Origin of the sequence: Bacteroides sp. M10 (assembly GCF_014334015.1) — a bacterium.
GTDB classification, from domain to species: domain Bacteria; phylum Bacteroidota; class Bacteroidia; order Bacteroidales; family Bacteroidaceae; genus Bacteroides; species Bacteroides intestinigallinarum.
Window position 1 is genome coordinate 1,221,543 of record NZ_CP060488.1, and the last position, 57,671, is coordinate 1,279,213.

42 protein-coding genes (2 of these 42 cut by a window edge) are annotated in these 57,671 nt (G+C 41.2%); 20 read left to right on the forward strand and 22 right to left on the reverse strand.

The window, feature by feature from the left end; all coding sequences use genetic code 11:
* The 4 genes from H8796_RS04630 to H8796_RS04645 form a co-directional block, all read left to right on the forward strand.
* Nucleotides 1-380: the 3' portion of an AraC family transcriptional regulator gene (locus H8796_RS04630; RefSeq protein ID WP_004324016.1), read on the forward strand. 490 nt of this gene lie to the left of the window's left edge; the window shows 380 of its 870 coding nt (coding positions 491-870); its start codon lies off the left edge, out of view; its stop codon occupies nt 378-380.
* A gap of 211 nt (nt 381-591) precedes the next feature.
* The gene (locus H8796_RS04635) at nt 592-1,296 is read left to right on the forward strand and encodes a succinate dehydrogenase/fumarate reductase cytochrome b subunit (protein ID WP_004324017.1); all 705 of its coding nucleotides are present in this window, start codon (nt 592-594) and stop codon (nt 1,294-1,296) included.
* 37 nt (nt 1,297-1,333) lie between these two features.
* Nucleotides 1,334-3,313 (forward strand): fumarate reductase/succinate dehydrogenase flavoprotein subunit, encoded by a 1,980-nt coding sequence (locus H8796_RS04640; protein WP_004324018.1) that lies wholly within the window; start codon nt 1,334-1,336, stop codon nt 3,311-3,313.
* Nucleotides 3,314-3,349: 36 nt separating this feature from the next.
* On the forward strand, nt 3,350-4,105 hold the full coding sequence (locus tag H8796_RS04645; protein ID WP_004324019.1) for a succinate dehydrogenase/fumarate reductase iron-sulfur subunit: 756 nt from the start codon (nt 3,350-3,352) through the stop codon (nt 4,103-4,105).
* 121 nt (nt 4,106-4,226) lie between these two features.
* Here the strand turns inward: H8796_RS04645 and H8796_RS25585 are convergent, their stop codons facing one another.
* Entirely contained in the window at nt 4,227-4,559 is a 333-nt protein-coding gene (locus tag H8796_RS25585; protein ID WP_366513000.1) for an AraC family transcriptional regulator, read from the reverse strand.
* Between H8796_RS25585 and H8796_RS25590 the strand changes: the two genes are divergently transcribed.
* The gene (locus H8796_RS25590) at nt 4,524-4,661 is read left to right on the forward strand and encodes a hypothetical protein (RefSeq protein WP_366512999.1); all 138 of its coding nucleotides are present in this window, start codon (nt 4,524-4,526) and stop codon (nt 4,659-4,661) included. The genes H8796_RS25585 and H8796_RS25590 overlap by 36 nt on opposite strands.
* A 704-nt stretch (nt 4,662-5,365) precedes the next feature.
* Here H8796_RS25590 and H8796_RS04655 read toward each other — a convergent pair.
* The 10 genes from H8796_RS04655 to H8796_RS04700 form a co-directional block, all read right to left on the reverse strand.
* Nucleotides 5,366-6,364, reverse strand: coding sequence for a fimbrillin family protein (locus H8796_RS04655; RefSeq protein WP_117932674.1), 999 nt, complete (start codon nt 6,362-6,364; stop codon nt 5,366-5,368).
* A gap of 55 nt (nt 6,365-6,419) precedes the next feature.
* Entirely contained in the window at nt 6,420-7,421 is a 1,002-nt protein-coding gene (locus tag H8796_RS04660) for a DUF5119 domain-containing protein (RefSeq protein ID WP_117932672.1), read from the reverse strand.
* Nucleotides 7,422-7,430: 9 nt separating this feature from the next.
* Nucleotides 7,431-8,708, reverse strand: a complete 1,278-nt coding sequence (locus H8796_RS04665) for a DUF3575 domain-containing protein (RefSeq protein ID WP_117971362.1) — start codon at nt 8,706-8,708, stop codon at nt 7,431-7,433.
* A gap of 233 nt (nt 8,709-8,941) precedes the next feature.
* Nucleotides 8,942-9,430 carry an HU family DNA-binding protein gene (locus tag H8796_RS04670; protein ID WP_117932668.1) on the reverse strand — a complete coding sequence of 163 codons (489 nt, stop codon included), beginning with the start codon at nt 9,428-9,430 and terminating at the stop codon, nt 8,942-8,944.
* 395 nt (nt 9,431-9,825) lie between these two features.
* Nucleotides 9,826-11,601, reverse strand: coding sequence for an oxaloacetate decarboxylase (locus tag H8796_RS04675; protein ID WP_032848608.1), 1,776 nt, complete (start codon nt 11,599-11,601; stop codon nt 9,826-9,828).
* 232 nt (nt 11,602-11,833) lie between these two features.
* Nucleotides 11,834-12,226 (reverse strand): hypothetical protein, encoded by a 393-nt coding sequence (locus H8796_RS04680; protein ID WP_117512495.1) that lies wholly within the window; start codon nt 12,224-12,226, stop codon nt 11,834-11,836.
* Between the two features lie 494 nt (nt 12,227-12,720).
* Nucleotides 12,721-12,942: a DUF4248 domain-containing protein gene (locus H8796_RS04685; protein ID WP_004324036.1), complete on the reverse strand. Its 222-nt coding sequence runs from the start codon at nt 12,940-12,942 to the stop codon at nt 12,721-12,723.
* Nucleotides 12,943-13,561: 619 nt separating this feature from the next.
* Nucleotides 13,562-14,686, reverse strand: a complete 1,125-nt coding sequence (dprA, locus tag H8796_RS04690) for a DNA-processing protein DprA (RefSeq protein WP_187343942.1) — start codon at nt 14,684-14,686, stop codon at nt 13,562-13,564.
* A complete protein-coding gene (locus H8796_RS04695) occupies nt 14,683-15,084 on the reverse strand; it encodes a thioesterase family protein (RefSeq protein ID WP_117932666.1) in 402 nt (133 codons plus the stop codon). The genes dprA and H8796_RS04695 overlap by 4 nt, the downstream gene beginning before the upstream one ends.
* 33 nt (nt 15,085-15,117) lie before the next feature.
* Nucleotides 15,118-16,407 carry a peptidase U32 family protein gene (locus H8796_RS04700; RefSeq protein ID WP_117932664.1) on the reverse strand — a complete coding sequence of 430 codons (1,290 nt, stop codon included), beginning with the start codon at nt 16,405-16,407 and terminating at the stop codon, nt 15,118-15,120.
* Between the two features lie 124 nt (nt 16,408-16,531).
* Here H8796_RS04700 and dusB point away from each other — a divergent pair, with 124 nt between their 5' ends.
* Nucleotides 16,532-17,527 (forward strand): tRNA dihydrouridine synthase DusB, encoded by a 996-nt coding sequence (gene dusB / locus H8796_RS04705; RefSeq protein ID WP_117932662.1) that lies wholly within the window; start codon nt 16,532-16,534, stop codon nt 17,525-17,527.
* Between the two features lie 90 nt (nt 17,528-17,617).
* On the opposite strand, the gene H8796_RS04710 is transcribed toward dusB, so the two are convergent.
* Both H8796_RS04710 and H8796_RS04715 read right to left on the reverse strand, forming a co-directional pair.
* The gene (locus H8796_RS04710; protein WP_004324044.1) at nt 17,618-18,583 is read right to left on the reverse strand and encodes a phosphatase PAP2 family protein; all 966 of its coding nucleotides are present in this window, start codon (nt 18,581-18,583) and stop codon (nt 17,618-17,620) included.
* Nucleotides 18,574-19,581 (reverse strand): NAD(P)-dependent oxidoreductase, encoded by a 1,008-nt coding sequence (locus H8796_RS04715; protein ID WP_117932660.1) that lies wholly within the window; start codon nt 19,579-19,581, stop codon nt 18,574-18,576. The genes H8796_RS04710 and H8796_RS04715 overlap by 10 nt, the downstream gene beginning before the upstream one ends.
* A gap of 44 nt (nt 19,582-19,625) precedes the next feature.
* Here H8796_RS04715 and H8796_RS04720 point away from each other — a divergent pair, with 44 nt between their 5' ends.
* The 10 genes from H8796_RS04720 to rnr all read left to right on the forward strand — a co-directional run bounded on the left by H8796_RS04720 (nt 19,626) and on the right by rnr (nt 34,788).
* Nucleotides 19,626-20,228: an RNA polymerase sigma-70 factor gene (locus H8796_RS04720; RefSeq protein WP_004324046.1), complete on the forward strand. Its 603-nt coding sequence runs from the start codon at nt 19,626-19,628 to the stop codon at nt 20,226-20,228.
* Nucleotides 20,229-20,290: 62 nt separating this feature from the next.
* Complete coding sequence (locus H8796_RS04725; protein ID WP_004298544.1) at nt 20,291-21,454, forward strand: FecR family protein; 1,164 nt, start codon at nt 20,291-20,293, stop codon at nt 21,452-21,454.
* A gap of 151 nt (nt 21,455-21,605) precedes the next feature.
* A complete protein-coding gene (locus H8796_RS04730) occupies nt 21,606-25,196 on the forward strand; it encodes a SusC/RagA family TonB-linked outer membrane protein (RefSeq protein ID WP_187343943.1) in 3,591 nt (1,196 codons plus the stop codon).
* Nucleotides 25,197-25,219: 23 nt separating this feature from the next.
* Entirely contained in the window at nt 25,220-26,788 is a 1,569-nt protein-coding gene (locus H8796_RS04735; protein ID WP_117932658.1) for a RagB/SusD family nutrient uptake outer membrane protein, read from the forward strand.
* A 21-nt stretch (nt 26,789-26,809) separates the two neighbouring features.
* Complete coding sequence (locus H8796_RS04740; protein ID WP_117610488.1) at nt 26,810-27,706, forward strand: putative zinc-binding metallopeptidase; 897 nt, start codon at nt 26,810-26,812, stop codon at nt 27,704-27,706.
* Nucleotides 27,707-27,718: 12 nt separating this feature from the next.
* Entirely contained in the window at nt 27,719-29,035 is a 1,317-nt protein-coding gene (locus H8796_RS04745) for a DUF4302 domain-containing protein (protein WP_117932921.1), read from the forward strand.
* 7 nt (nt 29,036-29,042) lie between these two features.
* A complete protein-coding gene (locus H8796_RS04750) occupies nt 29,043-30,083 on the forward strand; it encodes a BACON domain-containing protein (protein WP_117932656.1) in 1,041 nt (346 codons plus the stop codon).
* Nucleotides 30,084-30,086: 3 nt separating this feature from the next.
* Nucleotides 30,087-31,220, forward strand: coding sequence for a fibrobacter succinogenes major paralogous domain-containing protein (locus tag H8796_RS04755; protein WP_117932654.1), 1,134 nt, complete (start codon nt 30,087-30,089; stop codon nt 31,218-31,220).
* Nucleotides 31,221-31,256: 36 nt separating this feature from the next.
* Nucleotides 31,257-32,393 carry an FISUMP domain-containing protein gene (locus H8796_RS04760; RefSeq protein ID WP_117932652.1) on the forward strand — a complete coding sequence of 379 codons (1,137 nt, stop codon included), beginning with the start codon at nt 31,257-31,259 and terminating at the stop codon, nt 32,391-32,393.
* A 238-nt stretch (nt 32,394-32,631) separates the two neighbouring features.
* Entirely contained in the window at nt 32,632-34,788 is a 2,157-nt protein-coding gene (gene rnr / locus H8796_RS04765) for a ribonuclease R (RefSeq protein WP_117932650.1), read from the forward strand.
* Nucleotides 34,789-34,886: 98 nt separating this feature from the next.
* Here rnr and H8796_RS04770 read toward each other — a convergent pair whose 3' ends face one another.
* The 9 genes from H8796_RS04770 to H8796_RS04810 are packed head-to-tail and all read right to left on the reverse strand — an operon-like array spanning nt 34,887 to nt 48,940.
* Entirely contained in the window at nt 34,887-36,482 is a 1,596-nt protein-coding gene (locus tag H8796_RS04770) for a sodium:solute symporter (protein WP_117932648.1), read from the reverse strand.
* Nucleotides 36,479-37,498 carry a glycosidase gene (locus H8796_RS04775; protein ID WP_117932646.1) on the reverse strand — a complete coding sequence of 340 codons (1,020 nt, stop codon included), beginning with the start codon at nt 37,496-37,498 and terminating at the stop codon, nt 36,479-36,481. Before H8796_RS04775 ends, H8796_RS04770 begins: the two co-directional genes overlap by 4 nt.
* 12 nt (nt 37,499-37,510) lie before the next feature.
* Nucleotides 37,511-38,926 carry an aryl-sulfate sulfotransferase gene (locus H8796_RS04780; RefSeq protein ID WP_117932644.1) on the reverse strand — a complete coding sequence of 472 codons (1,416 nt, stop codon included), beginning with the start codon at nt 38,924-38,926 and terminating at the stop codon, nt 37,511-37,513.
* Nucleotides 38,923-40,359: a sialate O-acetylesterase gene (locus H8796_RS04785; protein WP_117932642.1), complete on the reverse strand. Its 1,437-nt coding sequence runs from the start codon at nt 40,357-40,359 to the stop codon at nt 38,923-38,925. Before H8796_RS04785 ends, H8796_RS04780 begins: the two co-directional genes overlap by 4 nt.
* 8 nt (nt 40,360-40,367) lie before the next feature.
* Nucleotides 40,368-41,885, reverse strand: a complete 1,518-nt coding sequence (locus H8796_RS04790; RefSeq protein ID WP_117932640.1) for a hypothetical protein — start codon at nt 41,883-41,885, stop codon at nt 40,368-40,370.
* Between the two features lie 2 nt (nt 41,886-41,887).
* Nucleotides 41,888-43,360: a cellulase family glycosylhydrolase gene (locus H8796_RS04795; protein ID WP_009001216.1), complete on the reverse strand. Its 1,473-nt coding sequence runs from the start codon at nt 43,358-43,360 to the stop codon at nt 41,888-41,890.
* Nucleotides 43,361-43,364: 4 nt separating this feature from the next.
* Nucleotides 43,365-44,321, reverse strand: coding sequence for a hypothetical protein (locus tag H8796_RS04800; protein WP_009001217.1), 957 nt, complete (start codon nt 44,319-44,321; stop codon nt 43,365-43,367).
* A 27-nt stretch (nt 44,322-44,348) separates the two neighbouring features.
* A complete protein-coding gene (locus H8796_RS04805) occupies nt 44,349-45,872 on the reverse strand; it encodes a RagB/SusD family nutrient uptake outer membrane protein (protein ID WP_009001218.1) in 1,524 nt (507 codons plus the stop codon).
* A gap of 11 nt (nt 45,873-45,883) precedes the next feature.
* A complete protein-coding gene (locus H8796_RS04810) occupies nt 45,884-48,940 on the reverse strand; it encodes a TonB-dependent receptor (RefSeq protein ID WP_117932638.1) in 3,057 nt (1,018 codons plus the stop codon).
* Nucleotides 48,941-49,208: 268 nt separating this feature from the next.
* Between H8796_RS04810 and H8796_RS04815 the strand changes: the two genes are divergently transcribed.
* The 4 genes from H8796_RS04815 to H8796_RS04830 form a co-directional block, all read left to right on the forward strand.
* Nucleotides 49,209-50,078 carry an AraC family transcriptional regulator gene (locus H8796_RS04815; protein ID WP_009001220.1) on the forward strand — a complete coding sequence of 290 codons (870 nt, stop codon included), beginning with the start codon at nt 49,209-49,211 and terminating at the stop codon, nt 50,076-50,078.
* A gap of 17 nt (nt 50,079-50,095) precedes the next feature.
* On the forward strand, nt 50,096-50,575 hold the full coding sequence (locus tag H8796_RS04820) for a pyridoxamine 5'-phosphate oxidase family protein (RefSeq protein ID WP_117932636.1): 480 nt from the start codon (nt 50,096-50,098) through the stop codon (nt 50,573-50,575).
* Nucleotides 50,572-54,639, forward strand: a complete 4,068-nt coding sequence (locus tag H8796_RS04825) for a two-component regulator propeller domain-containing protein (protein ID WP_117932634.1) — start codon at nt 50,572-50,574, stop codon at nt 54,637-54,639. The genes H8796_RS04820 and H8796_RS04825 overlap by 4 nt, the downstream gene beginning before the upstream one ends.
* 124 nt (nt 54,640-54,763) lie before the next feature.
* A protein-coding gene (locus H8796_RS04830; protein ID WP_117932632.1) for a SusC/RagA family TonB-linked outer membrane protein crosses the window boundary here: on the forward strand, nt 54,764-57,671 show its 5' portion. It continues 272 nt past the right edge of the window; only the first 2,908 of its 3,180 coding nucleotides appear in the window; the start codon lies at nt 54,764-54,766; its stop codon lies off the right edge, out of view.

Below are 57,671 nucleotides of genomic sequence, written 5' to 3' on the forward strand. Positions count from 1 at the left end.
CGCTGCCCCAGCTAGGTTCATTCTTCTATCCAATCAGCACTTATACGGAAAGTTTCCACTATTTCGTCATACAGAATTACAGCAACGTGAAGAACGTAGAAGAATTTGCACATCTGGGAGGATACACGACCACTACTTTCCGCCGCCTTTTCAAAAACCTATATGGTATGCCCGTATATGAATGGATACTGGAAAAGAAACGGGAAGGAATCCTGGAAGACCTGCAACACACCAAAATGCGAATCACTGAAATCTGTAACAGATACGGATTCGACTCCCTGTCGCATTTCGCACACTTCTGTAAAGACTCTTTCGGCGATACCCCACGCGCTTTACGCAAAAAAGCAGCCAGCGGTGAGAAAATCGGAAAGGTACAATAAACAGTCCCATCCTACGAATGTGCCAATCAGTTGCACCATGCATATATACTGGCTGGCATATTGACACATTGGCGTATTGATCCATTATTAAGGAATTATTTCTTTAATTCCTTGCTCAATCAATCTATTTCCCCTATTTTTGCAGTCCGTAAGAGGTGTAAAACGTCGAAATTTTAGTTCTAACAATTAAATAATTTAAATTCAATCATTTATGTGGTTAAGTAATTCATCTGTAGGAAGGAAAGTGGTGATGAGCGTTACCGGTATCGCCCTTGTCCTGTTTCTAACATTTCACATGGCGATGAACTTGGTTGCGATCATCTCGGCTGATGGTTACAACATGATTTGTGAGTTCCTGGGAGCAAACTGGTATGCATTAGTGGCTACCGCAGGACTGGCTGCTCTTTTCGTAATTCACATTATCTACGCATTCTGGCTGACAATGCAGAATCGCAAAGCGCGTGGTAGCGAACGCTATGCAGTGACAGACAAACCGAAAACTGTAGAATGGGCATCTCAAAACATGTTGGTGCTGGGTCTTATCGTTATCGTAGGTCTTGGTTTGCACCTCTTCAACTTCTGGGCAAAAATGCAGTTGCCGGAACTGATGCACAACATGGGCATGCACGCTGATACATTGACATTGGCTTATGCTGCTAACGGTGCATATCACATTCAGCAGACTTTCTCTTGTCCGGTTTACGTAGTTCTTTACCTTGTTTGGCTGTTTGCTTTGTGGTTCCACCTGACTCACGGTTTCTGGAGTTCAATGCAATCACTGGGATGGAACAACAAAGTATGGATTGATCGTTGGAAATGTATTTCTAACATCTATTCTACAATCGTTGTACTCGGTTTCGCACTGGTAGTAGTGGTATTCTTTGTGAAAACACTTATTTGTGGTGGTGCTTGCTAAATAGTAAATTGTAAATGATTAAATTGTAAATAATATTATGATCAAGATAGATTCAAAAATTCCAGAAGGCCCGGTGGCTGAGAAATGGACCAACTATAAAGCTCACCAGAAATTGGTGAACCCCGCTAATAAACGCCGTTTGGACATCATCGTTGTGGGTACGGGTCTGGCAGGTGCTTCTGCCGCTGCTTCACTTGGTGAAATGGGTTTCAGAGTATTCAATTTCTGTATTCAGGATTCTCCCCGTCGTGCACACTCTATCGCTGCACAGGGTGGTATCAATGCTGCAAAGAATTATCAAAATGACGGTGACTCCGTTTACCGTCTGTTCTACGATACTGTAAAAGGTGGTGACTATCGTGCCCGTGAAGCTAACGTATATCGTCTGGCTGAAGTGTCTAACGCTATCATCGACCAATGTGTAGCACAAGGTGTTCCTTTCGCTCGCGAATATGGTGGTACACTGGACAACCGTTCTTTCGGTGGTGCACAGGTATCCCGTACTTTCTACGCTAAAGGCCAGACTGGTCAGCAGTTGTTGCTGGGTGCTTACTCTGCATTGAGCCGTCAGGTAAACGTAGGTACTGTAAAACTGTACACTCGTTATGAAATGCAAGACGTGGTGATCGTTGACGGACGTGCTCGCGGTATCATCGCTAAAAATCTTGTAACAGGTGAACTGGAACGCTTTGCCGCTCACGCTGTAGTTATCGCTACCGGTGGTTATGGTAATGCTTACTTCCTGTCTACCAACGCTATGGGATGTAACTGTACAGCTGCTATCTCTTGCTACCGCAAGGGTGCTGTATTCGCTAACCCTGCTTACGTTCAGATTCACCCGACCTGTATCCCGGTACACGGTGACAAGCAATCCAAACTGACTTTGATGTCTGAATCTCTCCGTAACGACGGTCGCATCTGGGTTCCGAAGAAAAAAGAAGATGCTGTGAAACTTCAGAAAGGCGAAATCAAAGGAAGTGATATTCCTGAAGAAGACCGCGACTATTACTTGGAACGCCGCTATCCGGCATTCGGTAACCTGGTTCCGCGTGACGTTGCCAGCCGTGCTGCTAAAGAACGTTGCGACGCAGGTTTCGGTGTAAACAACACTGGTTTAGCCGTATTCCTTGATTTCTCTGAAGCTATCAACCGCTTGGGTATCGACATCGTTCTCCAACGTTATGGTAACCTCTTCGATATGTATGAAGAAATCACTGACGTTAATCCGGGAGAACTGGCAAAAGAAATTAATGGCGTAAAATATTATAATCCGATGATGATTTATCCGGCTATCCACTATACAATGGGTGGTATCTGGGTAGACTACGAACTGCAAACCACTATCAAGGGTCTGTTCGCTATCGGTGAATGTAACTTCTCCGACCACGGTGCAAACCGCCTCGGTGCTTCTGCATTGATGCAAGGTTTGGCTGACGGTTACTTCGTATTGCCTTATACAATCCAAAATTATCTGGCAGATCAAATCACTGTTCCTCGTTTCTCTACTGATCTTCCTGAATTTGCTGAAGCAGAAAAGGCAGTTCAAGCTAAGATCGACAAGTTCATGAGCATCCAGGGTAAAGAATCTGTTGATTCTATCCACAAGAAACTGGGTCATGTTATGTGGGAATATGTAGGTATGGGACGTACGGCAGAAGGCTTGAAGAAAGGTATTGCCGAACTGAAAGAAATCCGCAAGGAATTCGAAACGAATCTGTTTATCCCCGGTTCTAAAGAAGGTATGAACGTAGAGCTTGACAAAGCAATCCGTCTGTACGACTTCATCACAATGGGTGAGCTTGTTGCTTACGATGCATTGAACCGTAACGAAAGTTGTGGTGGTCACTTCCGTGAAGAATACCAGACTGAAGAAGGAGAAGCTAAACGTGATGACGAAAACTTCTTCTATGTAGCATGCTGGGAATATCAAGGTGACGATGAAAAAGCTCCGGTGTTGTACAAAGAACCCCTGGTATACGAAGCTATCAAGGTTCAAACCCGTAACTACAAGAGCTAATCGGTGAAGTTAAACATTTAAAAGAATTAGAAGAAAATGGATAAAAATATATCATTTACACTGAAGGTATGGCGCCAAGCTGGTCCGAAGGCTAAAGGTGCTTTTGAAACCTACCAAATGAAAGATATCCCCGGCGATACTTCCTTCCTCGAAATGCTGGATATTCTGAACGAACAGCTCATCAGCGAAAGAAAAGAACCGGTAGTATTCGACCACGATTGCCGCGAAGGTATCTGCGGTATGTGTTCTCTTTACATCAATGGACACCCGCACGGTCCTGCAACAGGTGCTACTACTTGTCAGATCTATATGCGTCGTTTCCAGGATGGTGATACGATTACTGTTGAACCTTGGCGTTCGGCCGGTTTCCCTGTAATCAAAGACTTGATGGTAGACCGTACTGCTTATGACAAGATTATGCAAGCTGGTGGTTACGTGAGCGTACGTACAGGTGCTCCGCAGGATGCTAACGCTATCCTGATTCCGAAGCCTATCGCTGACGAAGCTATGGATGCTGCTTCTTGTATCGGTTGTGGTGCTTGTGTAGCTGCATGTAAGAATGGTTCTGCTATGTTGTTCGTTTCTGCAAAAGTTAGCCAGTTGAACTTGCTGCCGCAAGGTAAACCGGAAGCTTTGCGTCGTGCAAAAGCCATGTTGTCAAAGATGGATGAACTGGGATTCGGTAACTGTACAAACACTCGTGCTTGTGAGGCTGAATGTCCGAAGAACATCTCTATCAGCAACATCGCCCGCTTGAACCGTGACTTCATCATCGCAAAATTAAAAGACTAGAAATTGCTAGATTTCGAGAGCGAGAGCTTAATTTGATTAATGACAGAATCCCCTGCCGGCTAGTCCGACAGGGGATTTCTTTATATATGAATGGATCATGATTATTATTAATAATCAGTTATCATGAACGGTTTTGTCCACGCAAATTACGTGGAGAAGCGCCAAAAGATTTCTTACAGAAATTAGAGAAATGAGGTAAGGACTCAAAACCATATTTATAGCATATCTCGGAAATACTATAAGCAGAATTATTCAAGTCATCGAGAATACCCTCTTTACGGCGTGCCAGCATCCATTCATAAACTGGTTCATGAAAGACATTATTGAAAATACGACGGAATGTGCTAAGGGTATATCCTCCTAATTGGGCTAGTTCTTCTACAGTCTTTACTTTCTTATAGTTTTGGATAACAAAGTAGTGGAAACTATTGATGTACTTAGAGAGCGGATGCACCAGACTCGAGAGGTCATAATCAGAATAATAATACCCCAACACAAATGCCAACTCTTTCCGCTTGAGAGACAACAAATCCCGGCAGACTTTATTTCCTTTTAAATAAGTGATGGAACCCTGCAAAAAATATTGTAGTTCAGGAACTATCTTTATTGGGGAATAGATAAGTGGAGGTGATACATCTTTCATTATATGATTGAAACGAGAATCACAAAACAATTCCGGTTGAATAAAACGGTAATAGATGCACTCACATTCGAGCATAGCAAGCATCTCAAATGTAGAATCAATAGCTTGAAGTATAAATTCACCTTCTTTGAGCATGGTACCGGCATATTCCTTACTATTAACCAGCATTTCTCCTTTAATCAAGAAAAGAATAAAATTTTCCTCACACCTCTGAGCTGGTTTATGAAAACCACGCTGATAAATAACATGAGTAATAGCATTGCTCACTGCTTTCGGACATATTTGACAATCCCAAGTTCCTTGACAAATAGATGGCATAAGCTGGCTGTGTTTGTATTTGTTTATGCTGCCAACAAAAATATATGAAAGATTTCATATTGCCATAAAAAAAGGGAAGAAAAGTGAAAAAGAAGTTGCACGAAGAATCTAAAACATATCTAGTTTTGAAAACTGAACTAAATCTCCATATAAAAGATAAATAACCTCACAAGATCTCATACAAAGTTCTGTGTTAATAAAGAAACCCTAGCTCCTCGAAAAGAAGAGCTAGGATTTAAAATATGCTTAACCTAGAAATAATTCTCATTTATGCTAAATCATGGACAGTGCCTATTTTATCATTTAGCAGTCTCCTCTTTTTCGTCTGCAGTATTCCATTCGCTAACCTCTGTATTAAGCCCAACTTTAGCAGCACCGGCAGGTAATGTTAATACATATAGCACATTTTGACCAACTGTCCATTTGGCATCACTAGGAAGAGTTACTTTTTTAGTTCCTGAAAAGACTTCCATCGCACCCTGTTTCGTTGAATATGTTATTGATATAACCTTACCATTTACTTCTTGAGGAAATAGCATCCAAGATGCATTAGTATCAGCCAAAGAATAATAATTCTTATTTTCAACCTTATCTGCTGATTGTTTAACAGCATAACTATATGATGAAGTAGCAGCAGCAGCCAAATTCCATTCACCATTATCTGCATTAAAACTATATTTACCTGTTCCACCTTTAACATCAGCTATACTAACAGCAGTCACTGCATAAGTAAGCAAAGGATCATCAGGAATAAACGCAAAATTTATACGGGTTAGAACATGTTTAAAATCTAGGGTCAGTGTACCATCAGCAACTTTACTCGACTCTGAAGTAACATTAGTTGCATGTGCAACGACCAAATCTTTTTGATCCGCAGGAGTGCCATCAACAGTGAAAGATATTGTAGGGTAGCCAGCGTCAGGAAGAGAATAGGACGTAGGATCTGTCGTTGGGTATGCAAAGAATTGTACTTTTTTTCCTGAACTTATTGATGGCCAATAATACGTTCCTTTATCGGTAGTAGTCCAAGGTGCAGCAGCATTATCTTTCGTATATGAGATTCCATCCATGTATGCAGCTCCTAAAGCATCTGTTCCTTTATAGTCACCATCTGTAATATAAGAACTTACAGTGAACCCTAAAAAGTTATTACTATTTGTATCTGTAGCTCTTGTAGCTTTCCTTACTACTGAAGTAAAATCAATCTTTGTTTGTTGATTCGGCGCCTCAAATTCCTCATTTTGTGAGCAACTCATAATTGCTAAAGCAGCTGTTACTGCCAATAAAATTTTCTTCATAACTGTATTTTTTAAAAGTTTATAATATTGTTCTATTTTGTTTATAACATCTATTTTAAATCACAGGTAATTCAACATTATCTTCCGGTCCCCACCCATCAACATTGCCATCCATTCCTCCACCCCCATCAGGATTCGGCGGTAACTCTGGCTTATCAACCTCAATCTTATCATCAGGTGGTAACTCAATCTCCGGTGGAGGTTCCTGTTTTCCATCATCTCCAATTCCAGCATCTTCAAGTGTCTCTATTATTTCAGTAACATCAATTGCTGCTTCTTGCACCGTATTATCCGTTTTGATAAATCTCAAGATCAACTTTATATCGCCTACACCACGGGAAATTGCGCTCCTTGATTCTGATATTCGTGTCGGGACTGACATTTCCTTTGCCTGCTTGAAAGCTGTGAAATACGCCACTACCTTATTACCATCTTTCTTTACCTCAAAATAGATAGGCTGCGAGGAAGATGCTCCATAACCTTTACCAATGTGGTAACAATCAGATAGTCCGTTAATACACCCTACGATTGCTGTTACGTACTCCAAACCTTTGACCTCTACCGCAAAAGAATACTTCTTCACTACCGATTCCAGTTTCCAATCCAAAGAAAGCACCTCTTCACTCTTATCTATTTTCAGTTCATCAATATTCAGCACATACAGTGAGTCCGGTGACCAAACCATCTTTTCCGTTCCTGTAATCCCTAAACCATTGCAGTTTCCTGTATAAGCTTCTATCGTTTCATAGGACTCTTCTCCTCGGATACGTATGGACTCCGTATTATAGTTGTAAGCTACAACCGAATATCGTCCCGGAGGAACTTTCATTTCTCCACCTCGTACCGAAAGGTACCTGTCCACTTTTTTACCCTCACCATCTTTCGGATAAAATATAACCCGGATACCTTCTGGTAATTTATCTGTTACTCCATCCCAGTTTAATGAAATTTCTACCCCACTTACAGGATAATCATCCAATATATCGCGACGGCTACACCCGTTTAGCACCAGCAGCGAGGACAGAAGCACAAGAAGCATGAATCTTGCATTTCGCATAACGCCCTCCTATCTCTTTGTTGTTATCAACCATACCAAAGAAACTTTTGCTTTGGTAGGACCAATAAAGTTATAACGCCCACTATTTGTCCATACAATATCCCCCTCATAAGGAGTATATTTCTTATATTCTGTTGTCAAATACCCTATGCCAAGACTGAATTCAAGGGAGAAGTGCCGCACTAATTGCTTTGCATATCCATAAGTCACTCCAGCAGCTCCATAGTACTTACCCTGATAACCATCTCCACGTAACTGGAAATCGTATATCCCACCTTCAGCATAAAGTCCAATAAAATGTCCGGTCAATCGGTCGCGCTTCTGCCGGTTTCCCAGCCAAAAACGTCCTTCCATGCCTCCAAAAAGGAGCTGATAGCAAAAATCGTGTTTACTATTCAACCACCACGGACATTTATATTCAGTATTCAAAGACCACCTCTTACCTATCGGAATTTCTATTTCTATATTCGGTGCCAATGCCAAATCATATAATAGATTGTTCTTTACTGCAAGCACTGTTTTGCTTTTCACCGGCTCTTCTGCCTCCGACATATCGACCTCACAGGTCTGTTTTTCTTCACTTTCTCCCACAGGCTTATCAGGTTGATTCTTCGGAAGCGCCTCTTCCTGATTCGAAACAAACAACCCGGAGACAGAAGATACCGGTTCAAAAGCCTCTCTATCTATTATCGTAGTTTCCCCGACAATCGTTATAACAGACCGCCTCAATTCCGGAAATACATTACGAACCATATATCGGTAGGCGGCTCCCCGATTTAGCTTACGCAACAGTTGCTTTCTTTTGGCGATATCATCCTTATGATAGTCAATCAACATCAGCACTTCTTCCCGGTCGGGTAAGTTGGTGTCAGATGCCACCAACCTACGAAACTCCAACCAATCCTCTCCCTTTGAACAGAAATGAATCTTATCAACATTATTAACTAATTCATATCGCCTCAAGAATTCCTTTATCGAGTTATTTCTCTTAGTAACCAAACTTTTATTATAAGACTCGTCACCATCAGGAGAAACAAAACTCACTACATTGATCGCTGTTATATATTTCGTATCCGAATTTCCGGACAACAAGGAATCCAATGTTATAATTGCCTCTTTATTAACCATATAACAAGGATTCACATTCGTTTCATTCGCATCGAAATATATCACCACCCGTCGGATTGTATCATTTGCAACAGTAAAAAATGGCACCGAAGCATACCCACTTTCTGAAAGGCTTAATAAAACCATAAGAATAGCCAATATATAGATGCCATGTTTCATTGTCGTTCGTTTCTGTTGACAAATATAGAAGTTAGAAAACAAATCAAATCATACTTTCAGAAGAAAACACAGACCCTGAAAGGTTCTGTGAAACGATTGAAACGATTTTGCAAGTTTGAGGAGTATAAAAGGCAGAAAATCATATAAAAAGAATGCACAGATTACCAATCTATCGATCGATTCTCTGTGCATTCACTAATTAAAAGCTTGCTTTCATGCAAAGCCCAGTCCAATTATGCAGCCGGGTCCGGTGCTTCCCCGTTGCCATCATCGCCCGAATCAGGGTTACCCCCATTATTCCCCCCATTACTACTTCCGTCTGTATAATCCGTTTCAATTTCCGCACGGCGGGTAATACTCATATCTTCCAGCGTATTTTTGAAGATTTTTCCCGGATAGAATAAGATCTTTCTCTGAACGATCGACTTGGATGAGACCTCCTTTTCGTCATCCGTACTCTTAGCACGGATAGTAGGAGTGAAGATACCAAACTCACCCATCTGCACGCTCTTTCCATCATCAATATCCTCCGCCATCTTATCCACCAGACCACTGACGACCAAATCTACCACCTTACGATGGACACCACAAAGCTCACTTACTTTCCGACACATCTTTGCAAAATTCACCTTACCGGAACGAACCGATTTTGCCACATACTTTTCGTTTTTGTCCTTGTCAAAACCGAACACTCTTTTTGTTACTACGTACTCTAAACCCATAATTGTTAAAGTTTAATTGGTTAAAAAAATAAAGGTTATCTGTTTGTCATTCTCTTTGTTTGAATGACTCTGCAAAGGTATATCAACCGTAAAACGTCCGGTCCCCTTTTGTCTCCTTTATGTCTCCTTTCATCGTTTCGAATCAATTATTATCGGAAGAGAATATTGCTAGTTATCAACAGGATATATCAAAGAATTATTTTTTTCATAAAATGCGTATTTTCCATGTTCAACACTCTAACTTATCAATGGATAGCCATTGAAATTCTAACAGCTAAAAGCCTTCCTGTAACTTTTACATTGAATGTCTACAAACAAAGAAGGCTGCAACCTCATCACAGATTGCAGCCTGACCTTTTTATAAAGTAACCTATAGTCTAACTCTCATAGAAATCTCACGCAAAGATATCGCTCCGCAGAATATAACCGATAACATCTCCCTTACGTACGGTAGCGCCTTGTTGTGCACATATTTCCACCACACGTCCGGTAAATCCGGTCAGAATCTTTTCATACTCTCCCCATGGAGTAGAAAGGTAGCAAAAGACTTCGTCATGCTGATATTTACGTCCGATGAATGGCGCAATGGATGGTCCCTCTACGGAAACTTCCCAAAGTACCTGCCCGTTGTCGGGAGCAATAACCGGATCTGCCTTGGCACGTTTCAATTTCTTTATATCTTCCTCGGAATAACCACTCTTTGCCATGGATGCATCCTTAGCATGTTGTAATTCATCCTCAAAACGTTTCTTGGCAACACCGGATTTATAATCGCGATACTGACGATCGTGCATAGCCAGTTCAAAAAGTTCTTCGTCATCCTCTCCATACTCCCAGCCATTCTCATCCATTTCCTTGCGATAATCATCCAAAGCATCCGGATAATTCAACTGCGGATCAGTATCGACAAACTCATATCCTTTAGACTTCGCTAATTCTATAATCTCCGGAGCAAGCGTACCCGGCAGCCGTCCACTCTTACCCAGAATCATATCCCAGGTATGGTTGTCTATCATTGTCCAGCGCTCTTCCCCTTTTACCAATTGCATAAGATTCATCAATGCAACATTCTTCACATACTGACTGAAAGGAGTCACCAAAGGAGGATAACCCAACTTAGGCCACACATATTCCACTTCGTCGAAAAGCATTACCAGCAAATCGTCAAGACTAAGTTCAGGTTCGTTCTTACTCCGTAATATCATATTGATACCGGAATGTACCCCTTTCAAATCTGCCATCATAGAACCCATCATGCCACCAGGCAAACCACATTTCAATAAAAGCGAAGACATATATTTGTTGGTAGGATCCATGAAGTAACCCAGAAAGTCATCTATGAATTCCTGCGTCATCGCACGGGCCTTCATATATGCTTTCATATTGATATCAGGAACCTGAAAACCTAAATCTTTCAACATTGCCTGTACCGAGATCACGTCCGGATGCACTTTACCCCAAGACATGGGCTCCATAGCCACATCAATAATATCCGCACCATTCTCGCAAACCTCGAGGATAGATGCCATAGACAATCCCGGTCCGCTATGACCATGATATTGTATCAATACATCCGGATGTTTTTCCTTGATAGTCCTGACCAATTGCCCCAACATACCCGGGCGACCGATACCTGCCATATCTTTCAAACATATTTCAGGTGCACCGGCCTCAATCAGTTGATCGGCAATTCGGGCATAATACTCAACGGTATGCACCGGAGAATATGTGATGCAAAGAGTCGCCTGCGGAATCATACCCGCTTCCAGAGCATATTTAATGGAGGGAATTATGTTTCTCGTCTCATTCAGTCCACAGAAGATACGGGTGATATCCACCCCTTGTGCATGCTTGACTTTATACATCAATTTACGCACATCTGCCGGAACCGGATACATACGCAATGCATTCAAACCACGATCGAGCATATGCGTTTGAATGCCCGCTTCTCTAAAAGGTGCGGTAAAAGCACGGACGGCTTTATTAGGATTTTCGCCGTACAATAGATTCACTTGCTCAAAAGCACCTCCATTCGTTTCAACTCTTGTAAAACAGCCCATCTCAACAATCAATGGAGCTATACGCACAAGCTGGTCAACCCGAGGTTGATACTTACCGGAAGATTGCCACATATCCCGATAAACAAGACTGAATTTGATTTCCTTTTTCATCATAGCCAATAATAAGTGATTTTTTCTTTGGTTAACTTCACATATACAAATATAAAGGTTTGTTTTGACATATAGTCAAAAATAATCTTTAAAAAATGGGTAAATAGAGATGTTTTACATCATAATGAAAGCAAACTATTTCCGCATACGTCTTAACAGTATAAATAACAAATCAAATTGTCTAATGTTCAGAGATATCCCCTTAAGAATCCAAAGGCTTCACGAAGTTTATTCATACTAAGGTTTGCACGAATGCAAATCGCTTTTCAAAGTCATCATTCGGTATAAAAAGGATAAGATAACCATCAGGCATAATCCATCTATCACGGAGTTTATCATATTCAAAATTACTATTGCAATAATTAATATAAAATGTTATATTAGTGGAGTCATTAAGATAAAGAATAGATTTATTACAGATATCATTTTCAAAAACACAAACTAAGACAGCATTGTCCACTACAACCTCAATGCCTTTACTTGCTTCCTCTTTAAACAAGTATTCATATATACACATCTCTTTTTTAAAAAACAATCTTTGAATGCGGCTACTTGTATTAGTGAGCACGCTTCTTCCCACATACAGCAAATTTTCAAAGTGTGAATGCAATTTAAGAGTATCCATTTCATCATTTTTTTATTGTTATTACTTTGCTAAATATTTTATGACTGATCTCTCTCATTTAAGATTCTTGATTTGCCAGACATAATTTATTCTCCAAAGTAACATATTCACATTCATATACTCACAATCATATATGATTGTATGATAAGTTTCAATTAAAATAAAGAATTACAAGAAGAAACATCTACCCATTCAAGGTTACACAAATAAAGATGAAATGAGACTGTCTTTAATAATGTAGTGATTATTAACCAAACACACAAAGATTTCGTATATTTCTCATTTCAGTACACCGAAAAAAGTTTATCTTTTCTGTATAAACGACTTTTGAGTTTCTAATAAATTCTCAAGGAGTTTATTAGAAACGGTATCCAAGTTTATTAAAAACCCGAATGTAGCTTTCAGAAGGGGATACATTGAATTTATGCAACAGAAAAGGCTGCAAATCCTATAAAAGGTTGCAGCCTCAAGCTTTTTATCGGGTCGTCTATACCCTAATCCTCATAAGGATCTCCTAGATGTTTTGTTATAATCTTATACTGTTTCATCGTCAGATAACGATGATTATACGGCATATAACCGGTCGGTACAAGTTCTTTGGTCAACGGGTTACAGTCTTTAATCCATCGGCTTAGACAACGCACTGCATTTTTACTGGTCGTACATCCGGGGAAGTACAATGCAGCTAATACAGCAAAAGATAAGATTCGTCTCATTTCGTTTTTAAAGTTTTAATTTGTCGTTTCATTGTTTCTTTCGTTATACAAATATACAACATCAAAAAGCGTTTGTCAAGTCTTTTGGGTTTTTGCCGTTAATATAAAGGATCATTTATCCATACAAAGCTGATTTTCAATTAATTAAGCCGTCATTTTATTTTTTCAATATTTGACATTAAAATTATTGCAAAGCACTTAAAATAAAGCAATATCTTTCCTTTAAAAGGAACACCCCATTGGTTTTAAAGGAACGATGCCTTGGTTTTAAACCAACGGGGCGTTCCTTTTAAACCAAGAAAACACTTATATTCAGACCTTATTTTCTAATTTTCCTAGAAGCTGCAATAGTATTCAGGAAGACTTACTTTCCTCCCCATTACTTACCCCAAAAGCATTCTACTTTAGCCATTAAGAGTGCATCGTGTACGATAACAGTGAAAATCAGTGAAAGAATTTAAAAGAGAAACAAATACAACAGAATTATTTGGAGGTTAGTTTGCAAAGACATACATTTGTCATGTGATTTTTTTCATAGTATTAGATTTAAGGTTAACAAAGGTTGGAGCAAGGCGTTGCTCCTTTTTTTATATCCATATATGAGGTTAGCTTATACGAGTTAATTCAATAACTGATACATTCCTCCTGCCAATACACGAACTACCCCTTTCATTTCCAGTTCAAAAAGAATTGCATTTATCTTATGTACGGAAATATCTGCTTCTACTACCAGAGAATTAATCTGTAAATTCCCCTGTTTCTCCAGGATAGAGACAATCTTCTGTTCTTCTTCGGACAAGTCGAGAAAAAGACTACGTTGCACATTTACTTTCTCGGAAGAAGTTGCCGGTATATTCCATCCCATTGCCTGTACAAGATCTTCAGCCGATAATAGTAAGGAAGCCGTATTATCTCTAATCAACCGATTACACCCCTTTGAATATTCATCATTTATCCGGCCAGGAAAAGCAAAACAATCGCGATGATAGCTTTCAGCAAGTTCAGCAGTGATTAATGAGCCTCCTTTTTCTGCCGATTCAATGACAACCGTAGCATCACACATACCTGCGACAATGCGGTTACGACTGACGAAATTATGTTTGTCGGGATTCGTACCGGACAGAAATTCGGTCAATAGTCCTCCTTTTTCGAGCATATCAATGGCTGTTTTTCGATGGACATAAGGATAAATGCGATCCAGACCGTGAGCAAGAACACCTACCGTAGGCAGGTCATTGACCAGCGCTTCACGATGTGCATGGATATCGATTCCATAAGCAAGTCCGCTGACCACCAACACATCAGGACAAAGTGTTTTCAGATCGCGCAAGAAAGAGGCGCAAATCCGGGTACCATAATCAGTGGCATTACGGGTGCCTACCATATTTATGATATGCAGGGAATTCAAATCGGTATTTCCTTTAAAGAAAAGGACGATAGGAGCATCTTCACATTCCCGCAAACGGGAAGGGTAAGCCTCATCATGGAAAGTCAGGCAGGAGATCCGGTTCTTCCGGATAAATTCATATTCCTGTTCAGCACGAATCACAGCTTGCGGACAATCCAATGCGTCTACCACCCGTTGACTCACTTCAGGAATACGTTCCGGTATTTCTTTACGCAGACGGAAGACATCAACAGCATTATTCATTCCGTCTATCAGATGTTTCGCCCCTATGTGCCCGATACCGGGCACCATTGTCAGGGCGATACTATAAATCTGTTCTTCCTCGGAACTGCTCATTTCAGGTAAGGGGCAAAGACGCTATCGAATAATTCGCTGTCACTCAAACGTCCGTTTACCACACATACCGTTTCAACAGTGGATTTCACTACAACTTTATGATCACTCTTACGGAAAATATCCTGATAGAATACATATTTGATACCTTCCTTCTTCATATAGAGTTTAGAGACAAACTCGTCTCCGCTTCTCAACGGCGTTTTGAATGCCATATTAATGCGTGCCACTACCGGATCGACTCCCTGTTCGTGAAGTGCAGCAAAACTGATGCCTACCGACGTCAGAAACTCATGGCGGGTATGTTCCAGATAATGCTGGTAGTTCGCATTATTAACAATCCCTTGAAGGTCGCACTCGTAATCACGCACCTTCATTTCCAATTCATAGATATAGTTCATTTAAATTGAGAATTAAAAGTTGAGAAATAGCAGTTAGCCTCTTTTTTGCTCAATATCGAGTCCTTTGAACTTTTTCAGTTCTTCGGTTGATACCAGTTTATACAGCTTGTCACTGGGGCGTATCTTATCCGATTTCATGGAGAAGTGCTGGCCTTTCTTCACAGTCTGTACGGATTCCAAGTCAACGCGGGCTTCTTCCAAAGTCATGAATAGAGCACCTGTGGTCGGTCCGGTAATGAGAAGTTTATCGCCTACGCTGACTTCCGCAGCCTCTACCAGGAATTCGGAAACTCCGATGTTAGAGAAGTATTTGATACCTTTACCCACATATATTTTACGTTCCGTAGCTGCCGAGCCATAGTTTCTGGTCCATTCGCCTAAACGTTGTCCCAAGTAATAGCCATCCCAAAAGCCGCGGTTGAATACAGTTTTCAGACGTTCGTCCCAAGCTGTAATCTTTTCGTCGGTAAATGTACCTTCCAGATAAGCCTTGATAGCCTCTTTGTAACATTCTACCACTGTACGCACATATTCAGGTCCCCGGGCACGGCCTTCAATTTTGAATACACGCACACCGGCATCCAACATCTTATTCATAAAGTGGATGGTCTTCAAATCTTTCGGTGACATGATATATTCGTTATCAATATCCAGTTCCACATCCGTCTCTTTGTCACGGACAGTATAGGAACGGCGGCATACCTGCATACAAGCGCCACGGTTGGCAGAATGATTCATCTCATGTAAAGAGAGGTAACATTTACCCGATACAGCCATACAAAGCGCACCGTGACAGAACATTTCAATGCGAATCTGTTCACCGCTCGGACCACAAATATGTTCTTCCTGAATCTGGCGATAAATTTCGGCTACCTGCTCCAGATTCAACTCACGGGCCAATACTACCACATCTGCAAATTGTGCATAGAATTTCAAAGCCTCTGCATTGGAGATGTTCAGTTGAGTGGAAAGGTGTACCTCCTGCCCTATCTGACGGGCATAATTCATCACCGCCACATCGGCTGCAATCACAGCAGAAATTCCCGCTTCCTTGGCTGCATCGACAATGGTATGCATCAAAGGAATATCTTTATCATAGATAATCGTGTTGACCGTCAGATAACTTTTCATTCCGTGTTCATCACACGTATGGGCGATCTCCCGCAAATCATCAATCGTAAACGTATTGGCCGAACGGGCACGCATGTTCAGGTTTTCTATACCGAAATAGATAGAATCGGCACCTGCCTGAATAGCCGCAGCAAGAGATTCGCGCGAACCGACAGGAGCCATTATTTCAAAATCTTTCAAACTAAGACTCATAGAATATATACTTATTTGTATCAGTTAAGCAAATGAATGCGTACAAAGGTAGGCTTTTTTCCGTATTTTTGCAGCGAAAACAAGAAGTTACTTCAATCATAAACAGTAAATATCAGATTCATATATGAAGATAGGCCAAATAGATCTGGGTAAATATCCCATCTTACTTGCTCCCATGGAGGATGTCACTGATCCGGTTTTCCGCCTGATGTGCAAGAGGTTCGGAGCAGATATGGTATACACCGAATTTGTGTCGAGCGATGCACTGATTCGTGCTGTCAGCAAGACTGCGCAGAAACTAAGTATCAGTGATGCCGAACGTCCGGTTGCCATCCAGATATACGGGAAAGATACGGAAACGATGGTGGAAGCTGCCAAGATTGTGGAACAGGCACAACCTGATATTCTGGATATCAATTTCGGATGCCCGGTAAAAAGAGTAGCCGGAAAAGGAGCAGGAGCGGGTATGTTGCAGAATATCCCTAAGATGCTGGAGATCACCCGTGCGGTAGTAGATGCGGTGAAAATCCCCGTAACGGTCAAGACCCGCCTGGGATGGGATGCTAACAACAAAGTAATTGTAGAGCTAGCAGAACAGCTACAGGATTGTGGCATTGCTGCACTGACTATACATGGCCGCACCCGTGCACAAATGTACACCGGAGAAGCAGACTGGACATTAATAGGCGAAGTGAAGAATAATCCACGGATGCATATTCCTATCATCGGTAATGGTGACGTGACGACGCCCGAACGCTGCAAAGAGTGTTTTGACCGTTATGGAGTAGATGCTGTCATGATTGGTCGTGCCAGCTTTGGTCGTCCATGGATATTCAAAGAGGTGAAACACTATCTGGAGACTGGTGAAGAATTACCACCGCTAAGTTTCGACTGGTGCATGGAAGTGCTTCGCCAGGAAGTGGTCGACAGTGTAAATCTACTTGATGAGCGCAGAGGTATTCTGCACGTACGCCGTCATTTGGCTGCCAGTCCATTATTCAAAGGAATACCTAATTTCCGTAATACACGTATTGCCATGTTACGGGCAGAAACAAAGGAAGAACTTTTCCGCATATTTGAAGAAATCACTTCCCAACGTAAAGAGAATCCGGAAATTTAATCCACCATAGATCATAATCTTCATCCGCAAACTCTGACTCCTGCGGATGGAGATTACCTGTTTCAAAATACAGAAGTATATTCCAATTTTCTACTTAAACATCGGTTGTGCAAACCACTTCTTAAACATCCAGGTCACAACTACATACAATAGGAATGCAGAGAAAAATCCTACAATGGCATCAATCACATAATGCGCCTGAATATATACGGTAGCCCCGCAAAGCAACATATAGAAAGGTATCAGACAAGCAAACAATTTCTTACTGCCACGCCATGCCATAATCATCAAAATAGTAGAAATACCGACGTGCGAACTGGGGAATGCTGCCGTAGGACGTTCGCCTACCTGCTGCGAACCTTCCACTAAGCTATAAAAGAATCCATGCTGATAACCCGGTCCGGGAAGTAATTCCTGATTATGATTGAAATAGTCACCGATAGCAGGAAAAAAACCTTTAGATACATTATCAATCCCGATAGCAGGGAAATAGAATTGAGGTCCCGCGACAGGAACGAATATATAAATCAGATAATAGATAAAGAAGGAAGTGACGAGAACAAAAGACATCTTTTCGAACCACTCAAACTTATAAATGAAATAAAACAACGCCACAATCAGCATCATAGGATAATAAAAGAAATATCCCATATTAAATGCCTCGCTGACAATAAGATGCGGAAACGTATGGCAAAACCAGATAGCAGGCTGACCATTGAAAATAAACTCCTCGGCAGTTGCAAATACATGGTCTAAATTCGGAAAGAAGCGATTGAACTCGAAAGTATCCGGATACCAGTAAGACAATAGACTCATCTGGATAACAATGCGCACAAACGCTGAAAACTTACAGGGAGCAAGACGATAAAGATACATCAACAAAAAAGTCATCGCCGCGATCATAGCCCTATCCAGCAACATGTGCCATGGATGATCCATTCGCTGAAACAGGAACAGAATCAATATGGAAGTCAACAGATTATAAATCAGTGTAATCTTTTCCACAGCAAACAACCCTTTCCGGGTTTCTACGCGCTTAAATAAGTCTAAAGCCATCCTTCATTTTTATACCAGGCAATGGTTTCACGAACTCCCTTTTCCAAATCATATTCGGGTACATACCCAAGTTCTTTCATCACCGGGGATATGTCGCATTGCCAGTTGCGTTGTTTCATTATCTTATATTTATCCGAATTCAGGGTACTGCTCCTCCCGGAACGTGTAGCAATGAATTCAGCGAACAAAGATATAACTTTTAGCACAATTAATGGACATTTCAAGTGAAGAACAAACGGATTACCCAATTCTTTTTGTATCAGATCCGAAAAGACACGACTTTTATAGATTTTCCCATCTGTCAAGAAATACGCCTTTTGAACCACTTTTTTCTCCATTCCTAAAAAAATCGCCTGCACAATGTCCTTCACATAAACAAAAGTCAAGTCCTGGCGTCGAAAACCTACCGAAAAGTCAACATGCTTCTGAATGGACTTGGCCATCAGGAAATAGTCTGACTCACGGGGACCATAAACTCCCGTAGGACGATAAATGACATAAGGAAAACCGGGAATACTCTGAATATATAATTCCGCTTTCAATTTACTTAATCCATAAGCCGTATTAGGCATCGGAGCATCCTCTCCGCTTATCGGAGTATAATCCTTCTCGCGTACAGGTCCGAATACGCTCAACGTACTAATATATATAAACTGCTTCGGAACCATATTCAATTCTTTCAGCGTGTCTATAAAATATTTAGTCTGAAGATAATTCACATAATCAAAGGTCTTCTTATCAGAACACTTTGTCACACCGGCACAATGAATGATATAATCAAATTTGCTGTAAGTACCTTTATGCCCGGAGAGTTGGGCACGAAGCTCATTAGGATGTGCAAAATCCAATTCCAGAAAGTGAATTTTCCGGTTCTTTAAATACCTCTTGCTACTCGTGGGACGAATTCCGGCCCACACACCAAACTTTCGTTTCAACGCTTCCTCCACGATGAAACTTCCTATAAAACCACTTGCACCTGTAATTAAAACACTCTCCATTATTACTTCCCAAGTTCTACATGAATATTCATTCAAAAAATATGATGCCACAAAGATACGATAAATATAAAATAAAAGCCATTTTGCTTTTCTCAATTATTATTTGTTTATTTGCAACGCGATTTATTTACTATTCAACACTTTTAAAGCACGTGGAAGATAAGGCCGATTTTGATTTTCTTTTTAAAGAGTACTATCCTCAACTTTATTATTACGCATTTCATTTGATTAATAATATGGAGGCTAGTAAGGATATTGTCAGCGACGCCTTCGAATTTATTTGGGCCAATTATGCTAAAATAGATAAAGCCACAGCTAAATCTTATCTATATGTCTATGTCCGCAACAAAAGTATTGACTTTCTGCGACATCAGAGCACACATGAACAGTACGTACAAATCTATTCCGAACTGACCAAAAGTTATGTTGAGACGGAGTATCAGGAGCAGGACGAAAGAATGATGCATATCAGCAAGGCTATGGAAAAACTGACTCCACATACCAAACATATTCTTGAAGAATGCTATATTCAACGTAAGAAATATCAGGAAGTGGCAGAGGAGTTAAATATTAGTGTCAGTGCAGTCAGGAAGCATATTGTGAAAGCATTACAGGTGATACGTGAAGAATGTGCAAAAAAATCATAAAGCAGGTGTCTTTATTTTATGATTAAACGTAATATAAATAAGTATGATACAGTCAAACAGTGATGAATAAAGATATTGACAATATAGATAATACAGATAAATCTGTAGAGAAGGCCCTCGACATTATGGAGAGCTCTTCAGAAATAAACGTCGAACAACTGCAGGAAATGCTTAAAGATGAAGAAACCCTGCAGGCTTGTCGCGACATCATGGATAGTAGCCTCTTCCTACAACAAAAAAGCGGAATGGAACTACCCAATATAGAGATGGAGCTAGAACGATTCAAGAAAAAACAATACACGACAAGAATGCGTTCCAACTTCTGGAAAGTAAGTATGGGAATAGCCGCCATGATTGCCGTTCTATTTGGAACTTACTATCTTATCAATACCCTGACGACCCCTACTCTTGAACCAATCACTGTATTTACTGCTGATGCTGCCCCTCAACATATCACTCTGCAAAAAGATAACGGAGAAAAGATTGTATTAGACGAACCACAATCAAGCAACCAAACCTTGCCACAGAAAGTGATCTCAAAGTCCGAGAAAAAAGAACTGGATTACAGGCAAGTCATTTCAACGACCACTCAAACACATGTACTCACTGTTCCACGCGGTGAAAGTTTCAAGGTAGTGTTATGTGACGGCACGGAGGTCTGGCTCAATGCTAATAGTAACTTTGTCTATCCAACGGCTTTTATTGGCGACGAACGTATCGTCACTTTAGAAGGTGAGGCTTATTTTAAAGTGACCAAAGATCCGGAGCGACCTTTCATCGTAAAAACCAAAACTGTGCAAACCCGTGTTCTCGGTACTGAATTTAACATACGCAGCTATACTCCAGAAGATACTCATGTAGTGCTTATTAATGGAAAAGTAGAAGTCAGCAACACCAAAGGAGGATCATATACCAGACTCTATCCGGGAGAAGATGCACATCTGCAATCTGATGGCAACTTTATTCTGGCAGAAGTAGATCTAGACTCTTATGTTTATTGGAAAGACGGCTATTTCTACTTTGACAATGTCACATTGAAAGATATTATGCAAAATTTGGGACGTTGGTACAATGTAAACATAGAGTTCAGAAACAAAGAAGCAATGGAATATAAAATGCACTTTATATCCGATCGTACCAAAGACCTGGAACATACAATCTCATTGCTTAATAGAATGAAAAAAGTAACAGTCACCTTGCAAGGCAATACGCTTACCGTAGACTAATTTTTTATTGCATAAGTATAACAAATCTATGCAAAAGACAACAAAATATCACTTTTATTAAAAAATAAATCGCAAAAGGGGTATCCATTTTTTCTTCTCATACGCACTAGTTATATAAACATGTTCAAATAGTGTTATTAAAGACAAACGTATGAGAAATAATTGGAACCTACTTATTGTGTGTTTTCTATGCGTATTATGTTTCCGACCCTACCAAGTAAATGCTCAGGTACAATCGCAAAAGAAAATCACGATTGAAATTAGCAACGAACGGTTGCCGTCCGTACTAAAACGTTTAGAAAAACTATCCGGATACAAGATCCTGTTTACGTATGACGATGTCAAGAAATTCACCGTCTCCGGCTCTGTCAAGGATAAGAGTATAGAGCAGACTCTCGATATAATCTTAGCCAATAAGCCACTGGAATATCATATTGAAGACCAATTTATCACAATTACTACCAAAGGTCCTTCCAAACAGGCGAAAGTATTCAATGTGAGAGGAGTGGTTATTTCCGGTGATGACGGACAGCCGCTCATTGGTGCAACCGTTGTCATCAAAGGAAGTAAGTCCGGTGTATTAACAGATATAAATGGAAAATTTTCGATAGAAAATGTATCCAATAAATCCCTGTTACAATTTTCCTATATAGGAATGAAACCGCAAGACCTAACTCCTGCTCCAAATATGAATGTTACACTAATGCCTGATGTACAAACATTATCTGAAGTAGTAGTAACAGGTATGCAGAAAATGGATAAACGTCTGTTTACAGGAGCAACCAAACAATTGTCCGCAGATGAGGTCAAACTAGATGGTTTGCCTGATATCAGCCGAGGACTTGAAGGACGTGCCGCAGGCGTATCTGTACAAAATGTTTCCGGTACATTTGGTACCGCCCCAAAAATCCGGGTACGTGGTGCTACATCTATTTTCGGTAGCTCAAAGCCACTATGGGTGGTAGATGGAGTCATCATGGAAGATGCTATTGACGTAGGTCCGGATGACCTATCCTCAGGAGATGCCGAAACATTGATCAGTTCAGCTATTGCCGGATTGAATTCAGATGATATCGAAAGCTTTCAAATATTGAAAGACGGATCAGCAACCTCTATCTATGGTGCGCGAGCCATGGCAGGGGTTATTGTAGTAACCACCAAAAAGGGAAAAGCCGGCGTCAGCAAAATCAGCTATACCGGTGAATTTACAACTCGTATGATTCCCAGTTATAAAGAATTCAATATCATGAATTCACAGGAACAAATGGGAATCTATAAAGAGATGGAACAAAAAGGATGGCTCAACAATAGCGATACTTACCGTGCAAAAGATAGCGGAGTGTATGGACGTATGTATCAGTTAATCAATCAATACAATCCGGTTACAGGACAATTCGGACTTGCCAACACTCCGGAAGCACGTAATGCTTACCTGCGTGAAGCGGAAATGAGAAATACCGATTGGTTTAATACTTTATTTTCTAACAATATCACACAAAATCATTCTGTCAGCATCACTTCCGGAACAGAAAAGTCTTCATTCTATGCTTCATTAAGTGCTATGTCCGACCCGGGCTGGTACAAGCAAAGTGAAGTAAAACGCTATACAGCTAATTTAAATACAACATATAATATATATAAGAATTTATCTATAAATTTAATATCCAGTGCTTCCTACCGTAAGCAGAAAGCGCCCGGAACACTAAGCTCTGAAGTGAATGCAGCTAGTGGAGAAGTCACCCGTCAATTTGACATCAATCCATATTCGTACGCACTAAACACATCACGCGCATTGGATCCGGCAGTTAACTATACAGCTAACTACGCACCATTCAATATCCTTCATGAATTGGATAACAATTATATGGACTTAAATGTAGTTGACGTTAAATTCCAAGGAGAAGTAAAATGGAAAGCACTTCCTGAATTAGAGCTTAGCGCATTAGGAGCAGTCAGATATCAAGCTTCTTCACAAGAACATAATATTAAAGACCACTCGAATCAGGCAACAGCATATCGCACAGGAATGGATGACGCCACTATTCGTGATAACAATAATTTACTCTACACCAACCCCGACAATCCTTATGCTTTACCCATCAGCATACTGCCGGAAGGCGGTATTTACCAGCGTAAGGACTATCGCATGCTGGGAGTAGACTTTCGTGCCACAGCATCCTGGAATCATTTATTTGCAGAAAAGCATATAACCAATCTTTTCGCTGGTATGGAGGTGAATGATTTAAAACGCATGCAGAATTATTTTCAAGGATGGGGAATGCAATATACAATGGGCGAAATTCCATCGTACGTATATGAATTTTTCAAGAAAGGTATTGAGTCCGGTGAAAATTATTATGGATTAAACCATACCACAACAAGGAGTGTAGCAGGTTTTGCCAATGCAACCTATTCGTATGATGGCCGTTATACAGTAAACGGAACATTCCGCTATGAAGGCACCAACCGCATGGGAAAAAGCCGCTCTTCCCGCTGGTTACCTACATGGAATATTTCAGGAGCATGGAATGTACATGAAGAAAATTTCTTCGAAACACTCAAGTCTGTGCTGTCACATTTGACATTCAAAGCATCTTACTCTTTAACAGCCGACAGAGGTCCGGAATATGTAACAAATTCACATGCCATAATCACCAGCTATTCACCATTTCGCCCTTTCACCAGCGGACAGGAAACCGGACTTTATGTATCCGACCCCGAAAATAGCGAATTGACTTACGAAAAGAAGCATGAATTAAACATCGGTGCTGATATGGGATTCTTAGACAACCGGATCAATTTCTCAATCGACTGGTATAAACGCAACAACTATGACCTGATTGGTATAACTCCGACACAAGGAGTAGGTGGTTCTATTTATAAATATGCCAATATAGCCTCTATGAAGTCACATGGTATTGAATTCACCATCTCAAGCAAGAATATCCAATCGAAAGACTTCTCATGGAACACAGATTTCATCTTTTCCAAAGCAAAAAATGAAGTGACCGAGCTTAACGCCCGTTCCAGCGTGATGGATCTGGTTTCAGGCTATGGTTTTGCGCGTCAGGGCTACCCGGTACGTGGTTTGTTCTCTATCCCATTTGTCGGTCTAAATTCAAATGGTATCCCAATGTACAATATCAATGGAAAAATAACCAGTACTGATATTGATTTCCAAACACGTGACAATATAGACTATCTAAAATATGAAGGTCCCACTGATCCTACTATAACAGGTAGCTTTGGTAATATCTTCACCTATAAAGCATTCAAGCTAAATGTATTTATCACCTATTCATTTGGTAATGTAGTACGTTTAAATCCGTGCTTCAACTATCAATACAGTGACTTATCCTCTATGCCCCGTGAATTCAAAAATCGTTGGACAGTTCCGGGTGATGAGAAACATACCAATATTCCTGCCATCATTTCCAAACGTCAATATGAAGATAATAAAGATTTGATGTATGCATATAATGCATATAATTACTCTACAGAACGAATTGCCAAAGGAGACTTTATTCGTATGAAAGAAATTTCCTTGTCCTATGATTTTCCAAAATCATGGATTACATCAGCAAAGATATCCAATTTATCTTTGAAACTTCAGGCTACCAATTTATTCCTAATCTACGCAGATAAGAAGCTAAACGGACAGGACCCGGAATTCTTCAATACCGGTGGAGTTGCCTCCCCTGTACCCCGTCAGTTCACATTAACTCTTAGATTAGGATTTTAACCATTCAGATAATTATAAAAATGATGAAATATAAAAACGTATTATATACAGCAGTCATTTCAACCTTATTCCTGGGAATAACCTCCTGTAGCGATTTTTTGGATGAAATGCCGGACAACCGAACTGAACTAACTACCGAAGAGAGCATTACCAAAGTATTGGTATCTGCATACCCAATGACCACCAACTGTCACATAGGCGAATTCTACAGTGACAACATTGATGAAAATAGTAAAGCATACAGCTATCTTTTCCGGTTAAACGAACACTTGTATCGCTGGCAGCAAACCACTGAAGAGAATCAAGACTCACCTCATGCCTTATGGAATGATTGTTATAACTCGATTGCATCGGCCAACCAAGCCCTGGCAGCCATCGAGCAAATGGGAAACCCTCAATCATTGTCAGCACAAAGAGGTGAAGCTCTATTATGTCGCGCATATAATCATTTCGTACTAGCTACCACATTCTGCAAAGCATATAGTACAAATGCAGATAAAGACCTAGGTATACCTTACATAAAGGAACCGGAAACATCTGTAAATCCACAATACTCACGCGGAACTGTTGCTGAAGTCTACCAAAATATCGCAGCCGATTTAGAAGAAGGATTGCCTCTAATCGACGACAATATTTACTCACGAGTGAAATACCATTTTAATAAAAAGGCTGCCTATGCATTTGCTGCCCGCTTTTATCTATATTACACACAGCCGGATTTTTCTAACTGCCAGAAGGTTATCAATTATGCCAATATAGTACTCGGCACGAATGCTTCCCAATATTTACGTGACTGGGCTGCATTAGGAGCTTTATCTCCCAACAAGAACATACAGCCGAACGCTTATGTAGATGCAGATAATCGGGCAAATCTACTGGTAATATCAGCAGCGTCATATTGGCCATTGGTTTCCGATCCGGGTTATGCCAACTGTGAAAGATACTGCATGAATAATATTACTGCCTCGGAAAGTTGTAAATCCGAAGGTCCATGGGGAGACCAGTCAAGCTACCACCAGATCCCATTTGCGCCCGGTGGCTCTATCAAGAACGGATTCCGCCGTTTAGTCATCTATCAGCAGTTCACATCAGGCAACAGCTGGGTCGGTTATATGCTGTATCCTGCTTTCACTACCGATGAAGCATTACTTTGCCGGGCTGAAGCTTACACATTACTAAAACGCTACGACGAAGCTGCTGCCGATATAGATGCCTGGCAGAAAGCCTTTACGAAAAATACGCGGACCCTGACCAAAGAAACCATCAATGATTTTTATGCTCAACTAAAATATTACAAGCCGGAAGCTCCGACGGTAAAGAAGGAACTACATCCGGATTTTGTAATAGAAAAAGGCATGCAGGAGAATCTGATACATTGCATTCTACATGCCAGACGTCTGCTTACTCTAGAAGAAGGACTTAGATGGCAAGATATAAAACGCTATGGTATCGTAATCTACCGCCGCTACTATGAAGGTTATACCTTAGTGACTATCACCGACAAGATGGACACGAATGATCCCAGACGTGCTATTCAATTACCAGCCAGTGTCATTACAGCAGGTATGCAACCAAATCCAAGAAATGACTAACTAACTTAAGGAGGGAAAAATATGAAGAAATACATCATATATAGTTTAATCATAACATTAACCTGCGGACTGGGAGCTTGCAACAACGACGAGGACGTGGACAAAGCAAACAGCATCTTCTCTACAGAGGAAGTAGAACGTAGCCCATTCGACAACTGGATATTGGGTAATTACACCCATCCATACAACATTGCATTGAAATATCGTATGGAAGATAACGAGAGCGACATGACACATGTATTAGCTCCTGCCGACTATAAAAAATCCGTAGTACTGGCCAAAATTATCAAACATGTATGGCTGGAAGCATACGATGAAGCGACCGGTAATCCGGACTTCTTACGTCAATACATCCCCAAGACCATTCACTTTATCGGCTCTCCTGCCTATGAAGACAATGGCACCATGGTATTGGGAACGGCAGAAGGTGGTATGAAAATTACATTATACAATGTAAATGACATCAATCCTGATAAAATAGATATCAATCTGCTAAACGAATACTATTTCCAGACAATGCACCATGAGTTCGCCCACATCCTGCATCAAACCAAAAACTATGATCCGGCATTTGATCGTATCACAGAAAATGCCTATATCGGCAGCGACTGGTATATGGTGGGAGCTAACCGCAATGCATGGCAACAAGGATTTGTCACTTCCTACGCAATGAGTGAATCACGTGAAGATTTTGTTGAAAACATTGCGGTGTACGTCACAAATACAGAAGACTACTGGAATAGTATGCTACAAAATGCCGGTGAAAGCGGTCGTGCACTTATCAAACAGAAATTCGAAATAGTCTATAGTTATATGGAACAAACCTGGGGAATCAATCTGGACGAATTACGCGACATCGTTCTACGCCGCCAGGATGATATAGCAAACGGCAATGTAGACTTAAGTATTATTGAATAAACTATGAAAATTATGAAGAAATATCTATCAATATACACACTTCTGGCATTGACTTGCATTGTATTACAATCTTGTCTTTTCTCTGAAGAAGAAATATTCGACGAATCATCTGCCAACAGAGCTACAGCCGATGTAATAAAATGCCAGGAGATTCTTAAAGATGTTCCGAACGGATGGAAACTGGAATATTACATAGGAAGCAACTATTCTGCAGGTGCAGTCACTCTACTTATGAAATTTGACGGAAAACAGGTAGAAATGGCGTCGGAAGCAGGAGCAGAAGGTTACAAGCCGGGTACCATAATAACCTCCCTATATCAAGTTAAATCGGAACAAAGCACTATGCTCACTTTCGACTCATACAACCAGCTGATCCACATGTTTTCAGGTCCTTTAGGCCTGAACATGAACGTGGGAGGAGATTATGAGTTTATTATCATGAGCGCAACTCCCGACAAGGTTATTCTACAAGGAAAAAAATATAAAAATATAATGGAAATGACGCCTATGCCCAAAGACATACCATGGCGTATCCAGCTTGAAGATATCATTAACATCGAGAAAGATGCTTTTCTGAATACATATCGCATGGAGAAAGGGGACCAAGTACTGAACTACTTTATACGCGACAATGGCACAATGTCCACATTCTCCGTTTACAGTACCGATTATAGCAGTGCAGAAAGTTTACCATATATTTATACAGAAAAAGGGCTGAAGTTACAGTCTCCATATAATGTCAACGGAGTTGAAGTCCAGCACTTCAAATGGGATAAAAAGTCCAGGCTATTTGTTTGTACCGATGCAGATGCAACGGATATTGTATTAAAAGAGTATTATCCCGAAAATTATCCGCAATACGAAGACTATATCGGTACCTACACTGCAACGGTTGACGATTACGATGAAGGCCCGATTACACAATCTGTAACCATCACTCCTAAAGTCAGAGGAGAAAGTTATACACTGAAAAGTATTGGCGGATTCAACTTCACTCTTCTGTATGACAAAGCCAGTGGGAAACTGACTTTAGATTCACAAAGTATAAGTCCGGCTTCTTCATCGTCTTACTACTTTGCGTGTGCGGCAGGTGTAGAAGGATACGCTCACACAGAATTAAGTTTGCCTTCACGCTTACGCAGTGGATTAGTAAATGTTACGGTGAAAACCAATCCTTTCACTTTCTACTTCGCGGATAAAGCAAGCCAAGAAAATACGTCATTGATAATCTGGGCTTATTCATCCGATGAATATTCAACTTCGGGGCTAATGGGTTACTGGAGCTGGTATAACTCAATCTTAATGGTAAAAGAAAACGAAGGTAATTAATACAATTATGAGAAAGTTTTTTAATATATTCTTATTTGTACTTTGCACCATAGCAATAGTGGGATGCAATGATACGGAAAGCAGCGAATCCAAGTTAGAAATCAAAGCTGTAAATACTAATTTCCAGGCCCCCGGTGGAAGAGGGTATATACAACTCCAATCAACAGGGAATATCACAGCAGATGTTGATGCCGACTGGTGTGTGCTGAAAGAAGTAAACCCCAATGAAGTAGTATTCGAAGTAAAAGAAAACACCGGATACTCTGGTAGAAATGCTTTATTGACAATCAGCAACGGAGTAGAAAAAAAGGCATTCAATATCAATCAATCCGGAGCTGTTTTCATCTTCGGCAAAGATGAGTGGATGCTCCGCACCGACAATAAAGCAGCTACGCTACCTATAAAATTACAAAGTTCTTTTGATTATGTAATAGACATACCTGCAGAAGCTCAAAGCTGGTTATCATTTGAACAGAATGCGAAAGGAATAAATTTCAAAGTAAAAGAAAACACTTCCGGGAAAATGAGAGGGGCTATTGTCAACGTGACAGCTAAAGACAGATCAACTTCTTATCAGGTGATACAATATGATGTGGACGAACTTATTGGAACATGGCAAGGAATGTTTTCAGACGGACAGATGAATTACGGTTTGAAAGATGTTACGATTGAAAAACTGGGAAACGGAACATATCAGCTTTCAAACATGCTAACCGGCTTGCCCTATAAACTGAAAGCTAAAGCTGTAGATAACTGCCTGGCGCTTGAAGCCGGACAAAATCTGGGAGTCTTCGAAAACAACTCATATCTCTCATTCGAAATTCTTAGCTCTGATCTATATTATGTAAAAGACCCTTCCGTAACAATCTCATTAGGCCCTGTAATGTTAACAGACGGTACATTCGTTTTCGCTTTTTCGGGAATAAAAGAGAGTGATCCTTTTGGTTTTGTTTTCCGGGTATATGAAGATGCAGAACTGCAGAAAGTTATAGACAATCTATCCATTTTTATCAACTGTATTCTTTTTAAAGAAGACATAATTCAATAACATATGAAAAAGATACTATTAACCAGCTTTATTGTGGCATTAGGATTACTTGGTGCAAGCTGTAAAGATGATAATAATGCAGCAGGTGGAGGAGGAGAAATACTTCCGGATCAGCAGATAAGCTGTGAAATATTTATGCCGACTGATGGCGCAACCGTTATTATGTCAGACAAACTGATTATCAGAGGAGAAGGGACTACAAACTATGGTAAAATCATTTCTGCAGAACTGAAAGTCGGGGAAGAGATTATCACTGACATCACTTCAGTTCCATTCTATTATGAGTATACCTTCTCCAAAGATGCCGAACCGGGAGAGCTGAAAATTGAGTTAGCAGTTAAAGGAGATCACGAAGGTAGTGCTTTGGCAACTATTACAGTGACAACAGAACTCGGTGACAGACCTGCACCGCCTCAAATCGGAGAAGACCTCACAGATGTACGCGACGGAAATGTATACAAGACGATACAACTTGCAGAACAAATCTGGATGGCAGAAAATCTACGCTATTTGCCAGAACAGAATTTTGAAGTTTCCTCTACTAAGCCCAAGTATTATGTCATGTTCGACAGTGATATTAAAACGGAATTGGGAAAAGCCTATTTAAAAGCTTACGGAGCTTACTATAACTTACCTGCAGCACTTCAAGGTGAAACTGCATCAGAAGCAAATGAAACACGTAATATAAAAGGCGTTTGTCCCGACGGATGGCATATTCCATCACAAAAAGAATGGGAGACATTATCTAAGTATGTATTAGACTCGGGCATGGCTGCCATTATGAATGACGGACAGGTAGACGAAACAGCAATAGCGAAAGCTCTAGCCTCAACAACCATGTGGATGTTACCGGAATATACAGAAATAGAACCGCAACCAACCTGGGTCGGTGTTGAAATGGAAAAAAACAACACAACCTTATTCAATGGTTTACCCATAGGCTTTCGTGCATGTGCAGGTGATGAAGAGTGGATGCATTCCTGTTATAGTGCCGGTTGGTGGAGTTCGACAGCTGGAATACAAATGGGAGCTGAATTTGGCATTACGGTACGCCTGTGGTCTGACTTGCAAACATTTGTAACTAATGCGGAATTCAATCCAGGAGTAGGTCTTCCTGTCCGCTGTATCAGAGACTAACTACTATATTATTACTCACTAAATATAAATACATTTATGAAAAAATTTGGATTCTTTTTATTCGCAGTCTTAGGACTAATTGCTTGTGGTGATGATAACAACGATCCTGCCCCCGAGCAACATGTAACATGCTCCATATCTGCACCTGCTGAAGGAGCTACAGTAAATATTACGGAAAAAATGACAATCAAAGGAGAAGCAACCATTGATTTTGGTGAAATCTTAAATGTAAATTTAAAAGTAGGAGGTAAAACTGTTTCAGAAGTTACTACAGTGCCCTTTAGTTATGATTATACATTTGAAGCTAATCAAGCCGAAGGAACATTGAAAATTGAACTTACCGTGAAAGGTGATCAGGGAACAATGGCCACAAGTGAAGTTAATATAACTCTGACAAAGCCAGAACCAACTCCCGAACCTGGTAAAGGAGAAATGATTGACTCACGTGATAACCATGTATACAAGACCGTAGAAATCGGTGAACAAACATGGATGGCTGAAAATCTGGCTTATTTACCTAAGGTGAATAAACCAATAACTGCAGTAACTTGTGAGGGCGAAACTCTCTATTACGTTTTAAACTATGATGGTGAAGATGTAAATGCGGCTAAAAGCACAGCAGAATATAAATTATACGGAGCTTTGTATAATTGGTATGCGGCTATGAACAAAGAAAGCGCAGAAGGAAGTAACGCTGACGCAATACCTAGCGGTGTACAAGGAATCTGCCCTAACGGATGGCACTTGCCTAGCAAAGCAGAATGGAAAAAACTAGAGGATTTTGTTGCAAGTAAGCTTGATCCCGTGAAAGGAAATGTTTTCAAAGATGATTTCGGAGGTGAGAGTTTCGATGATGATTGTAAAAATGTATGGTCAGCACTAGCCGGTATACATGCCTCTAAAGGTTGGGGAAATTCTGGTAATTCAGACACTAATCCGGATCTCGCAAATGGACCTCGTAATACTTACGGTTTTAACGTACTACCTGCTGGCCAGTGCTATCAAACAGGGACCTTCGGATGGACCGATGGTACAACTAGTTTTTGGACTACTGACTTCCAAAGTCAGGGAGGTGGCAATATCATGTTCAGCAATAATAGCTACAATTTAGATTATTCCAAGTATGGTTCCACTCCTAAACGCGGCTATTCCATACGTTGCGTGAAAAACTAATATAAAAACATAGATATTTTCAAATATAAAAAATTCTCTCTTAAGTAACCATAAAGAAGGTATGTCGGGATGACACACCTTCTTTTTTAATTTATAGATAAACAATACAAAGCTATCAATTCACCACTTCACAGAAAAGCAAAACAAAAAAACAAACAATCTTAGCAACAAACTAATCAAAAATTTGTTTACTTTGTATCCCATCAATGATTGAACTACTAACAAATCCCACATAATTATGGCGAAAAAGAAAGAAAAGAAAGAGAAAAAGGCCGGCAAAAGAATGAGTAAGAAAGAGCTGGCAGCGTTGTTAATAGACTTTTTCCATGCCAAACCGAACGAGACCTTGAGTATGAAATATATTTTCTCGGAATTGCGTCTCACCACCCATCCGCAGAAAATGCTATGCGTTGATATACTACATGACCTTTTGGATGACGATTATATTTCCGAAATAGAAAAAGGGAAGTTCCGTCTCAATAACCATGGAACAGAGATGGTGGGTACTTTCCAACGGAAAAGCAATGGCAAAAACTCATTTATCCCCGAAGGAGGAGGTGAACCGATATTTGTGGCCGAACGTAACTCGGCACATGCCATGAACAATGACAAAGTAAAGATCACCTTCTATGCCAAACGCAAGAACAAAGACGCCGAGGGCGAAGTAATAGAAATACTGGAACGTGCCAACGATACTTTCGTCGGAACGCTGGAAGTAGCTAAATCCTATGCATTCCTGGTGACGGAAAACCGTACACTTGCCAATGACATCTTTATTCCGAAAGACAAGCTGAAAGGCGGAAAGACCGGCGATAAAGCCATCGTGAAAGTAACCGAATGGCCGGATAAAGCAAAGAATCCTATCGGACAAGTAATAGACATATTAGGCCAAGCCGGTGATAACACTACGGAAATGCACGCCATTCTTGCAGAATTCGGCTTGCCGTACGTATATCCAAAAGCTGTGGAAACAGCCGCAGACAAGATACCTGCCGAGATTTCAGCAGAAGAAATTGCCAAACGCGAAGATTTCCGCAAGACCACCACTTTCACCATCGACCCGAAAGACGCCAAAGACTTTGACGACGCACTTTCTATCCGCAAACAGAAAGACGGATTATGGGAAGTAGGTGTGCACATCGCCGACGTGACACATTACGTAAAAGAAGGAGGAATCATCGACAAAGAAGCAGAGAAGCGGGCAACCTCCGTTTATCTGGTAGACCGTACCATCCCGATGCTTCCCGAACGGTTGTGCAACTTCATCTGTTCACTCCGTCCGAATGAAGAAAAACTTGCCTTCTCCGTCATCTTTGATATTACTGAAAAGGGAGAAGTCAGAGACTCGCGCATCGTACACACAGTCATCAATTCCGACCGCCGTTTCACTTACGAAGAGGCGCAGCAGATTATTGAAACCAAAGAAGGAGACTACAAAGAAGAAGTACTCACACTGGATACCATTGCCAAAGCACTTCGCGAAAAACGTTTCGCGGCAGGAGCCATCAACTTCGACCGCTACGAGGTGAAATTTGAAATTGACGAGAAAGGAAAACCGATCAGCGTATATTTCAAAGAATCAAAAGATGCCAATAAACTGGTAGAAGAATTCATGTTGCTTGCCAACAGAACAGTGGCAGAATTCGTCGGTAAAGTTCCTAAAAATAAAAAGCCCAAAGTGCTTCCTTACCGTATCCACGATCTTCCCGATCCGGAGAAACTGGAGAATCTATCACAATTCATCGCCCGCTTCGGCTACAAAGTACGTACAAGCGGAACGAAGACGGATATTTCAAAATCCATCAACCACCTGCTGGACGACATACACGGAAAGAAAGAAGAGAACCTGATTGAAACCGTATCTATCCGTGCCATGCAAAAAGCCCGTTATTCGACTCACAACATCGGTCACTATGGACTGGCATTCGAATATTACACCCACTTTACTTCACCCATCCGCCGTTTCCCGGACATGATGGTACACCGTCTGGTAACGAAGTATATGGACGGAGGACGCAGTGTATCCGAAGCTAAATACGAAGACCTATGCGACCACAGTTCGAACATGGAACAAATTGCAGCCAACGCTGAACGCGCTTCCATCAAATACAAACAAGTGGAATTCATGAGCGAACGTCTGGGACAGATTTATGACGGCGTTATCTCCGGCGTCACCGAATGGGGGCTCTACGTAGAACTGAACGAGAACAAATGCGAAGGTCTGGTTCCTGTCCGTGATCTGGACGACGATTATTACGAATTCGATGAAAAGAACTATTGTCTTCGCGGACGTCGCAAAAATAAAATCTATAGTTTGGGAGATGCCATCACCGTTCGCGTAGCCCGCGCTAATCTGGAAAAGAAACAGTTGGACTTTGAATTAATAGAAAAATAAAATCAAAGACTCGGTTTCTATCCCTAATATATTAAAAAGAACTCGATGTACGAGAAAAGCAAACAGACTTCTCCCACATCGAGTTCTTTTTATTTTAATTATGCAAAAACTAACAATACAATTAAGCAAAGTGCTATCAACATATAGGATAACTTACGATAATTCTTATAAAACGGTAGTTTCTGCAGAGCAACTGTTTCTTCATCAAAATCAGCTTTCGTCCATATATAAGGCTTTACTATCTTATAATCAGGAGCAGGAGTCAAATAACTGATTACTAACATTATCAACATACTCCATGCCAGATAAATTGGTACAGTCAACAAGAAATGGATATCTCCGAAAATAGAATATCCGAAATAAATCTTGAAAACTAAATTAGTCATTCCCAAAAGTGCTCCACCTATCAGACCATAAAATGCCCCTTGTGAAGTAGCCCGCTTCCAAAAAATACCCAAAAAGAAAACAGAAACAATAGGAGGAGCCAACATAGACAACATTTCCTGATAATATTTAAGTAAAGAGCCAAATTTTTCCCCAATCTGTGGAGCCCAAGCCACTGCTATAATCAGCACAACAGCAGAAACAATCCGTCCGACAAATACCTGTTCTTTCGAAGAAACATTCTTCTTCATTTTTAAATAGAAGTCCATCGTAAAGAGAGTTGCTACAGAATTCAATAAACCACTGATAGAAGAAGTCAAAGCAGCAACTAACGCAGCCAATAAAAAGCCAACCATACCGACAGGCATCATTTCAATAACCAAAGAAGGATATACCATATCCGGTTTCTCCAATCCCGGGAAGAACTTTTGCGCCATAACACCCGGAATTATAATGATAAACAAAGTTATCAGGGTTAACAATCCTACCAATAATACTCCCTTTCGACCTTCATCAATGCTCTTTGCTGTCAATGCACGTTGTACCAGTTGCTGGTTATTTCCCCAAAAGAAAAATCCCAGTATAGGAATACCCAAGATCATTCCCAGCCAAGGAACAGAAGGATCATCTAACGGGCGAACCAATTTCATCATAACTCCTTGATTAAACTGTTCGGCAACGTATGCCGCACCTCCCTTTTCCGCCAGAATCCATGTTAAGGCAATAGCTCCGATTGTCAAAATAATACCCTGTATCAAATCCACCCGGATAGCAGCAGACAATCCACCCGGAATAGTATAAATAGCAACTATTACCGCAAAAATAACAGCTAATGTGGTCAAACTGACCTCTGGAAAAACCAGTTTCATAACCAATGCTGCTGCATAAAGCGAACCGGCTGCATCTAAGAATATATTAATTAAAATAGTGATGCCAGAAAAATAATAGCGCGAACGTACATCAAACCTGCGTTCCAGAAATTCCGGCAAAGTAAATATCCTCGACTTAATATAAAAAGGAAGAAAAAACCATGCAAAAATAATCATTACAAAGATTGACATCAGGTTATAATTAAATACGGCAATCCCGGTAGAATAAGCATCTCCGGCCTGCCCTATTAAAGTAGAACTTGATATACTGGCCGCAAACATTGAAAATCCGATGACCGGCCAAGTCATACTTCGCCCAGCCAAAAAATAAGACTCCGAATCACTCGTTTTCCTGTAGCGTAATCCCGCATAGACTATGAATACGAAATACAAAACTATGATAACCAGGTCGGTGATTGTTAATGTATTAGTCCAGTTCATACTTTCTGAGTTAAAATGAAAGTTACCAGCTCATCTACGTTCGCAGTAGCCACACCGACATATTTATCAGCACCACCATAGTATACATAAAGAGTATCACCAACAATAACGTTACCAGTAGGGAATACACACCCTTTATAGAAACCATCTATCTCATAAGAAAACTCCGGTTCCAGAATCCAATCTTTAGTACGTCCCAGAACCTTAGTCGGATCATTCAGATCAAGCATCATTGCTCCTACTCTGTAATAACCGCAACCGCCATTTTCAACCCCATGATAAAGAACGAGCCACCCTTTATCCGTTTTTAAAGGAGGAGTGCTTCCACCTATTTTTTCCTCCCAACCACCATCGATTCCTTCAATCAGTAAATGACTGGGCTCATTCCAAACTAACAAATCATCTGAATAACGTAACCAGATAGCAGGATGTTTTGGACCATACTGTGGCCCAATCCATTCCTTAGGACGATGTAACATTGCATATTTCCCATTGATTTTCTCCGGAAAAAGAATAACATCACGATCATCTAAATTTGATTGTGTAATACGCCCCAGTCGAATCCATTTCTTAAAATCCTTTGTCATAGCCAATGCCGTATTAGCCATATTGCGTTTTAAGAAATAAGGTGCATTTTCTCCGAAATCACGGACAATGACCTCATCGTGTGCAAATTTCCAATATTGTCCGGGAGCACAAGGACGAAAGGCATAAGTCACATAATAATAATCATCAAACTTCACTACGCGAGCATCTTCCACACACCCTGCATCTTCTCCATCAACAGAAGGACCAAATGCCGGCTCATCAGACACACGCTCAAAATGAAAGCCATCCTCACTGACAGCCAGACCGAAACGAATAATGTGTTCTTTATCATCACCCGCTGCTCTGTATAACATATAGAACCTACCGTTCTCATACCAGACACCAGGATTGCATACAACCAAATTCTCCCAATGATTCGTTGGATTAGGAGACAAAATAGGGTTAAAAGTTGATTTTGTTAGTTTCATCTTTACTTTATTTTAATAATTTAAATCAATATACAAGGCACGATAAAAGGGCCGGTTCGTTTTATAATGCCACATCAAATTTCCATTCTTATCAATCACTCCAATAGTCTTCAGTACTACAGAACCAAATAGAATACGGTTATTATTCATACAATAAGCACTAGACTGATTAACAGAGAAGTCTTCTTTGGGTAATACAATCCTCATCGTCACTTCTGCTTGTTTTGTTATTTCGTTAATGCGATAAGCCATGACTCTTGAACGTTTATTTGTATAACCATTATCATAAATCATCACATCTCCGTCCGGAGTCAAAGAAGCGGCATGTTGTCTATCCGAGAAATCTTCAGGATTGGTCAAGTGTACATCACCATTTCTCCCAAGCTTATAAATGACTTCCCCTGTACGTCCATCCACTTTCCAAACTTGCCTGATACGATTGAATGAAACAAGAAAATCTCCATCCGGACAAGGATAAGCGGTATTTGCATGTAACCAGTCTTCTCTCGGAGTGTATTGAAATTCTCCTCTATCCCCCATTATATCCGGGTCGTCTTCCGGAGATATGAAGTCAAACGCCGACCATGTCCACTTCGTATTTCCCGAAAAATCAAGAATAGAGAACCCGTCCCCTGTCACCATCTCGTTGGAAGAGCCACCCCAACGGGTTAAATCAAAAGACTGTCTTATTTGGTTCACGACCACTAGATCTCCATTATCAAGCATCTGTATATCATGATGAAAATAAGGATTATCGAAATGAGCATAATATTTTTTCAGCTTCACATTTCCGTATAAATCAACTACATAAATATATTCTCCTGTAAAACTTTCATTCGGATTAAAGCCCAGAATTGCTTGAAAGGTTTTCGTCTTCGGATCAAATCCGGAACAAATCACCGACAAATCATCCGTAGGTTGATACCAGACCACTTTTCCTTCAGCATTAATTAAATACAAAGTACCCTGCTGCTTATCGCCAACATGGATATATCCATTGAAAGTATACGTATAATCAGGCATTAAATTAGTGAACTTCATTAGTCCATCCGGTAATGCTTTGGTTATAAACTGAAACGGCTTTGATTCTTCTACCATTCCGTTTTGATTACTTGCATACACCTTCAACCAATATTTCGTTTGCTCTTCCAAAAGAATTAATTTAGTAGCCCACGACTGCTTTTGATCATCAAAAACAAGTTCCCTTTTGACAGATTCATTTCCATCCTTCCAATACACCAACTTCAATGTAGCAGACTCCTTCATCGTAACCTCAACATCTATCCTTAATACATTATCCGGATCATCCTGAATCTTGACAATATCGATAAGTTCATTATCTGACTCCCCCATCTGCTTGTCCCCCTCTTCCGACTGACAGGCAGAAAGTAAAAATCCGACAATTAATAAGAGTCCTACTATTCTCATATATCAACAGATGCTTTAAAAGGTCCTAATGGTAGATTTTCCGAATTATAAAGAGTAGAGACATACGCATCTCTCCATCCATAACGCACATAGCGAGGAGAAGGAACTTCAGGAGAAGACAACCATACGCAACTACCTTTAATCTCTACTATTGCCTTGTAATACGTCATTCCATCTGAAGAAATCTCAAACTCATGATGAACTCCCTCCAATCGGAGTCCATGATAAGCAAAATCAAACTCCGCCCTCAATTTCCCCTGTTCCAGAGTTAACCGCTTCAAAGAAGGAGACTGGCTCTTTATCTTTTGATGATAAGTATCAGATAAAGCAATCAAAGCCAATCGTTCTCCTACTGGTTTCTTTTTCCCGGGATGAATATTAGTTGAATCACCCAGATCAGCCGTAACAACCATACCAGAACTTGAAATCGTCTGTAATGCCATAGACTGTACTTCAGCCAGTTCAGCCCACTTCTCCTTTTGATAACCCGGATATTGAAATGGAGCTATCTGCACATAATAAAAAGGCAGTTTAGCCTTCCATTTTTTACGCCATGAGCTTACCAAATCTTTCATCATAGCAATATACCGTCCGGCATCTCCTACATTAGCTTCACCCTGATACCAAAGCCAACCACGAATCTTATAATCAATCAATGGATGGACCATCGCATTATACAGACTTGAAAGCATATTGTATTCCGGCTTCTCTTTTCCTTTCTCTACAGCTTCTTGTAAGGTCTCATGCTCTGCTTTATAAAGAGGTTTTAAAGTCTCTGCATAAGGAATCCAACTCTGAATCGGGCTCCCTCCATAAGCATCAACAACTAAACCGACAGGAACATCCAAGCTGGAAAGTAATTTATGAGCAAAATAGTATCCCACAGCAGACAATCCTCCTACAGTCTGTGGGCTACAGACCTGCCATCCTTCGGTTAAGACCTCATCTAATGCAGTAAAACTCTCATTACGTTGAACAGTCATAAAACGAATTCCCGGATAATCAGCAACAGCAATTTCCTCGTTTGCATTATCAACATACAACCGCCATTGAGGATCATTTCTCATAATCATTTCCATATTGCTCTGCCCCGAACAAAACCAAACCTCTCCGATACAAATATTTTTCAGTACTACAGTCTGTTCAGTATTAGCAATAGAAAGGTTATATGTCTGGTAGCTTCCAGCGGGAGTTGACAATTCTATCATCCATTTTCCGCAAGTATCTGCCTTTACAGTCTTCTCTTTCCTACTCCAAGAAGCAAGCACCTGAAGAGTGCTCCGAGGAGGAGCATATCCCCATATCTTGACCCGGCTCTTTTGCTGTAATACTAGATTATCAGTAAAAGCAGAAGCAAACCTCAAATGATCTTGAGCCTGCAAGAACAGGTAACTGCTACACAATATCATTATGAATGTACAAATACGTCTCATACTTATTCTTACTCCATATTAGTGAGTAACATAAAAGATTGCGCTGGCAAATTAATCTCTCTTAGTTTTCCACCACTAAGATCGACTGTTTCACCTGCATCTACAGGAGAAGCAAAACCATCCGCATCCACTGTACCAATAAAGTGAGCGCCTTGTTGAGATTGATATTTATAGGTTTTTATTCCTTGTAATAGTGCTCCATTTTCCATACCTAGATTGAATAAATAATCATTAGTACTGGAGTTCACAATAGCAATAGTCACTTTCCCATTCCTCATTCCCGCAATAGCGCGCAGGCCAGATTTCACAGGTTTAGGTAATGTCACGTCATAAATCGTACTCCCCGATGGAAAATAACGACAAAGTAAAGAAGTGGTATAGAACCACGGACGTATCTTTTCATCATCCGGATTATGGAATTTCTCACTTCCCAGAATATTCCAAAATCCCCATCGTTTCAACTTGGTTGAAGAAGAACTCCCGTCATCATTATACATAGCATCATCCAAATCCCAATAAGTCACTCCGCCAAAGCCTGCCAGCATTACCTGAATCGTCGCATCCGCCATATCTATTCCGTAGAAAGCATCATATACATGCATTTGTGAGTCATCAGCAGCAAATGGATCGGCCTTGATACGGCTGGCATTGGCTTTACCTAACGAGGAGGTCGCTGAATATTTAAATCCTAATTCCCCCATAATGATAGGAGCATCAAGATTAGAAGCTGCTTTATAGGCTTTCAATAACTGTAAAAAAGAAGTTGTATGAACATCGTCATTATTAGGATAAGCATGTATATCAAATGCCTTTACCTCTTCAGCCAGTTCGTTGCGCGTATTCACAACCCAAGAAGTCTCTGCAATGCTCCAGATGGCAACATCCGGTCCCATGATTTTGACCTTATCTGTGAGTTGCTTTTCGTTCATTTTTCTATAAAACTGCTGAATTATATTCTTCCATAATGGATAACTTCCTACAGTAGAAGACCAGTCTCCATTAGGTTCATTGACTATTGTGTAATACTTGATGCAAGTAAACCCCTTCTCTTTAACCAAATAAGAAAGAAAATCAGTTGCATGATCCACCCATGTCGCATCAATACCAGAGCCACCTACATGTCCCCATTCACCCAACTGCACCGTAATGCCTTTCTCCTGACAATAAGACAATATCTTACCCAGAACCGGGTCACTTTTTTCCGGACTGTATACTTCACCATTCATGTAGTTCCACCCCTGAGACACCATTATTCTAATTAAGGAAGGACGCATAAAAGAGACTCTCTTGAAGAGCGTATTCCAATCCTGTTCAGATAGGGTAGCATTTCCTGTCCATGCATTTACAATATCATACCCACCCCATTGAGGCCCATTCCCCAAATAAGAATTCGTTAATACTTTTTGGGTTACCAACAATGTATTCACATCCGGTTTCGGAACCGGAGGAGTATCACCTCCATTGTCTTTACCACAACCGGATAAAAACAGAACCAAACATATCAATCCTTTTATTATATTCTTCATACCTATTCCATATTTGTATAAACCACTAATCCATCCGTCGGTAATTCAAGAAATAAACCTTTTTCCAGATTTAGCTTTATTCCCGTAACATTCGGTAACTGCTTACAATCACCCTCCTTCAATATTTCATTCTCAATATAATTGTACTGACGAATATCTTCCAAGACAGGCAATGAGTTACTCTTGAATAAAACAGTTCTCTCTTGACCGGAAACATTAACTACTCCAATAGTATATTTTCCTTTATGCTCTACTGCAACGGCACGAACTCCTTTATCTTCTCCCGTCTCTACCGCATAAACAGTACTTCCTTTCGGTATATATTTAGACAAAAGCGACCAGGCATAATAAGAAGGACGAACCTCTTCTTCCTTAGCGCCACCAAAATATTCTTCACCCAAGATATTCCAGAACCCCCATATTTTCAATTTGTCAGGTCCTTCCTCTGTCTTAGAGTGCATAGCATCATCCAACATCCAAATCAAGGCTCCAGAAAATCCTTCATTCATAGTCTGAAACAACGCATCTGCCATATCGATCCCATAGAAATGATCATAGACAAACATCTGCGAGTCCTCACGCGAAGCGTGTGGAACTTTGGAAATACGTTCGTTATTCTCCTTTTCTAACAAAGTATCTGTTTTTAAAAATTTCAATCCGATCTCCCCCATAATAATTTGACTTCCTTGAGGTACTCTTTCTTTATAAGCACGAATTATCTTCGAATACTCCCCAGAATTAACAGTCGACTTTGGAGGATACGTATGAATATCATAAAGTTTAATAGCCTCATTAAACCGGGTAGCACAACTGTCTATCCACCAAGCTTCCGATTGATCCCAAATAGCAGCATCCGGCCCGGCCAATCCCACTTTATCAGCAAGTCCGTAATCATGCATCCGGCGGTCAAAATAACGAATGGCCCGTGCCCAAAGATCATAATTGGCCTGATTAGAGGACCAGTCACCATTCGGTTCATTTATCATATTATAGTATTTGATGCAATCATATCCTTTACGGTTGACCAGAAAATCTGCATAACGTGCTGCATTAGAAAGCATGAAAGTATCAATCCGGTTAGTTACCGGATCCACCATTCTACCTCCCCAGTCACCCATCATCACAGTAATACCCCGTTCCTGGCAATAGGTAAGAATTTTACTGACCTGATCGAAATCATACATCTCATCCAGTTTCCCATTCTTCAGATAATCTGTAGTATACACCATCATCCGGATAAACTGGGGACGCATGTGATCAAGACGTGCATAAAGTTTATTCCAGTCTGACTCGGAAATGGTAACACGCCCATTTCCATAATCCAACTGGTAAGGGTCCCATTGTACCCCATTACCTAAATAAGAAGTGCTGATAATACTATCTTTGTTTATCCTGAAAATCACTTCCGCATTTTGTACCGGCTTCTGACAGCCGATACAAAACAACAGAAATAATATTTGTAACAGAACTTTCATAAAATCATTGTTTTTTTCTGATTTGAACATAGAAATCCCAAGGAGCATAGACTATCTTATCATAAGCAGAGTAAATTGGTCCCCAATCACCAGCCGATTTCAGATTGCCAAATTTCAAAGCACTATCCTGTATGGTAAGAGTCTTACCCCAATACACAATATCTCCACTGTTCACCAAACTGGCAACATACGTTTTATCACCTTTTGTAAACGTTACGGTTTCCGTAGTATAGTCACGCACCCAATGGCTTGTACCCTGTGGTACTTTCCTATAATTATAATTCACATCAATCACAGTTTGCCCATCCGGCAAACCTCCGGCCCAAATAAAATCGGCAAATTTACCATCCACACCTGCATCATGGATACAAGTTCCATACGTCTGTCCGTTTTCGGTAATTCCCTCAAAAGTAAATTCAAGCGTATTATCAAGCTCTGCTTTCACTCCGGTCTGCTCATTCCACCAAGATGGATCAGATGACAGATTCACAAAGTCAACACCTCCATAATAAGGACCTGTTCCTCCAAATACATCCAATTCGTGAATCTCCCATTTTCCAACAAGTGATTCTACCAATGGAGTTACCCGAACCGTATACTCCCGCTTCTCGCCAGACACAGCCGTTACAATTATTGTTGCAGAATGGCTGACAGGATCGAAATTCAACGCATCGCCGGAATTGACAGAAGAAGAAGCTTTATAAGAAACTTCCATCTTTTTAATTTTGATTGCCTGTGAAAAGTCTGGATTCACAATTGTCACTTCAACCGTACCTTTTGTAGGATCATCTACATTTAAGCTGATAGTAGCATCTCCCGCCTGATTCTCAAAAGTTAATCCCAATATTCTTCTCTCTTTATTCCAGTCACCTTCTTCCACCTCATCCAATGGATTGACCTGGCAAGCTCCCAGCAAAAAAGCGGAAACAATAAGCCAATATATATATTGTAGTACTTTCATATGATTACTCCATTAAAATTAAACGAATCAATTACGTAAATTAGGATTTAAATCCACTTCTCGTTGAGGTATAGGATAGAATGCGGCTTCTGCTTCTGTAATACCTGCACTCTTCGCATTAGGATCCACTTTAGTCACCATTGCCTTCCGTCGTAAATCATACAGGCGATTCCCCTCAAAAGCAAGCTCCCACGCACGTTCCCGGACAACCATATCACGGAATTCAGACACCGATGCAGGAGTCGGAATATTACCCAGTCCAGCACGCGCACGAATTCTTTGTAACCAGGCCCCATCATCACTTCCCTTAGCCTCTACATACATCAAAGCAATATCCGAAAAACGAAGCAAGTAAGGTTTTACACTTGACTTATCACCGGTATTACCCGTCACTTGATCAGGGTCAGTATATTTCAAAGTATACGGATAAGCCGAAGTGGCATATACCGAACCGTCAGCATTATAAATCTCGGTATTAATCAGGTCTGTACGACGCTTATCAGTTTCATCGTAGGTACGATAAAATGCCATATTGGTAGGGAACACCTCAAACCCGTAGTGGGAAGGATAAAGAGAGGAGCCTGCTTTCACATAAAAGTTGCCTCCATTATTATATGGCAGGAAAAGCATTCCTATCTTAGAATAATTACCCTCATTAAGACCTGTACGATCCATTGACATAATAAAGACATGTTCCGGTCCGTCAGGCTTGTTTACATCATATATATCCGCCAAATTCTCCGAGAGTCCAAAATTGCACTCACCTCTTTGCGAAGCATCCAATACATTCTTTGCACAAGTGGCTGCATTCGCATACAAATCTTCCACCGAAGCAGCCATTTCCGTATAGTTGGCTACTCCGCTTTCCTTGGATGAAGCAGCGGTCAAATAAAGTTTAGCCATCAATCCTTGAGCTGCCGCTCTATTGGCACGTCCAGTCTTTTGAGTATAATCCAGTAATGATTCTGCCTGCTTCAAATCTTCCAGCATAAAATTATATATATCATCCATCGATTTAGCCATGGAAGGAGTTGTGCCGCTCACAGTCTGTACCATCTCTTTCTGCATAGGAACCAGGCCGAATACCTTCACCAAATTAAAGTGATTATATGCACGCAAAAAATAAGCTTCTCCAAGTATTCTGTCTTTAACTTCTTTCGGCAGTTCGCTCTGTTCCACGTTATATATCACGGCATTAGCCCGATTAATGGCAATATAACAATACTTGAAATATATCTGTAAAGTCTGATTATTGGCATTATCTGATATTTTCCACTCATCTAAAGCTTGCGCACCAGGGTTATTGGCATCTTCACCAGATTTCAAACTGACCGTTTCAGAAGCAGCTTCGCCGATATAATATATTCCCCGTGAATACTCCAGAAAGGTAAGTGCATTATAAGCATACATTAATGCAGACTCTGCATCTTCAGGAGTTTTATAAAAATTCTTTTCTGAATAAAATCCGTAAGGCGATTCACTTAAATCGCAGGACACAACTCCGACCATCAGAGTGCTCCATAGAAATATAGATAGTATTTTAGTTCTCATAATGCTAGAATTTAAAAAGTAATGTTCATACCTAGAGTAAACTTGCGGAAACGCGGATAACCTCCCCAGTAAATACCATCCAGTCCAACTTCCGGATCGTATCCGTCGAATGAAGTGAAGGTATACAGATTATTAATCGAACCATACAGACGAAGGCTGGAGACACCTTTACAAAGATGGTCAAATGTATAACCAAAGTTTATATCCTGAATTCTCACAAACGAGCCATCGCGTACAAACCAGTCGGAAACTTTCGGAGTGCGGTTCTGGCGCAAACTCGGATATTCATTGTTCGGATTATCAACTGTCCAGCGTAAAGGCATTGTGGCAGGATTAGTCATTCCATATTGATAAAGCACATCATTACCAAATACTCCATTTAAGAAAATCGACAAATCAAATTTCTTATATTTAAAACTCAAATTCAAACTGGCTGTAAAATCAGGATTCGGATTACCGATGATTGTGCGATCCTTTTCATCCACCACTCTATCATTATTAATATCCATGTATTTCAATTCACCGGCTTTCGCTTCATCACCACTCATCCCCGCCTCAATACCTTCGGCATTGGATTGAATAATTCCATTTGTCTTATAACCATAAAACACATTTAACGGCTGACCCACTGCAAGGATATTTACGCTACCTACAGGTTGTTCAGTAAGTGTAGCTCCTGTAAACTCGTATTGCATACCCGTATTCGGATCCACATTCAATCCTGATGACGCCACACTTCCCAAGCTCAAGACCTTACTTCTATTGCGGGAGAAAATAAATGTAGAATTAAAAGAGAAATCTTTTGTACGTACAACATCAGCATCAATCGTAAACTCAAAACCACGATTCTGAACCTCACCATCATTCACCCACATTTTGTCATAACCCGAAGACAAAGGCAAATAACGCTGACGCAACAAATCAAAAGTATGCTTCTTATACCAGTCGAATACCAAACGAATACGATTATCCAGCAAAGTCACATCAAATCCGAAATTCAGTTGACGGGTAGTTTCCCATTTCAAATCCTTATTAGGAATCCCTCCCCAATACTTGTATCGTCCGTCTGAACCATAAGATCCAATCACATAACCAGGTCCGATAGCCGTATTCCATGCACCGTTATCATAATATTTTTCATTTCCATAACGACTTAATGTCTGATAAGGAGCAATCCCTTGGTTTCCAGAAATACCATAGCTAGCACGTAATTTTGCCTCATTAATAAACTTCAGATTAGACATGAACTTCTCATTATGCAACTTCCAAGCCAACGCTCCTGAAGGGAAACTAGCCCATTTGTTATTATCACCAAACTTAGAAGAACCATCTGAACGGAAAGTAGCAGTAAGCAAATACTTATCCATCCATGAAAAGTTGATCTTTCCATAGTAAGAGACAAGTTCTGATTCTGAAAATCCATTAGAAACCTGATTCTTTTGCGGATTTCCGGCTCCGATATTTTCATTACCCAACGACTCATTCACAAAATCATAGCTATCCAAAGCAGAAGAACGCTCCATACTATACTTATATGAATAACCTGCCATTGCAGTTAAATGCCCATGCATTCCTAACATTCTATCATAAGTCAGATAAGTTTCAGGAATAACATCCTGCCCATACCAATTGCCAATATAAGCATGACCATTATTGAAAGTACCATCTTCTGTATACTTCTTAGGATTGTACAGGTCGTTCACCGTTGTACCATACTTATAATTTAGTTGACCTTTCCATGTCAATCCATCTATTATTTCCCATGTCGCCAACCAAGAAGAAAGTACATCCATCCCCTGATTTTTGTTTTTGACAGTATTGGCTAAAGCAATCGGATTACCATAATCCGTAGGACTGGATTGATAATAATTCCCTTCTTCATCATAAACCGGGAACAGGGGATTTCTACCTATATCTCCACTATTTGCATTTCTCCAGTTCTTTGATAAAATATTAGATGTACGAATAGAAAAGTTCTTAAAAGCTTTATAGTCTACATCCAACTTTGCAGATAGTTTACGATAATTATCCTTAATATACGTCCCTCGATCATCGAAATAGTTCACACTTAAATTATAAATCAGTTTGTCATTTGCACCACTAATAGAAAGCGACGTGTTATTTGTAACAGGAGTACGCAAAATTTCATCATCCCAACGCGTGAAATAAGGCCATGCTCCACTTGAAATTTCTTCTACAGAAGGATAATATGTACCATTATCAGTTCTTCCGACATACAAAGGCAACTGCCCGGCATTCACTCTTGATTCATTATCCAGTTGTGCCATCAATACAGGGTCACGCCACAAATTCAGTTTGGATGAGAATTGTGAAATGATTGTCTGATGTGAGAAATTAATATGAGTAGTGCCCTTACCTGCCTTTCTTGTAGTTACCATAATCACTCCATTAGCTCCGCGAGAACCATAAATAGAAGTAGATGAGGCATCTTTCAGCACTACTATATCGGCAATATCAGCCGGATTAATCTGCTTTAAGTCTGCCCCCTCTCCCAAAGGGAAACCATCTACTACTACCAATGGAGACTGCGTTCCATTAATTGAACTAATACCACGAACGATAAATGCAGGATTACTGCCCGGCCCTTGCCCTGAATTCACGATTTGCAAACCGGCAACCCTTCCCTGCAAAGAACTGAAAACTGAATTGTTAGCAGGCAAATCTTCCAGTTTATCCATTTTTATTGTGGAAACAGAACCTGTCAAATCTCCCTTCTTCACACCACCATAACCCACAACTACAACCTCATTCAACTGCGCCACATCTTCCCTCAATACAAAATTTATTCGTGACTGATTAACGATCGCCTGTTCTGCCACATAACCAATAAAACTACATACCAGCGTTTGTCCCTTCTTTACAACAATGGAAAATTCCCCATTCACATTAGAAAGAGCTCCATTTTGTGTCCCTTTTACAAGAATACTTGCTCCAGGTATAGGCTCCCCTTTATCATCCTTTACTGTCCCACTCAAATCAATTGTTTGAGCAAAGACCCCCATTGCAAAAATCAGCAATGGAATCATACACATAAATACCTTTTTCATATATATCCACTTTAAGTTAACACTTATACATGTTGATTATAGAATTCGGGGCAAATATATGAGGTTAAGTACAATTAGAATTCACTTTTTATGCTGATTTATAATACTTTCTTGAACAAAAAAATCCAATAAAACAATAAACCACTATATATCAAAGCTTTACAAATTGCATATTATAAATACCACTATAATATTATTTTGTTTTTTATTGATATTATATTGAAATTATTGATAACTTTGCATTCAATCAAGCCAAACACGATACATTATGGGAACTATACAATGTGAAGTAACACCTTTAACTGATGAAGATTTATTCGTGCTCCTGAATAATCCGAAGGCTAAATTTGATTATCCAATTCATTTTCATTCTGATTATGAATTAAATCTGGTTATGAATACTTCAGGAAAAAGAATCATAGGAGACTCGATTGAAGACTTTGAAAATTGCGACCTTGTATTACTTGGTCCCGGATTACCTCATAAATGGAAAGCTCCTACTTTGGATGAAACGCAGGTTATCACCATACAATTTCATGAGCAAATGTACAATTCGTTTCTCCTTAATAAAAGAGTATTCGAACCTATCAGAGAATTACTAATCCGTTCGACCAGAGGTATTGTCTACACAGGAAAAACCTTTGAACGAGTCAAAGAGCGATTGCTGAATTTGAGTAATGCCCGCGGTTTCAATACGGCATTAGAGTTTTACAGTATTCTCTATGATTTATCCATTGCAGATGAACAGAGATTACTCACTAGTGCCTCTTATGACAGTTCACTCCTTGTCCGGGAGTCTCGTAGTCGACGGATAGAGAAAATCTGCAAGTATATTGAAGTCAATTTCAAAAAGGATATTACCCTTAAAGAAATAGCCGAATTAGTGAATATGTCGGAATCAGCAATCAGCCACTTCTTCAAAAAACGTACAAACCGGAGTTTCATCACCTATCTCACTGATGTACGAATCGGTTACGCTTCCCGTTTGCTAGCTGAAACAACACAAAGTGTGGCAGATATCGCTTTCGAATGTGGTTTTTCAAACCTCTCGAATTTCAATCGTATTTTCAAGAAATACAAAAATCAAACTCCAACCGATTACCGTATTGGAGTACATAAAACCATTACTAAATTCTAAAAATATCATTTATATCTATGAAAACTGTCATTATCGAAGACAAACAACGAATCGAGTCCATTATCCTTCATTGCGATGCCTGCTTTGTAGGTTTCACAGATTTAGAAGGTAATCCCTACGTAGTTCCGATGAATTTCGGTTATGAGAATGGCATCCTATACCTTCATTCGGGTCCCGAAGGCAGCAAGTTGGAGATGTTGGAACATAATAATAATGTCTGCATCACTTTCAGCGTCGGTCATAAACTCGTATATCAGCACGAGAAAGTAGCGTGCAGTTACAGTATGCGTTCCGAAAGCGCCATGTGCCGTGGCAAAGTGACATTCATAGAAGATATGGATGAAAAACGCCGGGTATTGGATATTATCATGCGTCATTACACGGATAGCGAGTTCAACTATTCCGAACCTGCCGTGCGCAATGTCAAAGTATGGCAAGTGCCCATCGAGCAGATGACGGGAAAAGTCTTCGGTTTGCGAGCCAACGAAAAGCCATGAAACGTTTTCCGGCTCTCTGCCTGTTGACCATCTTCCTTCTGTTACCTGCCCTTTCCATTTTCGCACAATCAGAAAAGCAGGTAAACAGCCACTCTTTTACCTATCAATACCTCACCACCAAGGAAGGATTAAGCAACCAGCGCGTATTCTCCATCCTCGAAGATAAGAAAGGCTTCATCTGGATTTCTACCCGTTCAGGGGTGGACTGCTTCAACGGAAGAACCGTAAAAAACTACAGCCTTTTCGGCGAAGACATCATCGTTGACGGAGCCGGACGTATGATCTACCTCACGAAAGACTCACACGAAACACTCCGGGCATATACAAGTGCCGGTAAAGTATTCAAATATGATCCCATCTCCGACGCCTTCACGCTGGAGATTGACGTAGCGGAACTAATGAAAAACGGAATACTCCTCAACAATCTCTTCATCGACTCATCCGACCGCTTCTGGTTCGGACTAAAAAACGGTTTGTTCTGCTACGACAACACCAACCGGCACATAGAGAATATATTAAAAAAGAAATGCATCAACACCATCCATTTCTCACCATCCGACGAAACCCTGTATATCGCCACTACCGAAGGATTGTATAAACGCAATCAGCAGAATGGAACAATTACCACCCTATTGCCCGAATGTTACATCCAGTCCGTTTTCTACGATCCCGCAACCCATTTGCTCTGGATAGGAACTTTCAATTCCGGAGTAAAAGTGCAGGATACCCGTACCGGAGATTTCCTGTCGAACGAATCACTGAACAAGCTGCCACATCTCCCCTACCGTTCCATCATCCCCTACGACCCACAAACATTATTACTGGGAGTAGACGGAGCAGGAGTCTATGCAGCCACCCGTGATGCCGGACACTCCTGGTCCTTCCTCAATGCGAACCTGGAAGAAGAAGGAGAACTGAAAGGAAACGGCATTTATGCCCTCTGCAAAGACAGTTCTTCCAACCTATGGATCGGCAGTTATACAGGAGGTGTAGCCTACGCCAATCCGAAGAAATATCTCTTCGAACTTACCCAACATGAATACAAAAACCCGCAATCACTCATAAACAACCACGTCAACGCTATCCTCGAAGATCATGAAGGCGACCTATGGTATGCCACCAACCAGGGAATCAGTGTACACCTGCTAAAGTCCGGCGCCTGGAAACACTTCCTGAAAGAAAACGTATTCCTGACTCTCTGTAACGATGAAAACGGAAATGTATGGACCGGAGGTTACGGCACAGGCGTCTACTGCCTCAACAAACATACAGGCATCCGCCAGCATCTCACCACCGAACGTCCCGGTACATTGACCACAAACTACATTTACTCAATCGTAGAAGACAACAACAAGGATCTATGGTTTGGCGGCATGTATGGCAACCTCATCCGATATACCCCGTCTCAAGCAGGGAAAGCGGAACAGTTCGCTTCCTACGGCATTACGCTCATCAACTCGATAACCACAGTCGGCAAAGACACGATAGCCCTTGCCACGGCCAACGGGCTCTACCTGTTGAACAAACAAACCGGCAATTTCAAACAATATTTCACCTCCCCCTCCAATGCCGACACCCGGAGCAACAGCTTCATCTACTCCATGTATTTCCCCACCCCCGACAAAGTGTGGTTCGGTACAGACGGAGGAGGCATCAACTTATTAGACCTGAAAACAGGCAAAGCCGTCACCTACTCCACAGCAAACGGCCTTCCTTCCAACTATATATACAGCATCCTTCCCGACAACAAAGGACACCTATGGCTTAGCACAGACAAGGGACTGGCCTACATCACCACCTCCCCCTCTCCCGCAATAACCAACATCGGCTTCCTCGACGGACTGGCAAATGAATTTAACTTCATGTCCTACACCCGTCTAAGAAACGGAGACTTCGTCTACGGAAGTACCAACGGCGCCGTGCGCTTCAACCCGGAAAACTTTACCCGTCCTCTTTACGAAGCCCCCTTGTTGTTCACTTCCTTCGAAGTTCCGCAAAAGTCACGTGAAAAGACCGAAGAGAAAAAGATTCAATTCAACCGGATGCTGAACGAAGGAAAAACGATCGAGTTGAAATACAACGAGAATTCTTTTCTCATTTCCTTTATCTCCGTCTCTTACCAGTATCAACAAGACATCCACTACAGCTACCAACTGGAGGGTTTCGAACAAAACTGGAGTGCTCCTACCAACGAATTAAGCATCCGTTATACCAATATTCCTCCGGGCCATTATACGTTCCGCGTAAAAAGCATGAGCAAAAACGGCGGACAACAACTGGACGAGCAAACCATCCGCATACACATTGCGCAGCCTTACTGGAATACAGCAATCGCCTGGCTGATATACATCATCCTGCTGGCAGGCATCACCTATTTCATCTGGCGTTTCTTTGCCAACAAGATGGAGAAAAAGCACTTCTCCGAAAAGATACAGTTCTTTATCAACACCGCCCATGACATCCGCACTCCGGTGACGCTTATCATGGCTCCGCTTAGCGATTTAAGCAAGGAGGACGGACTGTCCGGAGAAGGGAAACGATACCTCCAGATAGCCCGCAAGAATACGGAAAAGCTATACAACTTAATCACGCAACTACTCGACTTCCAGAAGATAGACACAACACATCTCACACTTCAGGTTGCAGAGTACGATTTGAAATCATACTTGCAGGAAAAAGTGCTTAACTTCCAGTCCCTTTGCGAAAGCAAACAAATCCGGATGGAATTATCAGTGCCCGAAGTCCCCGTCTCACTTTGGATGGATAAAGACAAAGCAGACAAAATATTCGATAACCTGTTATCGAATGCAGTGAAGTACACCCCTGCCGGCGGAACTATTTCAATCACAATAGAACAGAATGATAAAAAGATAACCGTAGAAGTCAAAGACAGCGGTATCGGTATTCCGCGTAAAGCACAACGGTATATCTTCTCCAATTTCTACCGTGCCGAAAATGCCGTCAACTCCAAAGAAACCGGAAGCGGCATCGGATTACTGCTGACCCGTCGCCTGATGAAACTACATAAAGGAAACATCTCTTTTACCAGCAACGAGGGCGAAGGTTCCACCTTCCTGCTCACTTTCCGAAAAGGGAACCGCCATCTGGCACGCTACATCCTTTCGGGGAAAACATCTCCTCTATCTACCTTCCTAACGGATATATCCACAGAAGACAATAGCAGCGAACTATCACCGGAGGTAAATACAGACCGGGAAACAGGAACCGTTCAGCATACAGACCGATACGATGAAAACGAGCCGAACCAGACAACTCATACTGACAAAGAACGAATCTTGATTGTAGAGGACAACGACGATCTGCGTTTCTACCTGAAAAAGACATTTTCTTCCATCTACACCGTCATCGACAAACCCGACGGAGAATCCGCACTAGAATATCTGCAAGGGGCATCAGTAGATTTGATTATCTCCGACGTCATGATGCCGGGCATTCAGGGGGACGAATTGTGTCGCCAGCTCAAATCGGACTTCACCACCTCGCATATCCCCGTCATCCTATTGACTGCCAAAACGGAGAAAGACGCCATCCTCGAAGGATTGGAAAGCGGAGCGGACGATTATCTCACCAAGCCTTTCGACACGGAGATCCTGAAGACTAAAATAAAAGGAGTATTACAGAACCGCAAGATTATGCGGCAGTATTTCCTTTCTCATTCGCTCAATTCCATTCCTGCTACGGGGCAAAGCGAAGAGAAAGAGGACACCGAATGTGCCAACCTCCTATCTCCCATGGACAAAGAGTTTTTGGAACGTTGCACAAAGCTCGTTACTGAAAATCTGGCCAATCCGGATTTCACCATCAACCAGCTCTCCCGTGAGCTGGCATTAAGCCGTACTATATTCTACGAAAAACTGAAAGCCCTGACAGGGCAGGCGCCTAACGAATTTATCAAACTCATACGCATGACAGAAGCTGCCAATCTATTAAAACAACAGGTTCCGGTGCAGGAAGTCGCTCTTTTGGTTGGCTTCACAGATTCCAAGTACTTTAGTACAGTATTTAAGAAGCATTACGGAGTATCTCCAAGCAAATTCCTTTAGAAAAAAGCGAATAAGATGCAAATCCGATAGTTTTTCAACCTATTCCGATAGCTTTCAAACCCGTCCGGACACGATAACACCCTATATTTGCGATGTTATCAACAATCTAAATAATCTAATTAAGATGAAAAAGCAGTTAACCCTATTTCTCTGTCTGTTGCTATTCATACCCATATATGGATATGCGGAAGACGAAGTAACTCATCAAGTTGTACAGCAAACTACCAAAGTAAAAGGTACTGTTACGGATGAACAAGGCGAGCCGTTAATCGGAGCCAGCATCGCCGTTAAAGGTACTTCGCAGGGAGTGATTACCGACTTCAACGGTCAATTCAGCATCGACGCTTCCAAAAACGCTACATTAATAGTCAGTTATGTAGGTTATCGTTCGGAAGAAGTACAGGTGAAAGGACAATCCAATCTTAAAATCGTCTTGAAAGAAGACAGCAGAATCATCGACGAAGTAGTTGTTACCGCGTTGGGTATCAAGCGCGAACGGAAAGCACTCGGCTATTCCATCGGTGAAGTGAAAGGTGAAGAACTTGAAAAGGCAAAGGAAACCAATGTCATCAACTCACTGGCAGGAAAGATTCCGGGACTGGTTGTCAGCCAGACTGCCGGCGGTCCTTCCGGTTCGTCCAGAGTGATCGTTCGCGGTAGCACGGAGATGACGGGAAACAATCAACCGCTTTATGTGGTGGACGGAGTGCCTTTGGACAACAGCAACTATGGCAGTGCCGGACAATACGGAGGTTATGACCTCGGCGACGGTATCTCCAGCATCAACCCGGACGATATTGAAAGCATGTCCGTATTGAAAGGCCCGGCGGCATCTGCCTTGTACGGTAGCCGCGCTTCTCACGGTGTGATCCTTATCACTACCAAGAAAGCAAGTACCAAAAAGAAATTTGCAGTGGAACTGAACAGTACCACTACTTTCGAGAAACAATTAACGAAGTGGGACGATGTACAGTACGTCTACGGTCAGGGAACCGGCGGACGCATCAACGGTACGGACGACCAGTATTCTTCGAACAAAAACTGGGGACCGAAGATTGATCCGGGACTGAACCTGACGTATTTCGACGGAGTGACCCGCCCGTATGTTGTCATTCCCAACAATATCGACGGTTTCTTCAGAACCGGTATGACCACTACCAACACAATCGTTGTCAGCACCGTGAAAGATGACACGGGTATCCGCGCCACTTATACGGATATGCGCAACAAAGACATTCTTCCAAACACGAAGATGAGCCGTAACACGCTGAATCTGCGTGCCAACACTACGATCAACAAGAAAGTAGACCTCGACTTCAAGGTGACTTACACCCGTGAAGACGTAAAGAACCGTCCCGCACTGTCTGACCACCGTGCCAACCCTGCCAAGAACCTGATGTCTCTGGCAACCACCTACGACCAGAAATGGCTGCGCGACAACTACAAAGATGCCAACGGCAACTACTACGACTGGAACGGACGCGACGTTTGGAACCTCAACCCTTACTGGGTGCTCAACGAAATGACCAATGAATCGGGAAAAGACAAGTTCATGGGTTCGGCACTGGTACGTTACAACGTCAACGAACACTTCAAGATTCAAGTTACCGGTGGTGCGGACATCAACTTCATGAACTTCCAAGACTATGCAGCCCCCACCTCACCGGGATTTGAACAGGGACAGTTGCAAATCAGCGATTTCAGAAACAGAATGTATAACGTAGAAGCACTGGCCATTTACAACAACAGTTATAAGAAATTCGACTATGGAGTAACCATCGGCGGCAACCTCTATAAAGTGGACAACAAAACACAGATTGTAACTGCCAAAGAGATGGTGATGCGTGACGTCATTGCTCTGCAAAGCTTCACAAGCAAAGAGATTACCGAAGGAACCTACCGCAAACAGATAAACTCTCTCTATGGTTCTATCAACTTGGCTTACGGCAACTTCGTCTACCTCGACGCCACGCTACGCGGTGACCATTCTTCCACTCTGCCATCGGGAAACAATACTTATCTATACCCCTCGGTATCAGGAAGTTTCCTGTTCTCGGAATTCTTCAAGATCAATCCGACGCTATTGCCTTACGGTAAAGTGAGAGTTTCATGGGCACAGGTAGGTAGCGACACAGATCCTTACCAATTGGGACTGTCCTACGAGCTATCTCCCAAAAACTATTCAGGGTACGCACTGTCTCAAATCGCCAATACGACGATTCCGAACAAAGACCTGAAACCGACCAAGACCAACTCTGCCGAAGTGGGACTGGAACTGAAATTCCTGAAAAACCGCATCGGACTGGATTTCACTTACTACACCCAAAAAAGTAGTAACCAGATTATGCGCCTCAACACCACAGGAACTTCCGGCTACAACTCCATGCTGATTAATGCAGGAGAAATAGAGAACAAAGGAGTGGAAATCGCACTGAACACACGCCCCATACAGACGAAAGATTTCTCATGGGACTTGAATATCAACTTCTCAAAGAATAGTAATAAGGTAAAAAGATTAGCTTCAGGTATTAAAGAATTTGAATTGGAATCGGCACGTTGGATTAACGTAAAGGTAGCTGCCGTAGAAGGGGAGAACTATGGTTCCATCCTCGGTAAAGACTTCCTTAGAAATGATGCCGGACAGATTATCGTAGATGCTTCTACGGGACTTCCGAAAGTGACGGAAGACTTGCGAGTGCTGGGCAACGCCACCTGGAAATGGACAGGAGGTATCACCACCAACCTGACTTACCGCGACATCTCCCTGTCTGCCATCTTCGATATTAAGGTAGGCGCCGATGTCTATTCCATGTCCGCCCGTTCTTCTTACATGACCGGAAAAGACAAAGCGACTCTTGCAGGACGCGACGGCTGGTATGAATCGGAAGAGCAACGACTGCAAGCCGGAGTGAAAGAAAGCAATTGGGAAGCGACAGGCGGTTATGTAGTAGAGGGCGTGGTAGAAATGCCGGACGGAAGTTTCGCGGAAAACAAGAAGTTTGTCGACCCCGAAGTATATTGGAAACATATAG

Coding starts and splice junctions, on each gene's coding strand:
- H8796_RS04635 (WP_004324017.1), top strand. CDS start 592: ATGTGGTTAAGTAATTCATCTGTAGGAAGGAAAGTGGTGATGAGCGTT.
- H8796_RS04640 (WP_004324018.1), top strand. CDS start 1,334: ATGATCAAGATAGATTCAAAAATTCCAGAAGGCCCGGTGGCTGAGAAA.
- H8796_RS04645 (WP_004324019.1), top strand. CDS start 3,350: ATGGATAAAAATATATCATTTACACTGAAGGTATGGCGCCAAGCTGGT.
- H8796_RS04655 (WP_117932674.1), bottom strand. CDS start 6,364: ATGAAGAAAATTTTATTGGCAGTAACAGCTGCTTTAGCAATTATGAGT.
- H8796_RS04660 (WP_117932672.1), bottom strand. CDS start 7,421: ATGCGAAATGCAAGATTCATGCTTCTTGTGCTTCTGTCCTCGCTGCTG.
- H8796_RS04665 (WP_117971362.1), bottom strand. CDS start 8,708: ATGAAACATGGCATCTATATATTGGCTATTCTTATGGTTTTATTAAGC.
- H8796_RS04670 (WP_117932668.1), bottom strand. CDS start 9,430: ATGGGTTTAGAGTACGTAGTAACAAAAAGAGTGTTCGGTTTTGACAAG.
- H8796_RS04675 (WP_032848608.1), bottom strand. CDS start 11,601: ATGAAAAAGGAAATCAAATTCAGTCTTGTTTATCGGGATATGTGGCAA.
- H8796_RS04680 (WP_117512495.1), bottom strand. CDS start 12,226: ATGGATACTCTTAAATTGCATTCACACTTTGAAAATTTGCTGTATGTG.
- H8796_RS04685 (WP_004324036.1), bottom strand. CDS start 12,942: ATGAGACGAATCTTATCTTTTGCTGTATTAGCTGCATTGTACTTCCCC.
- dprA (WP_187343942.1), bottom strand. CDS start 14,686: ATGAGCAGTTCCGAGGAAGAACAGATTTATAGTATCGCCCTGACAATG.
- H8796_RS04695 (WP_117932666.1), bottom strand. CDS start 15,084: ATGAACTATATCTATGAATTGGAAATGAAGGTGCGTGATTACGAGTGC.
- H8796_RS04700 (WP_117932664.1), bottom strand. CDS start 16,407: ATGAGTCTTAGTTTGAAAGATTTTGAAATAATGGCTCCTGTCGGTTCG.
- dusB (WP_117932662.1), top strand. CDS start 16,532: ATGAAGATAGGCCAAATAGATCTGGGTAAATATCCCATCTTACTTGCT.
- H8796_RS04710 (WP_004324044.1), bottom strand. CDS start 18,583: ATGGCTTTAGACTTATTTAAGCGCGTAGAAACCCGGAAAGGGTTGTTT.
- H8796_RS04715 (WP_117932660.1), bottom strand. CDS start 19,581: ATGGAGAGTGTTTTAATTACAGGTGCAAGTGGTTTTATAGGAAGTTTC.
- H8796_RS04720 (WP_004324046.1), top strand. CDS start 19,626: ATGCCACAAAGATACGATAAATATAAAATAAAAGCCATTTTGCTTTTC.
- H8796_RS04725 (WP_004298544.1), top strand. CDS start 20,291: ATGAATAAAGATATTGACAATATAGATAATACAGATAAATCTGTAGAG.
- H8796_RS04730 (WP_187343943.1), top strand. CDS start 21,606: ATGAGAAATAATTGGAACCTACTTATTGTGTGTTTTCTATGCGTATTA.
- H8796_RS04735 (WP_117932658.1), top strand. CDS start 25,220: ATGAAATATAAAAACGTATTATATACAGCAGTCATTTCAACCTTATTC.
- H8796_RS04740 (WP_117610488.1), top strand. CDS start 26,810: ATGAAGAAATACATCATATATAGTTTAATCATAACATTAACCTGCGGA.
- H8796_RS04745 (WP_117932921.1), top strand. CDS start 27,719: ATGAAGAAATATCTATCAATATACACACTTCTGGCATTGACTTGCATT.
- H8796_RS04750 (WP_117932656.1), top strand. CDS start 29,043: ATGAGAAAGTTTTTTAATATATTCTTATTTGTACTTTGCACCATAGCA.
- H8796_RS04755 (WP_117932654.1), top strand. CDS start 30,087: ATGAAAAAGATACTATTAACCAGCTTTATTGTGGCATTAGGATTACTT.
- H8796_RS04760 (WP_117932652.1), top strand. CDS start 31,257: ATGAAAAAATTTGGATTCTTTTTATTCGCAGTCTTAGGACTAATTGCT.
- rnr (WP_117932650.1), top strand. CDS start 32,632: ATGGCGAAAAAGAAAGAAAAGAAAGAGAAAAAGGCCGGCAAAAGAATG.
- H8796_RS04770 (WP_117932648.1), bottom strand. CDS start 36,482: ATGAACTGGACTAATACATTAACAATCACCGACCTGGTTATCATAGTT.
- H8796_RS04775 (WP_117932646.1), bottom strand. CDS start 37,498: ATGAAACTAACAAAATCAACTTTTAACCCTATTTTGTCTCCTAATCCA.
- H8796_RS04780 (WP_117932644.1), bottom strand. CDS start 38,926: ATGAGAATAGTAGGACTCTTATTAATTGTCGGATTTTTACTTTCTGCC.
- H8796_RS04785 (WP_117932642.1), bottom strand. CDS start 40,359: ATGAGACGTATTTGTACATTCATAATGATATTGTGTAGCAGTTACCTG.
- H8796_RS04790 (WP_117932640.1), bottom strand. CDS start 41,885: ATGAAGAATATAATAAAAGGATTGATATGTTTGGTTCTGTTTTTATCC.
- H8796_RS04795 (WP_009001216.1), bottom strand. CDS start 43,360: ATGAAAGTTCTGTTACAAATATTATTTCTGTTGTTTTGTATCGGCTGT.
- H8796_RS04800 (WP_009001217.1), bottom strand. CDS start 44,321: ATGAAAGTACTACAATATATATATTGGCTTATTGTTTCCGCTTTTTTG.
- H8796_RS04805 (WP_009001218.1), bottom strand. CDS start 45,872: ATGAGAACTAAAATACTATCTATATTTCTATGGAGCACTCTGATGGTC.
- H8796_RS04810 (WP_117932638.1), bottom strand. CDS start 48,940: ATGAAAAAGGTATTTATGTGTATGATTCCATTGCTGATTTTTGCAATG.
- H8796_RS04815 (WP_009001220.1), top strand. CDS start 49,209: ATGGGAACTATACAATGTGAAGTAACACCTTTAACTGATGAAGATTTA.
- H8796_RS04820 (WP_117932636.1), top strand. CDS start 50,096: ATGAAAACTGTCATTATCGAAGACAAACAACGAATCGAGTCCATTATC.
- H8796_RS04825 (WP_117932634.1), top strand. CDS start 50,572: ATGAAACGTTTTCCGGCTCTCTGCCTGTTGACCATCTTCCTTCTGTTA.